61 protein-coding genes and 1 pseudogene are annotated in these 50525 nt (G+C 40.3%); 4 read left to right on the top strand and 58 right to left on the bottom strand.

Going from position 1 to position 50525, the window contains the following annotated elements; translation table 11 throughout:
- The 41 genes and pseudogenes from HMPREF2893_RS00785 to HMPREF2893_RS00590 all read right to left on the bottom strand — a co-directional run.
- Positions 1–1000: ABC transporter substrate-binding protein (locus HMPREF2893_RS00785; protein WP_261674162.1), on the bottom strand; the 1000-nt coding region annotated here is incomplete at its 3' end.
- 266 nt (positions 1001–1266) lie between these two features.
- Positions 1267–1890, bottom strand: coding sequence for an endonuclease III (gene nth / locus HMPREF2893_RS00780; protein ID WP_049506625.1), 624 nt, complete (start codon positions 1888–1890; stop codon positions 1267–1269).
- Positions 1891–2028: 138 nt separating this feature from the next.
- Positions 2029–2721, bottom strand: coding sequence for a 5'-methylthioadenosine/adenosylhomocysteine nucleosidase (locus HMPREF2893_RS00775; protein ID WP_070673982.1), 693 nt, complete (start codon positions 2719–2721; stop codon positions 2029–2031).
- A 24-nt stretch (positions 2722–2745) separates the two neighbouring features.
- Entirely contained in the window at positions 2746–3081 is a 336-nt protein-coding gene (macP, locus tag HMPREF2893_RS00770; protein WP_070673816.1) for a cell wall synthase accessory phosphoprotein MacP, read from the bottom strand.
- A gap of 11 nt (positions 3082–3092) precedes the next feature.
- The gene (locus HMPREF2893_RS00765; RefSeq protein WP_070673815.1) at positions 3093–3638 is read right to left on the bottom strand and encodes an NUDIX hydrolase; all 546 of its coding nucleotides are present in this window, start codon (positions 3636–3638) and stop codon (positions 3093–3095) included.
- Between the two features lie 9 nt (positions 3639–3647).
- On the bottom strand, positions 3648–5027 hold the full coding sequence (gene glmU / locus HMPREF2893_RS00760) for a bifunctional UDP-N-acetylglucosamine diphosphorylase/glucosamine-1-phosphate N-acetyltransferase GlmU (RefSeq protein ID WP_023917583.1): 1380 nt from the start codon (positions 5025–5027) through the stop codon (positions 3648–3650).
- Positions 5028–5408: 381 nt separating this feature from the next.
- Entirely contained in the window at positions 5409–5849 is a 441-nt protein-coding gene (locus HMPREF2893_RS00755) for an ASCH domain-containing protein (protein WP_070673814.1), read from the bottom strand.
- Positions 5791–6693 (bottom strand): putative PEP-binding protein, encoded by a 903-nt coding sequence (locus HMPREF2893_RS00750; protein ID WP_023917579.1) that lies wholly within the window; start codon positions 6691–6693, stop codon positions 5791–5793. Before HMPREF2893_RS00750 ends, HMPREF2893_RS00755 begins: the two co-directional genes overlap by 59 nt.
- Before the next feature lie 41 nt (positions 6694–6734).
- On the bottom strand, positions 6735–7463 hold the full coding sequence (locus tag HMPREF2893_RS00745) for a GNAT family N-acetyltransferase (protein WP_037599263.1): 729 nt from the start codon (positions 7461–7463) through the stop codon (positions 6735–6737).
- Positions 7464–7470: 7 nt separating this feature from the next.
- Entirely contained in the window at positions 7471–7950 is a 480-nt protein-coding gene (locus HMPREF2893_RS00740; protein WP_070673813.1) for an NUDIX hydrolase, read from the bottom strand.
- A 40-nt stretch (positions 7951–7990) separates the two neighbouring features.
- Entirely contained in the window at positions 7991–8596 is a 606-nt protein-coding gene (locus tag HMPREF2893_RS00735) for a DUF6707 family protein (protein ID WP_049491603.1), read from the bottom strand.
- A gap of 65 nt (positions 8597–8661) precedes the next feature.
- Positions 8662–9030 carry a hypothetical protein gene (locus HMPREF2893_RS00730; RefSeq protein WP_261674161.1) on the bottom strand — a complete coding sequence of 123 codons (369 nt, stop codon included), beginning with the start codon at positions 9028–9030 and terminating at the stop codon, positions 8662–8664.
- A 5-nt stretch (positions 9031–9035) separates the two neighbouring features.
- Entirely contained in the window at positions 9036–9215 is a 180-nt protein-coding gene (locus tag HMPREF2893_RS11140; protein WP_254727883.1) for a DUF4304 domain-containing protein, read from the bottom strand.
- A gap of 134 nt (positions 9216–9349) precedes the next feature.
- Positions 9350–10075 carry a hypothetical protein gene (locus tag HMPREF2893_RS00725; RefSeq protein WP_261674160.1) on the bottom strand — a complete coding sequence of 242 codons (726 nt, stop codon included), beginning with the start codon at positions 10073–10075 and terminating at the stop codon, positions 9350–9352.
- Positions 10076–10367: 292 nt separating this feature from the next.
- Complete coding sequence (locus HMPREF2893_RS00720) at positions 10368–10766, bottom strand: NTF2 fold immunity protein (RefSeq protein WP_023917568.1); 399 nt, start codon at positions 10764–10766, stop codon at positions 10368–10370.
- 83 nt (positions 10767–10849) lie between these two features.
- The gene (locus HMPREF2893_RS00715) at positions 10850–11590 is read right to left on the bottom strand and encodes a hypothetical protein (RefSeq protein WP_023917566.1); all 741 of its coding nucleotides are present in this window, start codon (positions 11588–11590) and stop codon (positions 10850–10852) included.
- 163 nt (positions 11591–11753) lie between these two features.
- Positions 11754–12443: an SMI1/KNR4 family protein gene (locus HMPREF2893_RS00710; RefSeq protein WP_230514270.1), complete on the bottom strand. Its 690-nt coding sequence runs from the start codon at positions 12441–12443 to the stop codon at positions 11754–11756.
- A 33-nt stretch (positions 12444–12476) separates the two neighbouring features.
- Positions 12477–13040: a hypothetical protein gene (locus HMPREF2893_RS00705; RefSeq protein WP_023917561.1), complete on the bottom strand. Its 564-nt coding sequence runs from the start codon at positions 13038–13040 to the stop codon at positions 12477–12479.
- 54 nt (positions 13041–13094) lie between these two features.
- The gene (locus HMPREF2893_RS00700) at positions 13095–13379 is read right to left on the bottom strand and encodes a hypothetical protein (protein ID WP_023917559.1); all 285 of its coding nucleotides are present in this window, start codon (positions 13377–13379) and stop codon (positions 13095–13097) included.
- Positions 13380–13788: 409 nt separating this feature from the next.
- Positions 13789–13920, bottom strand: coding sequence for a hypothetical protein (locus HMPREF2893_RS11135; RefSeq protein ID WP_261674159.1), 132 nt, complete (start codon positions 13918–13920; stop codon positions 13789–13791).
- Positions 13921–13940: 20 nt separating this feature from the next.
- Positions 13941–14459, bottom strand: a complete 519-nt coding sequence (locus HMPREF2893_RS00690) for an Imm26 family immunity protein (protein ID WP_070673812.1) — start codon at positions 14457–14459, stop codon at positions 13941–13943.
- Positions 14460–14571: 112 nt separating this feature from the next.
- Positions 14572–15294 carry a hypothetical protein gene (locus HMPREF2893_RS00685; protein WP_070673811.1) on the bottom strand — a complete coding sequence of 241 codons (723 nt, stop codon included), beginning with the start codon at positions 15292–15294 and terminating at the stop codon, positions 14572–14574.
- 152 nt (positions 15295–15446) lie between these two features.
- The gene (locus HMPREF2893_RS00680) at positions 15447–15836 is read right to left on the bottom strand and encodes an Imm50 family immunity protein (RefSeq protein WP_049491591.1); all 390 of its coding nucleotides are present in this window, start codon (positions 15834–15836) and stop codon (positions 15447–15449) included.
- A 97-nt stretch (positions 15837–15933) separates the two neighbouring features.
- The gene (locus HMPREF2893_RS00675) at positions 15934–16560 is read right to left on the bottom strand and encodes a hypothetical protein (protein WP_049491589.1); all 627 of its coding nucleotides are present in this window, start codon (positions 16558–16560) and stop codon (positions 15934–15936) included.
- A gap of 16 nt (positions 16561–16576) precedes the next feature.
- A complete protein-coding gene (locus HMPREF2893_RS00670; RefSeq protein ID WP_070673810.1) occupies positions 16577–17089 on the bottom strand; it encodes an Imm26 family immunity protein in 513 nt (170 codons plus the stop codon).
- A gap of 19 nt (positions 17090–17108) precedes the next feature.
- Positions 17109–17669, bottom strand: a complete 561-nt coding sequence (locus tag HMPREF2893_RS00665; protein WP_070673809.1) for an SUKH-4 family immunity protein — start codon at positions 17667–17669, stop codon at positions 17109–17111.
- On the bottom strand, positions 17666–18073 hold the full coding sequence (locus HMPREF2893_RS00660; RefSeq protein ID WP_070673808.1) for a hypothetical protein: 408 nt from the start codon (positions 18071–18073) through the stop codon (positions 17666–17668). The genes HMPREF2893_RS00665 and HMPREF2893_RS00660 overlap by 4 nt, the downstream gene beginning before the upstream one ends.
- Before the next feature lie 334 nt (positions 18074–18407).
- Positions 18408–19118: a hypothetical protein gene (locus HMPREF2893_RS00655; RefSeq protein ID WP_070673807.1), complete on the bottom strand. Its 711-nt coding sequence runs from the start codon at positions 19116–19118 to the stop codon at positions 18408–18410.
- A 107-nt stretch (positions 19119–19225) separates the two neighbouring features.
- A complete protein-coding gene (locus HMPREF2893_RS00650; protein WP_070673806.1) occupies positions 19226–19501 on the bottom strand; it encodes a hypothetical protein in 276 nt (91 codons plus the stop codon).
- Positions 19498–19815 (bottom strand): hypothetical protein, encoded by a 318-nt coding sequence (locus HMPREF2893_RS00645; protein ID WP_070673805.1) that lies wholly within the window; start codon positions 19813–19815, stop codon positions 19498–19500. The genes HMPREF2893_RS00650 and HMPREF2893_RS00645 overlap by 4 nt, the downstream gene beginning before the upstream one ends.
- Before the next feature lie 43 nt (positions 19816–19858).
- Positions 19859–20245: a hypothetical protein gene (locus tag HMPREF2893_RS00640; RefSeq protein WP_070673804.1), complete on the bottom strand. Its 387-nt coding sequence runs from the start codon at positions 20243–20245 to the stop codon at positions 19859–19861.
- 45 nt (positions 20246–20290) lie between these two features.
- Positions 20291–20629 carry a DUF7716 domain-containing protein gene (locus HMPREF2893_RS00635; protein ID WP_070673803.1) on the bottom strand — a complete coding sequence of 113 codons (339 nt, stop codon included), beginning with the start codon at positions 20627–20629 and terminating at the stop codon, positions 20291–20293.
- A gap of 18 nt (positions 20630–20647) precedes the next feature.
- Positions 20648–21067 carry an SMI1/KNR4 family protein gene (locus HMPREF2893_RS00630; RefSeq protein ID WP_070673802.1) on the bottom strand — a complete coding sequence of 140 codons (420 nt, stop codon included), beginning with the start codon at positions 21065–21067 and terminating at the stop codon, positions 20648–20650.
- Between the two features lie 200 nt (positions 21068–21267).
- A pseudogene (locus tag HMPREF2893_RS00625) lies at positions 21268–21531 on the bottom strand (NUDIX domain-containing protein); the annotation flags it as partial.
- A 99-nt stretch (positions 21532–21630) separates the two neighbouring features.
- On the bottom strand, positions 21631–22833 hold the full coding sequence (locus HMPREF2893_RS00620; RefSeq protein WP_070673800.1) for an ABC transporter permease: 1203 nt from the start codon (positions 22831–22833) through the stop codon (positions 21631–21633).
- 4 nt (positions 22834–22837) lie between these two features.
- The gene (locus HMPREF2893_RS00615) at positions 22838–23497 is read right to left on the bottom strand and encodes an ABC transporter ATP-binding protein (protein ID WP_049486387.1); all 660 of its coding nucleotides are present in this window, start codon (positions 23495–23497) and stop codon (positions 22838–22840) included.
- A 381-nt stretch (positions 23498–23878) separates the two neighbouring features.
- A complete protein-coding gene (locus tag HMPREF2893_RS00610) occupies positions 23879–24577 on the bottom strand; it encodes a 3-oxoacyl-ACP reductase (RefSeq protein WP_070673799.1) in 699 nt (232 codons plus the stop codon).
- On the bottom strand, positions 24570–24806 hold the full coding sequence (locus HMPREF2893_RS00605; RefSeq protein ID WP_070673798.1) for a DUF2829 domain-containing protein: 237 nt from the start codon (positions 24804–24806) through the stop codon (positions 24570–24572). The genes HMPREF2893_RS00610 and HMPREF2893_RS00605 overlap by 8 nt, the downstream gene beginning before the upstream one ends.
- A gap of 104 nt (positions 24807–24910) precedes the next feature.
- Positions 24911–26302, bottom strand: a complete 1392-nt coding sequence (locus HMPREF2893_RS00600) for an APC family permease (RefSeq protein ID WP_070673797.1) — start codon at positions 26300–26302, stop codon at positions 24911–24913.
- Positions 26303–26536: 234 nt separating this feature from the next.
- Positions 26537–27367 carry a hypothetical protein gene (locus HMPREF2893_RS00595; RefSeq protein WP_070673796.1) on the bottom strand — a complete coding sequence of 277 codons (831 nt, stop codon included), beginning with the start codon at positions 27365–27367 and terminating at the stop codon, positions 26537–26539.
- Positions 27364–27690 (bottom strand): PadR family transcriptional regulator, encoded by a 327-nt coding sequence (locus HMPREF2893_RS00590; RefSeq protein ID WP_070673795.1) that lies wholly within the window; start codon positions 27688–27690, stop codon positions 27364–27366. Before HMPREF2893_RS00590 ends, HMPREF2893_RS00595 begins: the two co-directional genes overlap by 4 nt.
- A gap of 252 nt (positions 27691–27942) precedes the next feature.
- Here HMPREF2893_RS00590 and HMPREF2893_RS00585 point away from each other — a divergent pair, with 252 nt between their 5' ends.
- Entirely contained in the window at positions 27943–29907 is a 1965-nt protein-coding gene (locus HMPREF2893_RS00585) for a peptide ABC transporter substrate-binding protein (protein WP_070673794.1), read from the top strand.
- 96 nt (positions 29908–30003) lie between these two features.
- Here the strand turns inward: HMPREF2893_RS00585 and HMPREF2893_RS00580 are convergent, their stop codons facing one another.
- From HMPREF2893_RS00580 to HMPREF2893_RS00555, 6 genes are all read right to left on the bottom strand, one after another.
- Complete coding sequence (locus tag HMPREF2893_RS00580) at positions 30004–32013, bottom strand: FtsX-like permease family protein (RefSeq protein WP_070673793.1); 2010 nt, start codon at positions 32011–32013, stop codon at positions 30004–30006.
- Positions 32006–32773, bottom strand: a complete 768-nt coding sequence (locus HMPREF2893_RS00575; protein WP_070673792.1) for an ABC transporter ATP-binding protein — start codon at positions 32771–32773, stop codon at positions 32006–32008. The genes HMPREF2893_RS00580 and HMPREF2893_RS00575 overlap by 8 nt, the downstream gene beginning before the upstream one ends.
- Positions 32774–32949: 176 nt before the next feature.
- Positions 32950–33504 carry a hypothetical protein gene (locus tag HMPREF2893_RS00570; protein ID WP_070450402.1) on the bottom strand — a complete coding sequence of 185 codons (555 nt, stop codon included), beginning with the start codon at positions 33502–33504 and terminating at the stop codon, positions 32950–32952.
- 214 nt (positions 33505–33718) lie between these two features.
- The gene (locus HMPREF2893_RS00565; RefSeq protein ID WP_070673791.1) at positions 33719–34837 is read right to left on the bottom strand and encodes a DUF4767 domain-containing protein; all 1119 of its coding nucleotides are present in this window, start codon (positions 34835–34837) and stop codon (positions 33719–33721) included.
- 83 nt (positions 34838–34920) lie between these two features.
- Entirely contained in the window at positions 34921–35778 is an 858-nt protein-coding gene (locus HMPREF2893_RS00560; RefSeq protein WP_070673790.1) for an alpha/beta hydrolase, read from the bottom strand.
- Positions 35765–37057 carry a PTS transporter subunit EIIC gene (locus HMPREF2893_RS00555; RefSeq protein ID WP_070673789.1) on the bottom strand — a complete coding sequence of 431 codons (1293 nt, stop codon included), beginning with the start codon at positions 37055–37057 and terminating at the stop codon, positions 35765–35767. Before HMPREF2893_RS00555 ends, HMPREF2893_RS00560 begins: the two co-directional genes overlap by 14 nt.
- A 308-nt stretch (positions 37058–37365) precedes the next feature.
- On the opposite strand from HMPREF2893_RS00555, the gene HMPREF2893_RS00550 reads away from it, so the two are divergent.
- Both HMPREF2893_RS00550 and HMPREF2893_RS00545 read left to right on the top strand, forming a co-directional pair.
- On the top strand, positions 37366–38760 hold the full coding sequence (locus tag HMPREF2893_RS00550; protein ID WP_070673788.1) for an MFS transporter: 1395 nt from the start codon (positions 37366–37368) through the stop codon (positions 38758–38760).
- Between the two features lie 275 nt (positions 38761–39035).
- Positions 39036–39731, top strand: a complete 696-nt coding sequence (locus tag HMPREF2893_RS00545; protein ID WP_061590981.1) for a VIT1/CCC1 transporter family protein — start codon at positions 39036–39038, stop codon at positions 39729–39731.
- 28 nt (positions 39732–39759) lie between these two features.
- Here HMPREF2893_RS00545 and HMPREF2893_RS00540 read toward each other — a convergent pair whose 3' ends face one another.
- The 9 genes from HMPREF2893_RS00540 to HMPREF2893_RS00500 all read right to left on the bottom strand — a co-directional run bounded on the left by HMPREF2893_RS00540 (position 39760) and on the right by HMPREF2893_RS00500 (position 47291).
- Positions 39760–40299, bottom strand: coding sequence for an NADPH-dependent FMN reductase (locus HMPREF2893_RS00540; protein WP_045759196.1), 540 nt, complete (start codon positions 40297–40299; stop codon positions 39760–39762).
- A gap of 304 nt (positions 40300–40603) precedes the next feature.
- A complete protein-coding gene (locus HMPREF2893_RS00535) occupies positions 40604–41662 on the bottom strand; it encodes an Rpn family recombination-promoting nuclease/putative transposase (RefSeq protein ID WP_070673787.1) in 1059 nt (352 codons plus the stop codon).
- Positions 41663–41961: 299 nt separating this feature from the next.
- Positions 41962–42885, bottom strand: coding sequence for an L-lactate dehydrogenase (locus HMPREF2893_RS00530; protein ID WP_070673786.1), 924 nt, complete (start codon positions 42883–42885; stop codon positions 41962–41964).
- A 149-nt stretch (positions 42886–43034) separates the two neighbouring features.
- Complete coding sequence (locus tag HMPREF2893_RS00525) at positions 43035–43910, bottom strand: Rpn family recombination-promoting nuclease/putative transposase (RefSeq protein ID WP_070673785.1); 876 nt, start codon at positions 43908–43910, stop codon at positions 43035–43037.
- 81 nt (positions 43911–43991) lie between these two features.
- Positions 43992–45722, bottom strand: a complete 1731-nt coding sequence (locus HMPREF2893_RS00520; protein ID WP_049498468.1) for a DUF2075 domain-containing protein — start codon at positions 45720–45722, stop codon at positions 43992–43994.
- A complete protein-coding gene (locus HMPREF2893_RS00515; RefSeq protein WP_049498475.1) occupies positions 45719–46057 on the bottom strand; it encodes a nucleotide pyrophosphohydrolase in 339 nt (112 codons plus the stop codon). Before HMPREF2893_RS00515 ends, HMPREF2893_RS00520 begins: the two co-directional genes overlap by 4 nt.
- Positions 46058–46182: 125 nt before the next feature.
- Positions 46183–46548 carry a TIGR02328 family protein gene (locus HMPREF2893_RS00510; RefSeq protein WP_070673784.1) on the bottom strand — a complete coding sequence of 122 codons (366 nt, stop codon included), beginning with the start codon at positions 46546–46548 and terminating at the stop codon, positions 46183–46185.
- A complete protein-coding gene (locus HMPREF2893_RS00505) occupies positions 46549–46926 on the bottom strand; it encodes a YbgA family protein (protein WP_070673783.1) in 378 nt (125 codons plus the stop codon). It abuts the gene before it with no gap.
- Between the two features lie 107 nt (positions 46927–47033).
- Positions 47034–47291 (bottom strand): SemiSWEET family transporter, encoded by a 258-nt coding sequence (locus HMPREF2893_RS00500; protein ID WP_003006102.1) that lies wholly within the window; start codon positions 47289–47291, stop codon positions 47034–47036.
- Positions 47292–47571: 280 nt separating this feature from the next.
- On the opposite strand from HMPREF2893_RS00500, the gene HMPREF2893_RS00495 reads away from it, so the two are divergent.
- Positions 47572–47835, top strand: coding sequence for a SemiSWEET family transporter (locus HMPREF2893_RS00495; RefSeq protein WP_006596747.1), 264 nt, complete (start codon positions 47572–47574; stop codon positions 47833–47835).
- 367 nt (positions 47836–48202) lie between these two features.
- Here HMPREF2893_RS00495 and HMPREF2893_RS00490 read toward each other — a convergent pair whose 3' ends face one another.
- Together HMPREF2893_RS00490 and HMPREF2893_RS00485 are read right to left on the bottom strand one after the other, a co-directional pair.
- Positions 48203–50188: an FtsX-like permease family protein gene (locus tag HMPREF2893_RS00490; RefSeq protein WP_070673782.1), complete on the bottom strand. Its 1986-nt coding sequence runs from the start codon at positions 50186–50188 to the stop codon at positions 48203–48205.
- On the bottom strand, positions 50189–50525 hold a 337-nt coding region (locus HMPREF2893_RS00485; protein WP_148131906.1), incomplete at its 5' end, for an ATP-binding cassette domain-containing protein.

Below are 50525 nucleotides of genomic sequence, written 5' to 3'. Positions count from 1 at the left end.
AGTCCTTGTTCAAGATTGCTTTCTTGGTAGAGGCTTTTTGTTCATCCGTTGTTTTGGCTGTGTGGTCATATTTTTGACGGTCCAAGTTGAATCCAAGGTAGTAGGATGTTCCCAATTGCAAACCGTAGACAATGTTGTCGCCAAAGTTTTTCTTGACACTCTTGTAAGTCGAGCTGTTTGGCATAACAGAGGCAAAGGAATATTGACCTTTTTCAAAGTTCTTAATGATAGAATCAGGGTTTGATCCATCGTTAAAGGTTAATTTGACATTGTCGATATGAACATTTTTCGCATCGTAATAGTCTTTGTTCTTGACCAATTCAATCTCAGATTTTGAAGTCAATGATTTCAAGTAATAAGGACCATTGTATAAGATGCTGCTAGGTTTCAACGAACCAAAATCTTTTCCTTGAGATTTCAAGAAATCCGCATTGACTGGGAAAAGAACACCTGAGGTTGTTTTTGAGTTCCAGAAGCTTTCGGGACGAACCAAAGTATATTGGATGGTGTAGTCGTCTAAGGCTTTGACTCCAACGGTGTTAAAGTCTTTGGTTTCCCCTTTTACGTAGGCATCCAAACCTTTGATCGAATTTTGAATCAAGAAGAGACCTTCTGATTTAGACTCAACTGCGTGTTTGATCCCTGTAACAAAGTCTTGAGCCGTTACAGCACCATATTCCTCACCCTCACTCGTATACCATTTGGCATCCTTACGAAGTTTGTAAGTATAGGTTAATCCATCTTCAGAGACAGTCCAATCTTCTGCTAGACTTGGCACAAAGTTTCCGTATTGGTCATTTTCAAGAAGACCATCTACAAGGTTACTTGTGACATCTGAAGTCGTTGTACGAGTTGCAGCGATGTAATCCAAGGTATTTGGATCTGCTGAATAGACGAATGAGTAAGTTGCTTGGTTGCTACTACCTCCGCTACACGCTGCTAAGAGAAAGGCACCTGCAACAGAAACTCCTGCAAGAGCTAACAGTTTTTTTGCTTTCATCACTATCTCCTTATGTTAGATTTTCTACCATTATACACTATTTCTTAAAAAAAACCAAATTTATTTTAAAAAAGTTCGTTATTTCTGAATGAATATAATAAGATATAAAGAAAAAGCATTTTGAAATCGATCTCAAAGAAGCCGGATAGGGGAGTCTAGGCACCTACCACCAGATCCAACAAAGAAATCACCTTTCAATCCTTTTAATAAATATTCGTTTCATCACAAAAAAGAACCTCTGCACTTTCGAGCAGAGGAACTGATTCCTAATCAAAATGATAGAGTTGTGGATACTGGTCACATTCAGGATTTTTAGGATGGCAGATGGCCCGTCCAAAGTAAATCATGGCTTGGTGAGCCGCCAGCCATTCGCTCTTTGGCAGAACATCCATGACCCGCTTTTCAACTTCCAATGGCGTCGCTGATTTCTTGACAATATCATGGTGCTTGCAGATCCGCTCCACATGGGTATCGACAGCAAAGGCTGGAATCCCAAATCCTACACTCATGACGACATTGGCTGTCTTGCGTCCTACTCCTGCTAGACTTTCTAACTCTTCACGAGTCTGAGGCACCTGCCCATCAAAGTTGTCTAGCAATTGTTGGGCACATTTTTTGAGAAATTTGGCCTTATTTCGATAGAGACCTAATTTAGAAATATGCTTGGCGATAGCTGCTTCACTGGCTGCTGCCATGGCTTGTGGGGTTGGAAAAGCCGCAAACAAACCTGGTGTCGCTTTATTAACAGCCGCATCAGTCGTCTGAGCAGAGAGCATGACTGCCACTAATAATTCAAAATGATTACGAAAATCCAGACTCGGTTTAGCATCTGGAAAAAGGGCGATAATTTCTTCAATCACATGACGTGCCCGTTTCTTTGATAAAACCATCATTTCTCCTTTACACTACTAGTCCTTATTATAGCATGAAAGCACCCTATTTCTGAAAGAATCAGCTTCAAAAAAAGAAGAGGGACAAAACGAATTGTAAAAAAATTCATCCAATCCCACTTCTATCTATTTTTTGTTTTACACCAATCTCTTTAAGAAGGTAATCAGGGTTTGAGCAGAGCGCTCACCAGCCTCTACGATAAATTCATCAAAAGAGAGATTGGCTGAGTGATCTGCCGTATCACTCATGGCCCGAATAACCATGAAGGGACGTCCAACTGCATGAGCGGCTTGGGCAATGGCTGCCCCTTCCATCTCAACTGCCAATACTTCTGGAAACTGCTCCCGAATCGCTGCAACTTTTTCTTCACTCGCGATAAAGCTATCTCCTGTTGTAATCAGGCCCACATGTGTGGTTGCAGCTTCTTCTTCCAGAACTTTTTTCATTTCTGATACGAAATAGCGACTGGATTCAAAGTAAAGCGGTTGACCTGCCATTTGACCATACTTGTAGCCAAAGGCTGTCACATCCACATCATGATAGGCCAGTTTGTCGGCAAGGACAATATCCCCAACAGCCATTCCCGGTGCGACTGCTCCTGCAGATCCGGTATTGATAATAGCTTCCACTTTGAAATCATTGGCTAGAACCGCTACACTCATGGCAGACATGACTTTCCCGATGCCACTTTCAACCAAAACGACTTCATGGCGACCAATCGATCCTGTATAGTAGACTTTTCCAAGACGCAGATGCTTTTCCCCATTTTCAAGGGCTTCAACCAAGATCTTCAACTCCTGGGGCATGGCTGCGATAATTCCAATTTTCATATCCATTCTCTCCTTGTGACGACCTTACAGACGCCAAATAGCAATGATCAAAACAATGAGGAGCACAATGATCCAGAACAAAATCTTATTGAGTTTGGATTGGACCACACTTTGTTTGCGCTCTTCAATGCGACGACTCTTGGTCACAGTGGGCTCCACTTGGATCTGCAAGGTATCCTGTGAATAGCTCTCCTGCGGGCGCTCCATACGGCTTTCTCTCATAGGACGTTCGTAGCCAAATCCCCTGTGGTCTGTCTGAATAATCTTCGTCTCTTCAGCATCGACCATTTTAGGACTCGAAATGTCCTCACCTCGCCTCGCTCGTTCAATCATTTCATCGGTTAATAAAGGTTTTCCCATTGGATCCTCCTCTATTTATTGATTAAGTCCCAGTATTGGATCGCCATGATGGTCTTGGCATCACAGATTTCGCCAGCTTGGATCAAGTCTTTAGCCTCCTTCAAGGTCACTTCTAGCAGCTCTAAGGTCTCATCTTCATCTTGTGGGCGTGGATGTTCCACTTTTTTCAAATTGGTTGCAGCATAGAGTTTGATCCGCTCGTTGCAAAATCCAATGGCAGAATAAAAATCATACAATAACTCTAGATCCGCTGTGTAGCCAATTTCTTCTTCCAATTCGCGTAGAGCAGCCGCTTGAGGATCCGCATTTTCACCCTTTTCCAACTTCCCTGCTGGGATCTCTACAGAAGTCCTCTCGATCGCCTTGCGGTACTGCTTGACCAAAATGGTCTTGCCCTCCTCTGTGATCGGTAAAACCGCTACTGCTCCATTATGAAAAATTAAATCACGCTGCGCTTGACCTTTTCCAGCGGGTAGTTCTACTTGATCAGTCACCACTTGGAAAATCGGTCCCTGATAAATTTCCTTGCGCTCAATGGTTTTTTCTTCAAATTGCATGAGATTCTCCTATTTATTTTTAGGATGGTGTGGCAAGCGAAGGGCATATTCTTCTTTATTCACTTGACGGCCACGGCCAATCGCAATCGCATCAGCTGGTACATCCTTGGTAATGGTTGATCCAGCACCGACTAAGGAATTGTCGCCTAATTCAACTGGCGCAATGATCGTCGAATTGGAACCAACAAAGACATTGTTGCCAATTGTTGTTTTAAACTTGTGTTGGCCATCGTAATTCACCGTGATAGTTCCAGCACCAAAGTTGACATTGCTACCAACTTCACAGTTTCCAATATAGGTCAGATGACCTGCTTTGGTATTTTCGCCAATAGACGAGCCTTTGACTTCGACGAAGTTTCCGATATGGACATCTTTGGCCAAGCTAGATCCTGGACGAATATGAGCATATGGTCCTACCGTTACGCCATCGGCTACCGTGCTCTCTTCAATCATAGAGTTAGTAATAACGGCTCCTGCCCCAATTTCACTGTCCACAATATAGGTTCCATTAGTTAAGACGGTTTCAGCCCCAATTTTTGTGTGACCTTTTAGGGTAACATTGGCTTCGATTTGCACTTCTGGTGCGATCTCAACATCGACATCGATATAGGCCGCATCTGGATTGACAAAGCTCACCCCATTAACCATGTGGGCTTGGTTAATGCGACGACGCATGATGCCTTCTGCTGTTGCAAGGGCCACGCGGTCGTTAACCCCCAGGCTTTCATCAAAATCTTTGAGCGTATAGGCTCCAACTTTCTCTCCTGCTTCTCGGAAAATCCCGATCACATCTGTGATATAGTATTCACCTTGGGCATTGTTGGTATTGATATTCTTCAAAGCTTCAAAAAGGCGCGCATTGTCAAAGACATAAGTCCCTGTATTGATTTCTTTGATTTGTTTTTCAAAATCTGTCGCATCTTTTTGCTCAACAATTCGAAGCACTTCCGCATTGTCATTACGAACAATCCGGCCATACCCAAATGGATTGGCTGCTTCGGCTGTCAAAATCGTTGCCACATTCTTGTGGTTGATATGGAAGTCAATCAAGTGTTTGAGACTGTCACCCGTAATCAAAGGAGTGTCTCCTGCAATGACGAGGGTATGCCCTTCAAGACCTTTCAAGACTGGCTCTGCCATCATTACCGCATGACCAGTTCCCAATTGTTCGATTTGTTTGACAAACTCTGTTTGTCCAGCTAATACTTGCTCCACCAATTCCGCCTTGTGGCCCACAACCGTTACAGTCTTCTCAGGTGAGATGGCTCCAACACTACGGAAAACATGTTCCAACATAGAGATCCCAGCAACCTTGTGAAGAACCTTAGGCAGATCTGATTTCATACGGGTACCTTTCCCCGCTGCTAAAATAATGGCATAATTTGGCATAACATTTCTCTTTTCTGTACAATATCGCTTACATTATACCATTTTTTAGCCCTTTTGGAAAATAAGACCCAAACCAAAAAACTCTCCTATAAGGGAAGCTCGAATGTAGACAAACTATTTTTTAGTAAGATAAGTAACGTTACTCAACAAATAAGTAATAATAGTTTTAATTTTAAAAATTAATCAAAAATATACTAAAACTTTCCGCTGTGAGAAAAGTGCTTGAAATACGATCATTTCAAGCACTCGGGAGTTTTGAGACCTTAGGCTCAAAACTAAGTCATGGAACTTCGAGGAAGTTCGCTGACGTCCGTACTCACCTAAGGAAAGTTTTCAAATTAATTTTGTCTTCAATGTGACTCTCCTAAATGGAGAGCGTATCTATAATGGATAAATCTTGCGAAATTCTTCTAAAACCACCTTGCTATCAGGTGTAAAAGTTAGTCCCGCTTCTCCTAAACAGTCTGTGAAAAAGTCTTCATGAACCTGACGCCAATAAGCTAGAGATTTGTCTCCCTCACCTTCCTTGTAGGCATGGTCAGCTGAAACCTGTTTGAAAGGCTGAACAGAAACCTTTGTAACTTCAACAATGCAGACAGCCTGATCTTTACTGTCTAAAATGACATCAAAAGTCCCTTCTTGGGGAAGGGGTTCGTCCTCTAATGCGTAGAGGTCGTAAGCTGAGGCTGTTGCTGTTTTTTCGCCTTTAAAGACCAGTTCCGCTAAAAGGTCTGGTTCCGCTCCAAAAGCCCAGGCGTCTATCTCATCTCCGATAGAGGGGTTGATTTGCTTGTAGGCATTCCACATTTCTTGAGGTGTCATGGGTTCTCCTTTGTAATTTTTTACTTTCTTCTTTTATATGTTTAAGATGGTCTGGATGGTCAATTTCTAAATCAAAAATCTCTGGAATAGAGCTGTAATGGAGAATACATTCGATACCCATCTGATTCATTTTTTGTATGAAAGAAGTATTCAGATAGCCTGCTACAGCAAAATCAATCTTGTTCTTCCTTGCTTTATCCTGCATCTGTCTCAACATATCTAACATAATTGGACTTTCCATATCATGCCATTGACTGTTTCTCACAGTCGCAAAAATAAAAGAAGTTAAATCATTCATTCCAACTACAATCTTTGAAATACCAGTTTCCAGTATCCTGTCCAAGTCGAAATAAGCTGATGGTAATTCAATCATCGTGCCAACTTTCCCGGTAAAACCATACTGACGCAATACTGTAATAGCTTGTTTTAATTGTTCGGCATCATTGACAAAAGGAAAAATAACAGACAGATTGGGATTGGTTTGAAAAACTTCGGTAACAACATTTATCTCAGCCTGAAATTCATCTGGACACGCCAACAAACGCCTGATACCTCTGTATCCAAATAAGGGGTGGCGTTCGTCAAAATACTCTTTAGTCCCGTCTAGAATATTTGCTTCTGCATTTGTTAACTCTGAAAAGCGATACCAGACTTCTTCATCTGAGTACAAATGACAAATAGTGTCTAGATAATCTTTCACAAATTGCTGACAATTTGGTAATAGTATGTTTTGGTTTAGTTCTCTCAACAAGTATTCCCCACGAATCAAGCCGACGTGGTGCAATAAATGGGGATAAACTTTTTCAACAATTTTTTCGCCACTAAGACCTAGTTGATTTTGCATGTTCATTCACCTCGTCTTAAAAGATACAATATCAGATATCATTATATGATACTTTCCTCTAGTTCAAAAGCTTCATAAGGTTCAACTAACTCGTATCCTAAAAATTCTGCTACTTTTTTGGAAGCCTCGTTATGAGCATCCCAAAGTGGAAACATATCTCTATTTAAACTTTCTAGAATCATTGCAGCACCAAGCTTTTTAGCAAATCCATTTCCTTGTTCGTTTGGTCTAGTTGCAACTTCCACTTCAACTGCTCCATGGTAAACTAAACCTGAGGAAATCCCAGCAATCAGTTCATTATTTTTAAGAATAACAAAGCCAAATCCACCTTTTAAAGTAAAATCCTGGTAGGACTCAAAATCCCCCTGTAAATCTTGTGACCATTCTTCCTCAGAAAGATAGTTATAAATACGATTATCAATAGGTACAATATTGTAACCTTCCTCTAAATGAGTAACTATATCATTTAGAAATTCAACTTGAAAATTTGCCTTATCCTTAAAAGAATAGCGAGTAAAAGAAATTAACCCCACTTGCTGATGCAGAAAATCTTGCCACTTAGTGTCTTCTGAAATAATAATCTTATAATCTAAACCATATTGCCTAACAAAGTCTTCCCAAAATCTAGAATTTAATTTCCCTGCTAGATATAGAAAATTCCCAATATCATAAAAGCTCGTTGTCCTATCACTGTTTCGATAAACAGTTCCAATTTGAGATTTAAGACCATAGAGAACCATATATTTCTTCCATGTTTTAAATAGTTCCATTCTCCCTCTATTTTACCTTCAAATTTCTATAGCTTGTCATGTCCAATTCTGGAAATCCTCCTAACTCTGCCTTTACCTTTAATACTAAGGGTGAGGCATTTTCTTCGGTAATTTCTTCCCAATTCAACCAAATTGCCTTTGCTGAATCATTACTTCCATCAAGAACCTCATGTGGAAGGGATTTTTGAGAGCGTTCTAAATCAAGTACTACATCATAAAAGGCCATGATATGATGTACAGCAAAATCTTTCCCCTCTTCTTGAACCAGCACGTCATACATCCTAGGATTAGCGTATCTGCTAATCGTATAGCCCGTCTCTTCCAGAACTTCTCGCTTGAGGGTTTCAGTCAGCCCTTCTCCTAGTTCCTGGCTACCACCCGGTAGATCAAAACGATGCTGATAAGGGCCTCTTGTTTTTTCAATGCAGAGCAGTTTCCCCTCTTGAAGACAGACTCCATAGACGCCAAAGTGATTTTTGATTTCCATATTCTACTCTTTTCTAAAAGTCAAAGATTGTCAGCTCATCTTATCCCTTAAAAGGAAAGAGGCTATAGATTTCATGTTCCTTGATATACTTCTTCAGTATCTCCATATTCTCTTCAATTTTTGCCTGAATATTTGTCTCTTCACAAGTTGACTCAGTGATAAAGAGGTAAATTTTCAGTAGATCTGTTAAGAATAGCAGACGGCGTTCCATTTCCGATTCAGGACTTGAAGCTTGCTCGATTTTTACAAGCTTTTGCTCCAAGCTATCACCATTCAAAAATCTCTGATGAACTCTCCTTCTTATGTTTTGAGTGGATTCCTCTCCTTGTTCTAATGGGGATAAAAGGAGTTTTTTATAGACAAATACCTGATTTTCTGCCTCTCTTTCCAGATAGGCCAATAAAACCAGAGAGCTAGCAACAAAGGTCCAAGTGTTATAATTCCCTTCAAATGGAACTTGTATGATCCTATCTAATAATTTCTTAGCCATTTCCTCTTGACCATCCAGATAAAGTAAATAGGCCAGATGATTCAGCGATTCGAGATAGCTAGCTTGGGTTTTCTTATTCTTTTTGGGAACCTGGTTTAAATACGAGACGAACTCAGCATCATTTTCAATCTCTTCGATTAGTTCTTTCACTTTCATTTCTTTTCTCCTACCGGTTTCTTTCGTCAGGATATTGACCAGTAAATCCGCACTTTCACTCCGCCCTAATAAGTCGTTTTGACTATTTCTCCCGAACAAATATAGGTTTTAAAGAAGTTTTTAGGAATAGAGGCAATCTTAGGTGTAATGGATAAGCCATAGTTTGCAAAATCTAAAGCCAGCTTTTTAGAATCGATCGAATCATAATACTCAACATACAATCTGCATAAGTTCACTTTGGTGATAGAGAATTGTTCTAACAACCAATCCTTATCAAGATCCTTCTCGGGATCTATGCTCGAAAATACGGTAGGATACGACGCATACTGAGCAGTAAAATCGATGGCCTCTTGGACAGCTTTTTCCAATTCAGCTTGATCCGGCCCATTTTTATGATTGATAGAACCTAATCGAGTCCGTAAAGCACAATCCACTTCTTCTAACAGTCCCGACTCCAGAAAGAGGGGATGAAGGCAACATTCACAAAATAGGCACTACCATCTGATTTTCGTTGAAAATAGATGACTGTGTAAAAATCATGATCGACTTTATAATAGTTATGGGTTCGCTTTAGTCGCGAAAAGCCATTTTTTACGAAGAGTTCTTTGGCCTCTTTCATTTCTTTACCTCTCTTCTAACAGGATGTGGAGAGTTCCTCATTGCACTTTACTAGGAATCTAAATGGATATAGGTGATTCCTATAATTCCTTGCGATTGCATGGGTTATTGACGGTCTCCATCTATTCTACACAACTAGTCTAAGATCGTTCCTAGAATCATCTTGTTTTGCTCGGATAGCTGAAAGTTATCCATGAAATAGGGTAAAAAGTCATCAAGCAAGGGATGGCTAAGCCCGTCGATTGGGAGGCCTCTTTTCTGACGTTCTTTTAGTAAAACTAAGATTTCAATTGGGAAATATTGCCAAAGTAAGGTATTGAAATCTACTAAATGACTATCTCTGGTGTTCGCTAAATGATAATCACACATGGATAAAATTGTTTCTCTAAAAACATCATCATCCTCTGAAAAAATAGTTTCCATAACCTGTTTATAGGCATCATTCACATTCTGATAAGGATTCGTGTCCAAGGGTTGATATTTGGCATCACAAGCATTCTCCAGTAGGTTAGCAAGTCGAGCACCCTCACCATTTCCATAAAGAAAAACGACTAAAGGCAATAAACTCTTAGCTGAAAAGAGAATAATTTTTTTCCCTTTTTCAACTTGGGCTTCTTTAAAATAGGCTAATTTATCAATTAAAAACTCTACATAAGTATCATCCAAATAGGCAAGGGCAAATAAGATATTTAAACAAATATCTGTATCAAAGTTTGAGCCCCCTTTAGCCAAGTATTTAGCAGAAGCCATATCTGCCATTACAGAACAAAAACAGCCATTTAGCAAAGATTGATAGGTTTCAGATGTCTTGTTTTCAATGAACTCAGAAACCAAAGTATATGGTTGAATAGCATGAACCATCCGTACATGTTTATAGGAGTAGGTTTCTGTTTTCCCGTTTTCCTCCCAATTGATTTCAAGGCTTTTTTTGCCTGCTTTTAATGCTTCTAAAATTGCTTAGTAGTAAAAAGCTGTGCTTTTTCAAGATCAAAATCTCTCGCTTTTAGTACTTGATTTCTAATGGTTGTTAATTTTCTTTTTTGATTTGAAAGTGATTTATTCATATTGACCCCTAACATTTCATTACTTACACTTAAACTACCACTGTCTTTTGAAACACATTTCTTCCTGTCTTCCTACATTTTTCAGTATATCACAAGGAAGAATTGATCCACTTCCCATCATCAAGCCATTCCTTCTTATCAATCCACCATTTCCCCTTTTGAAATACCATTCGAAAACGATAGAGAGTTTCTAAACCAGATCGATTCTCCTTAATATACAAATAAGTTTGATTCCCGTCATACTCTTCATCGACGATGGGATGCGTTTCTAATTTATAGTCAAATGGAAATCGAACAGATAAAGATACTTCCCTTTCTCTGAGTGTTTTTTTAGATCTACAAAACTGATCAAATATAGCAGCTAATTCATCCTTCAACATCTCTTTATCGGCTTGGTTTCTTAGGCTCCTTGTGGCTTTCCTCTCCCAAGAATACATGGCCTGCATAAACTGGAGTAAGGTTTCTTTTGCTAGATTCGTATGGGTCATATTTCCTCCTACTTAAACAACGGGACTAAAGGTTCGTTTATTATGAAGACATCGGTCATAAAAAGCTGGATTAAAGGCATTTTTTACCCCTCACGCATGCAAACATGTGGTAACTCTCTTCTAAGAAGTTCCCTTTGCTTTTGATTTGTTCTTCCCGTTGTTAAAAATCGGAGATGTTTCAGACCCTTCAGGTAGCTAACTGTTGTTGCGTAGTTAAAAATAGACGTATCGACAAAATCCAAAAAACGAAGCTCACTAGAGGACTGGATAAAATCCAATTCTGGTAATTTTTTATTTGCCGTAAATGAAAGATAGAGTAACTGATTTAAATCTCTAATAAAATTTAAGTTGGGCAACTTTACACCATAATCAAAGTGCAGATAACGCATGCCTTTATGAAAAGAAATGTTCTCTATCGTTTCCAAATTTGTCATGGAAGATATCCCTAGAGCTTTCACACAATCATTCTGGGGTAAGATGATCTTTCTTACTTTTCTAGCCCCAACTATTAAAATCTTTTCTACTTGTTCATATTTTGAAAAGTCTAGCACATCAGATTTACTTCCCATCAAGTAAATCACCCTCGTATTGCTAGGTAAAGAAAGCTGGTTAAAATCTACATCTTTCAGCATATCCTCTGGGTTTTCGACAATGTACTTTTGTCTTAATAAGCGATTGATATCGATGAATTCATTATAAGTCAATTTTTCATCCAATAATGGTGCAATCTCTTCAATAGAATGCAGAGGCTCCATTGCCATTAGATTCTCTCTTTCGGAAAATCCTTTTTTAATGATCTCTAAATATTTATCTAAACTGGTCATTATTCACCTCTTTTCATGAATAAAATGCTTCGTTTTCTATTTTCAACCTAAATCATTTTACAATGACACCCTGACTAGAAGACTAAATCATCGCTTGTCGCCAAAAGGTTAAAATCATGAATCTCAAGAGTACTCTTTTCTATATAAACTTTATCCTGCTTGCTCAATCTCGATCAAAAATGACCTTGACTCTGGCTCTACCCGAAGCGTCTAGATATTGCTCTAGTTTCGTAATAGACTCCTCTGAATCAGACAATTGAACTAACAAATCCCCATTGATGGTCATGACATCCTTTGTCGGTAAAAGCATGAGATTCTCAACGCTTGGATCATTCACCATCATTAAGGAAGGGGAATAAATACAGCTTGTGGAGAGGTCTAGATTTCCAAATCGTTCCCTAGCAGAAACAAAAATAGATTCCATCCCACCTTGGGCTTTCAGAACAAATTCCCTCTCAAAAAATGCTTCAAAACTGTCATAGATCTCGATGACATCCATCGTAATCCCATCTAAATAATAAACTTGATGACTTTGAATGTTCCCATCCTTCAATCTATAAGCGAATTGATCTCCAATAGCAGACATACCAAAAAAATAGTAGTCTGATACATAATCTCTCCAGACATCTTTCCATAGCTCATCAGAATTCCAGGAATCTAGCGTAATAGCTTGAGTAGAATCCGTCCCAAACAAGCGATAATAGCCACCATAAAACTCCAAGCCATTGGTCATGGAGAGCAAATCCAGGTGAGCTTGAGGAAACTGTCTGGCTTTGAGTTTTTCTAGTTCAAGAGCTGAGGCCCCACTTTCTTGTATAATCAGATCCTCACAACATTTTAAAAAATTCTTCATTTCCATTTGCTTCTCATCTCTCCATTTTTGGCTTTAGCCAAGCATAAATTCAATAAAGTCTTTTCGATAGGCTTCAGGAAGTTGCTCCTCGATAATAGCCATGATTCCTGTTAAAAAACCTTCTTTATAGTCCGACAAGTCCTCATCAATGTAGATGTCATTCTCAAACTTGGTGATTTCTAGCTTTTTCATCTGACTATAAGTAGACAAGAAAGTAGATAAAGAGGGGCTTAAGCAATAGAGCTTAGAATTTCCAGGAATCTTGCCAAATACAGGACTAAGCTCGCTAGTTAGATCACAAAAAATTGGCTCATCCCCCATCATGTGGGCAAAAATCACATAACTCTCTTTCCAGCTAGTATCCTGCCATCCTTCTGATGCAGCTTCACATAGAGGGAGAGGAATTAGAGCAAGATCATAGGGAGCTCCTCTAAAATAAGCTTCTTCCTCAAAGCTCAAATGTTGGTAGAACTCTTTCAATTGACCAGACAAATCTGGCTTTTCGACATGGAGACAGTTACTAGTAAATACAAGCTCTCCTAAGCCCTTGTTTCTATGATAGACTTCTACAAATTCCTTCAACAAATTGAACATCATTATTAGACTCCTCTCACATTTTTGGGATTATATTTGGCTATTTTCAACTGACGATTACGTATCATTCTGACCGCTAGCGACAGCCTGAGCCCAAATTCGTTCAAATTCCTCTTGACTAATCTTGATGGAGTCTGATAGATCCAACTCATCTTTTCGACCATCATAGAGTAGAAACCCTACTTCTGGAACATAATCCTGTAGGCAAGAGGAAGCATAAGAGTGCCCATTCAAAACGTTAATTTGTCGACTTGCACGCTGACCAGTAAATTCTGTATAAATAACTCCTAGGCCTGTCATAAACTCACTATTGCCATAATAATAATATTCTTTTTCACACATTAGAATCTTCCTTTACCATTTGTCTCTCCATGAATGGCGTTCTTTCCTCTTTGCCTCTTTCATCGACTAATTCTATGTTCATTTTCAATTTGTAGAATCTACAGGCTCTTAGATTTATTCTCCAAGACTCTCACTTCTACTTTATCCTCCGCTAAATGGAGATCCAGTACTTTTTCATGATTTCGAAAGAAAAGCATCAGGTCCTTAGTAGAAAATTCAGTAAAATAAGAGGGCAAAAAGTCATCCAGAGACTCCATTTGAAACAAGACATAAATCGGTGAAAATTCCCAAAAAACTAGGATAAACTGACTACTATTGCCAACTAGACTTTGAATTGACCTACTTAAATCTTGAGTAGTGTGGGCAACAGGAAACTCATAAAAGCAAGGAAGCGGAGAGTCTATAGGATTCAACTCCCCCCAGCATACCAAGCAATTTCTTTAGGTTTATCGGTCAGAAAATGGACATCCTTTATCCCCTTCAACTGATTGATTCGTTTTTCTACTTTTAATAAAGATAATCTCTTTTTTAAGTCACTCATTGTTCTCACTCTCTCGAAAGCTACACGTCTATTCCTCTTGCTTTTAAACTTTCAATAATCCTTTTTTCTAAATGAGAAGAAAGCCAAACTATCCATTCTTCATAATCCTTGCTCTCCTCAAAAGAAATAAACTTTTCTTGACCATTCTGCCATAATCTCGGCTTTTCATGCGGTAAGGCAGGAAGAACTAACTGTATTTGAGAAAAATGAGAATCTATTTCGCAGTCATATTTCTCTTGTTGTCCGACTTTCGGCCAGCGTTTTTTATATATTCCCAGACCATTTATGGCAATTGGCGGAAATAACCTTCCTGATTGGATGATGTCCTCTATTTCAGGAGACAATCCATCGATTAAAGTAAAAACCTCTATGAGTATACCGCCACCACCTAGATCTTTGATGATTCTACAATAGGCGAATTTTTTATTTTTCCCAGAGAAATCAGATTTTTTAAATCTCTCTAAATCAGATCTATCCGATAAAAACAATGGAATTGCGAAAATTTCTCCTTCACGAACATTTGCTAATTTATTCACCATAGTTTTTGACCCTTAATCTTTTGTATTCTATTTCGTTATATGGCCATTTCCTACTATCTTGCTTACTTTCTATTGATAAGTGTTTTATGGACAATGGCTAGTTTTTTTGGGTTCATTCAGCTATTGTTTCCAGCTCTAGCTTGCTCACAACCTCATTCTCTTTATCCAACAGATATAGGAAGTTACCTTTTGCTTCCAGTTTACCAAGCTTAGCCCCATAGTCCATCTCATGAGCAGGGTAGGATTGAATCAACTGACGGATGCTCTTATCCTTTTGCTCTATCTTCCAAAACAAATCCACCTTATCCAGCTGATGCTCCACTTGAATGGAAAAGATCGTGGATTGGATCTTCTTCCTCTTCCACTCCCAGCTATTTTCATAATCGTTTTTCTCTATTTCATTGACTACATCCTCTATCAAGGAGTATGGAATAGAGAGCTCCTCAAACACGCGCTTTACTCCTTTTAACAAGGCCTCTAAGAGCAGCTTTTTCTGTTCCAATGGACTCGAGCTTTCATAATTAGAAAAATCAAATAAGACCTGAACAGTATAGACACCAAGTAGATTCATGATAGCTGGATTGCTAATCGTATCTACACATTCTACGATGATTTTCCAACAATGCTTGGTCACAACTGGTTTAAAGAGGCGCTCTACCATAGAGGTCATACATTTGGATTCATATACGAATGCTCTTCGCAGGTCTTTCCAATTCTGTCGGTAATCTTCAACTCTAGCTTCCTCGTAGGTTAGCGCAGCTAAGTCCATCAGCTCCTCAATCCTCTGTTGATTTTCCACATAGGGCTTATCTAATTCGAAATACTCTAACTTCATATTCGTGGTCTCGCAGTTTTTTTCTTGTAGAAAGGTTTAGCCTTAGGTCAAGGTATAATGTTTGTGCTCTTCCTTCACTTTTTCCCATAGTCGCGGTGTCCCTCCTAATAATGGAAGATTGTTTGATCATTCTGAATCTCCGAAAGAAATCTTTAAGTATCAATCTTCACAGGAGTAATCTCAGCAATTCTAACAAGATCAGAAGAACCCGATAACATCACATCATTTTGGTTTATAAAATTGAATTCAACCTTATTCTCTAAAAAAAGCAGTTCTAGTTGACCATTCACCTTATGAATCCCCTTAGAATAAAAATGGATTTCATCTAAATTAAAAAACTCTAAATTAATTTTTATGGCATTAAATGCACTTTTCTGCCACTTTTCAGGGAAATTAGTTGGCAAATCAAATAAATAAAAGACAAGATCTAATTTGTAATCGTAACATAACACAGTATCAAGAAAAACATTATTCAAGTCCAAATCACCATCAAATAAATGAATAATCTTTTCCCTTCCTACTGCTTTTTCAAACCATTTCACAGTATGAACTCCTTTTTAAAAATGAATATAAGTCTTCTTTTTAAGATTCATTGTTTCCCTCTTTAAGGAGATGGTAACTTCTCTCTTTAAGTAGGTCTTAGAATAGCCTAATCCTCCTGCCGTCCTTTCCTTTGGATACATCCTCAATGATTGTATTTATATGTACTTCATTAAATTGACGGGAAAAGTCTACAATTTTCTGGCGATTCTCTTCTGGATATAGATAAGATGCAGCCAAAATGAACATAAACGGAGCGATTGTTCCTCTTATATTTTCCAAATAAACATCCTTGGTGATAAAGGTCATGACCTTCTCAAAATCGTCATCTTTCAGCACAATCTTTCTAAGATAGAGTGCTGCACAAGCACCTGCAGCTTGCAATAAATTATTCGATTCCAAGGACTCATAAACAAAAGACAAGTTCTCTGTTTCTAAATTTTCTAGATAAGCAATCGCTACTGCTAAAGAGCGATAGGTTACAGGGGTTGGGATGTCTCTCAGCAGTAATGACTTGAGATAGGGGATTTCTTCTGTGCAATCCGTTGCGGCCATGGCGTAGAGCAAGTACATTTGTGATTCCCATGATTTAGGCTTTTCCATCTCCCCTTCCAAGGCCTGATGCAAGAATGGTCCATATCCTTTTAGTCTGCCTCTTAAAATTTTTTTCGCTGCCTTTTTTACCAAGGGCGTTCGTCCTGAAGTCAACTCATCTACATAGTCCATCTCAAATTCCTTTATTTCATCTGCTTGCCAGTTCTTCTTCCAAGATTCTGTTATAAACAATACTTCCGACACAGGCTTCCCAGTCTAGGTCGTCAACTTCTTCCCTAGAAAAAATCTTAGGTTCTGTCCTACCATCTAGCCAGACCTTCCCAAATTGAGTACCACTTGGGTCTCCCCATTTAAAGGCTAAATCCTTAAAAGGGCTTGGATCAAAATCCACTTGGTGACCAATTATCTGCCAAGACCATACTGGACTTCGATCAAACAAGGTGTAGGAATCTATAATGATGGGCTTACCTATAAATTGAGCACGACTTAGCTCCTCAACTGTTATAGTAGGACTTGCTTGAAAGATATCGAAAAATTGAATGACATGACCAACATTCACTTTTCCAAGAATTTGACCAAATACAAACATTTCCTCCGAAAATTGATAGCAAAAAATATCACCAATTTTAATAAATCGCATTTTTGTTCTTGGCTTTTCATTCCACTCACGAATCTTTATCTGGGGCAATTTTTTCTGCATAATTAATTTAAATCCATTCCTACTGCTCTTTATTTATGATATGAAAGAGATCATCTCTTAGAACAATTCCATCGTCTTCTATCAAATAGGCCATGTGCTCCCAGAAGGGTAATTCTTGTTCAAGGGGAGCTTCTAAGGCAAGAATTTGATGCATCAAGTTTGCTGCAATCTCTTCGACTTCATCTTGCTCAATCTCATAAAACTTTGCTTTCAAAAGAAAGATGCTTGATAGAAAGAGCGAATAAGAGGAAATAAAAGCTTGCAAGGAAGAATTGACAAAAACTCTATCTTCTTGAAAAACTTCTCTTCCTTCAGAATTGCAAAGTAAAAAGATTTGCTCCTCTTCTACTATCACAAAAAATCCTAAAAAACACTGGCCAAAAAGCCTATAGCTCTCCTGATTTTTCCTTAGTTCGACTAGTTCGTCACCTGCTTTAACAAAAGAGAATCCCATTTTCGGATAATCCTCTAAATAAGCCAAAAGGTTAAAACGGGCCTCATCCAGACGAAATGGTTTCTCCTCTGTAGGCACCGCACAAAAGCCAAGCTCCTTCACTAATTCATCGATATTGACTGTCATTTCTCTATCCGATCTCCTAGGTTCTTTTCACCCAATTTTTTTAACTTCCAAAGCTTGATAGCCGCATCTTTTCTGAGTCCCATAAAGAGGCTTGCTAAGGTTACTGCTTCCTCTTTTTTATAGACTTGAGAGCTGATACTGGACCATCCGTCTTGTAGGCATTCAATTTTTAAATAGAAATCTCGCTCTTGACCAAGTTTTCCTGTTACATCGTCTATTTCATAAGAAGCAGACAGCAAAGACACTGAGATAAAGTCTCCCGGTCTTCGATACATCCGCATAACGGCTTCTTTCTGATTGACAGAGTGGATATCCTCTTTTGTTTCAGCCCTATCACGATCTGATAAAATCACCCAATCCCTATCAACCTCTGATGAATAAAAACGCCATTCTTTCTCAACCATATCCTGCTCCATTTTCTAGTGCTTCTTTTGTTATCGACTAGACCTAGTAGTAAGCGACTTCCCCTATACCATATTCTAAAATTTCAAAACTATCGAGGGAGAATTTAAGTCCTCTACCATGCTCCGAGTCCTCTCTTAGTCCAAATTCCAAACCAAAAATCAGGTCTATGTCCGTCTGTTCAGACAAGATAAAAATGGATAGGAGTCTGGCGTGCGCTAGTTCTGGAAATTCCTCCTGAATTTTTTCCAAAGCTTTTGGATACCATACTGATGATTGATCCAGTAGATGATCGAGAATATCATAAAATAGAAAAAACTGTTCTTATTGAATTCCTCATGTAGCATAATATTCAAACTCCTCAAACAACTCAAGCATATTTATTTTCTCTATTGTTCGATACTTCTTCGGAATTTTTTTACAGTTTGTCTCAAACCATTCAAAATAAGCATTTTTCCATCTAGTAAACTGTTCCATTGCAACACGGCCTTTAGCCTTTTCTGGCACTTCCATTGCCCAAGACACATAGAGATCAAGATAAGCTGGTATTGTCATTCTATCTGGTTGCCAATCACTCAATCCTGCCTCATCTTCAAAAGCGATTTCAATGTATTCTAGCAAAGCTTCAAAATATACATCGATTGCTAGTGCAATATAGATTTTTCTTTCTGGGAAATCTAAATAAGCTAGCTGTTTAAAACCTATCTCATAACCCTTCGGAGTATTTCTAAAAAAGAAATACTTCAAAATAACATCTAAAGTTTTTGCAAGTGTTTCTGACTGAATAGTATGACCATCAACATAGTTTCTTAATAGTTCTTGCCACTCATCATTCATTTCTTGCGTAAATTTATGTTGCTCTGTGGGGAAACGTGCTAAATCAATAGCCAGAATAAACATATGTCCCAACATCTCTTCCTCTAGCAGATTTGTTAGAGCCAATTCTTCCATTTGTTTACTTATGGTTTTCAATGCTCTTGAGTAAATACAATTATGAGCAAACGTTGCACTATCATTATCAAAAGGGGATATTCCGTATTTTGCCATTTTTATTTTCCTTGAATTTCAGCTAAGACTTCTCAATAATCTTAATACCTCTATACTGCTTTTCTATTGAATTGATTTCCACAATCAGATTATCATTACAATAGAAATCAATCATCCAAACGTGTTTTCACCTTTGCCTCCATCCAATCTAATACTCTAGGATCAGACTCTTTATATTTTTTCCCATAGATAAGTGCAAAAATTTCTAGCGAATCATAAATTGGCTGTAAAGGATATTCCTCCTTATACTTCTTGCTTGGCATTTGTCTGCAATTCTCATCTCGATACATTAGGTTATAGTTTCCAACATTTCGAAGTAGTAACTGATCCTCTTCCTCAAGGATAGGCCTATAACCTAATTTTTCCCATAATCCCCATTTCATAAAATAAGTACTTGAATAAATCGCTTTTTTGTGTCAAATTCAATACTATCTATATCTATATCTTCAAGATTTATTGCTTCCTTTGATAACACATAAGCGCACAATCCTTTAGTTTCGTAACTTAAATAGATTAAATGACAAGCAAAACATGGATCCGATTGATAAGGAGGTGTTAATAGGAAAACCTCTCCTTCAGTTAATTTGATTCTTTCTTTCATCGAAGCTTCCTCTCTCAGATTTTCAATCGATAGCTTCTCACTGCTGTTTAGGATGACCTGGCCATCCTTTATGATAATCCCATCTTTCTCAACCATATCCTGCTCCATTTTCTAGTGCTTCTCTTGTCATCGACTACACCTAATAGTATGCCACTTCGCCTATACCATATTCTAAAATTTCAAAACTATTGAGGGAGAATTTAAGTCCTCTACCATGCTCCGAATCCTCTCTCAGTCCAAATTCCAAGCCGAAAATTAAGTCAACGTCACTTTGTTCAGACAAGATAAAAATGGATAGGAGTCTGGCGTGCGCTAGTTCTGGAAATTCCTCCTGAATTTTTTCCAAAGCTTTTGGATACCATACTGATGATTGATCCAGTAGATGATCGAGTTTTGCTTTATAAGACGAAGTCAACTCCTCATTGACAACCTCTAAAGAATCACTTAAAGCAAGGCAAACTTTTTCCTTTTCCTCTGGAATTGCTACATACATCTCGTTATGGATATCAAATTTATATTCTCTCATCACTATCTTTCCTCCTTTTGGATACCATTTCTCTAATCGGCCTAGCTAATCATCAAAAGGCATAAAACTATCATGCTGCTGATAATAATTCAAAGCCTCGACCAAGTCTTGGAGACTTGCATTTGGTTTTTCTTCAAGTGCGACTGCAAGAACATCAATCAACTGCTCTCCATAGTAGACTAGTTGCAGATCTTGCTCCGTCACTTCTGTCGGGTAGATATCACGGTCTTCCACGACATCCGGATAATCGGACACCCAATAGAGCCTAGCTAGTGCCAGTTCTCCATCCTCCTTGCCATAGAGGCAAAAATCATCTGATACTAATTGATCTACGCGCACCTGCTCAATTATCTGCTCTAGTGAAAGTTCTTGGTGTTTTCGCATCCCTTCTCCTTTTTCGTCTCACTCTTCAACAAAAGAGTTCAAAAATTCCTCAAAAGAAGCCCATTGACCGTAGATCTCAGCTGTTTCTTCTAGAACATAGAAATACACCATACCATAATCTTCTTTCCTTAAAGAAAGAGCATAGTTGCCAGATCCAGGATCATAGGCGAAATGGAGAAGATCTGTGGCCTTAAATTCCGCAGGAACAGCCTCATCGTCAAACCAGGTAAGAGACTTCTTCATCTCCTCAAGTGAATTAAAGGAATTGAAAGGAAAGAGATGATGTTCATCGTGGCCCCCCCTTACTTGGGGCTGACCACCGTTGTACTTGAGATAAAAATCCTTCATGGCTTCCGGCAATTTCTTTCCAAGAATCTCCTCAAATTGTAACAGGTCTTCTCTTGAAACAGCTGGATCTGTGTCTATCAATACTAGCATCTCGTCTCCTTTTGAGTCTCTCTTCCCAAAGGCTTTTTTTATTTGACCTCCATATTACAGGTCCCTTTTAGGCTATCATACCATAAGATTCCTTTTCCATAAAGCTAAAATAGAAAATGAGCCCAGTGGTTTTACTAGACTCATTTTATCCTTATTATTTTACTTTATTATTTTACTTTTTCAACCCATATTGACCGCTCAATCAACCGTCTTAGACAGAAGTCTTGCCCTTCTTCTTGAACCAGCACGTCATAACCCCTAGGATTTGAGTAACGGCTAAGGGTATAGCCCGTCTCTTCCAGAACTTCTCTCTTGAGGGTTTCTGTCAACCCCTCACCGAGTTCCTGACTACCACCCGGTAGATCAAAACGATGTTGATAGGGGCCTCTTGTTTTTTCAATACAGAGTAGTTTCCCCTCTTGAAGACAGACTCCGTATACCCCAAAGTGATGTTTGATTTTCATCAAATCCTCCTACTTTCATTCAAAGCTCAGTCGATAATTAAATCAGTATAGCTTTTCTTTTTGCAACACCATCTCTGATTGCCACTAATCATTTCTTCTCTATTGATTTAATACTTTTTCAATATCTATTTTAGTAATTTTTTTAGATACCAAAAATCCTGCAAAAACTGAAGTGAGTATACCTATTAATACCGGGAACAACAATCTGGTAAGTTCAATATCTAGTGGTAATCCACTCAAAAAGATGATCAAATAAGAAATAGCAATTCCTATCACCAATCCCACGCTTGTACCTCGTACTCCCATCATAAAGCTTTCAAATAAATATATTCTTTTTATCTGTCGATCAGATGCACCGATGATTTTAAAAGTTGCGATCTGTTTATGATTCTCCTGAATGGTAATAGCTAGAATATTGATGATATTAATAATCGCTACAATAGAGATAAGAACTATGATTAAGAGGATAAAAAGGTCGATGTAGGAAAACCATCTGGATAGCATATTGATAACATCCTGTTGTGTTGCTACAACAACATCTAATCCTGTTCCTGATAAAGATTGTTTTAAATTTTCATTTTTTAAAACAGTCTTTTCTATCTTGTTTGCTACTTCATTTAAATCGGTTCCATTTTTCACAGTAGCATTCAGATAATAAAATTTATTTGATGAAACGCTACTACTTTTTACATTGATTGCCATCATTTGATTTATTTCTGTTGGCAAGGTAGAAAATAACTGCGCTTCTTGCTTGTCTATAATGCCAGAAATTACAAACTTTACATAATGATTATCAATCTTAATAGTCACCGTATCTCCGACATTCATTGATGTAGCCTTGTGTACGGAATCTCCGATTAATATTTCATTGTCCTTCTCTGGAAATTTCCCTTCAGCAATTCTAATATTCAGGTTTTTTATATACTTTTCTTCTAGACAATGGATAGTATTGGAAACCGATGTCTTACCATTTTGGAATTTGATATCATCCGTAAATAATAGTTTTACACCAGTAATATTTTTTACTTCATCTATTTTTTTTACTCGATCAATATCTTCATTAGAAAATAAAGGCAAAGCTTTATAATTCAGAGAATTTTCTTTATTACCAAAGGCAACAGTAACAACATTTTTATTTGCTACAGTCATTTCTTTAATCATTTTATTATAGAAAGAATTAGAAATGAGCATCACTAAAACAATTAGCAAAACAGAGATCGCTATTGACAGTCGAACTAATCTATATCTTCGTTTGTTAACTTCTAAATCTCTTTTAGCAATGAATAATATGGAATGATTCATTTTATCATCTCCTTACGTACTCAATTTTGCCATCAACAACTGTGCAAATAGACTGCATACTATTCGCCACTTTATCACTATGAGTTACTGTTATAATCGTGATACCTAACTCCTCATTGATCCGCTTCAACAATTCTATTATATTTTGTTCGTTAGCAGCGTCTAAATTACCAGTAGGTTCATCTGCTATCAATATTTCTGGATTATTAATAAGAGCTCTTGCCAAGGCAACTCTTTGTTTTTCACCTCCACTAATCTTATCAATACTCTTGCTTAACATTTCCTTTGAAAGACCTAAAGTGTTACAAATTTCGTTAATGTTATTCTCTCCATTTTCAAAAAAATATCTTGGAAGTAGAATATTCTCTTTCACCGTGAAACCTGAAATCAAATTAAAGTTTTGGAAGACACAGCCAATATTCCTACGCCTTACCTTACTCAAATTTTTCATATCTAAAATGGAACTACCACAGACTAAGATATCCCCCTCATTTAAACTGGTAATCCCTAATATTAATTTAACAAGAGTAGTTTTTCCTAATCCAGAACGGCCAACTATTGCAGTCGTGCTACCTTTTTTAAATTCAAAATTACAATTTTTGAAAATGTATCTGACATTCGATCCATCACTAAAACATTTAGTAACATTCACTAATTTAATCATGATTTCACCTTTATTCCATAATGACTTAGCAAATCAATTGTACTATTCGTTTCTTCTAAAACAATCTCTTAAGGTTTCAGGTAGCCCATTCAAAAAGTTCTTCTGAACTTACCCTCAGTTATCTTCATAATTGTTATTATCCCTGTCTTTTTTTGGTGAAATAGGCTAGATCTCCATCGTGACCAATCATAAAGAAATCTGATTCATCCTGATCACTCTGGTAGGTTTAATTTCGTTCAGTAAGATCTTCTTTAGCATAGAGGTAAATACCTGTCTCTCCACTGTCCTAACTTAATTGTTCACCTAGGTTTGATCCTCTTTCAGTAAGGAAAAAACAATTACATTTTTTAGCAAGATTTCAACTCTTGCTTTTTCATCCTCCTACTTCAAACTCCAACCACCATCAATCGTCAGGATTTGTCCTTGCATGGCAGATGCCTTCCCGCTAGCCAAAAAGAGGCTGACTTCTGCTACTTCCTCTGGCTCAATCCAGCGCTTGATCGGTGTCTCACTGGCTACCCAGTCAGCTAATCCACCTGGTTCAAAGTCCGCTGCGGTCATGCCTGTTTTGACGGCTCCTGGCGCGATGCCAAAGACCTGAATACCAGCTTCTGCATAATCCAGGGCCAACTGTTTAGTAAATCCTGCTAAGGCATGCTTGGACGAGGTATAAGCGTGACCGCCTCCTCCTGCCAGGCTAGAAGCAATGGAGCACATATTGATAATGATACCTTGCTTCTTCTTCAACATTTGAGTCAGATAATGCCGCGTCAGCTCAACCGGAGTCACATAGTTGATCTCAAAGATCTCCTGAATCTCCTGAGTACTTTGTTCCAGAAGCGGCTTGTAATCATCCAAAACTCCAGCTGTATTGCACAAGACATCTACCTCGGGACACCAGTCAAAAATCGGCGTCAAATCCAGGGTTAAGTCCCGTTGCAAGAAATGGAAATCACCTGCTAACTGGGGATCCGCTCCCTGATCCACCCCATAGACCTGGTAGCCCTTTTCTAGAAAGAGGCGAGCTTGAGCCAAACCAATCCCGGAACTCACGCCTGTAATCAAGACCCTTTTAGTCATGGACTTCCACCCAATCTGTCGCTAAGACATCACAAGGGGTTGGACTCCACATGGAGAAACCTTCGCCTTCACCAGAGACGTTGATGAGGAAATAAGGTGTCACTTCCAGAGTCGCCCCATCTTGCTCAATGGTATCAAACAATTGGACATAGTTTTCTGCTCCACCCCAGCCTGTACGTACATATTTTTTCTTAGCCTTTAAGCCTGGTAAAATCTCTTCAAATGTCATGTTTTTCTCCTTTGTTATCTAGTTAACTTTCTCCCTTTATTATATCAAAAAAAGAGCTTTCCCTATACAAAAAGCCAGAGTTCTTCTACTCTAGCTTTTATGTTTTATTGATTTTCTTCTGAATGGCGATACCCATAACCGAAATAAATTCCAACTCCGATCAGGAGAGCAACTCCGAAGGCCAGCCAGGTCGATAGGGAATACTGGGTCATAAAGGACAGACAGACCACAATCGATAGGATTGGCAAGACCGGAACCAAGGGTGTTTTAAATTCACCTGGTCCAGGTGCCCCGTGTTCCTTGCGCAATTTCAAGAGAGCAAAGGCCAACATAACCAGGTAAGCCAAGGTACAGATATTTAAGAAGGAAGCGATACTTGCAAGTGGAAAGATTCCACCAGCAATGGCTGCCATCGATCCAGCTACTAGTGTAGCATTTTTTGGAATTTTAGTTTTGGAATCGAGCTGTTTCATAGCTTTTGGTAAGAGACCATCCCGCGCCAAACTGTAAATCATCCGTGAAAGGGCAAAGGTCATCGAAATGCAGACGGTAATCAAGGTCAAAATAGCCACTAAGGATACATAATTTCCAGCCCAACCAGCTCCGACCTGACGAAGGGCAAAGGCAACCGCGTCTTCTACATTTAAGTTCTTAAAAGGAACCATACCAGTCAAAACCAGGGTGACCAAGATATAAAGAACAGTTGTGATCAAAAGACTGAGGACAATCCCACGAGGGACGTTCTTTTGTGGTTCCTTGATTTCGTCGACCGCCATTGAAATGGACTCAAAACCAAGAAAGGCAAAGAACATGAGCGAAGCTCCAGACATAATCCCTGTTTGACCACCATAGATTTCGCCAAATCCATAAGGAGCAAAGTTTGCCCAGTTGCCAGGATTTATGTGAAAAATCCCAACAAGAATAAACAAGGCAAGAGCTGAAAACTTGAGTAAGACCAGCAAGGAATTAAAACGTAAGACCGCTTTTGCATTCATAAGGACTAAGGCAGTGACGAGGACCATGACCAAAATAGGCAAGAGATCCACATAAGTTCCCTTAGCTGGATCAAAAGTCCCGTTTAAAGCCGTCGGCAGGCTCCAGCCAAGATTGGCCAACAAACCCTTGAAATAAGCAGCCCAACCTGAAGCCACCCCTGATACGGCTGTCATAAATTCCATCACGGTCAACCAACCTGCAATCCAGGCGGGAAACTCTCCAAAGATAGCATAGAGGTAACTATAGGCTCCACCGGTTGAAGGGATGCGAGACGCAAATTCAGCAAAGAAAAGGGCAGATAAGCCAACGCAAAAAGCCGCAATCACAATCGAAATGATCAAGGCTGGACCAGCTAAATTCGCGGCTGCAGTCCCTGTAATCGTGAAGATCCCTGTCCCCACCATGGCACCAATTCCTAAAATAATCAAATCCCATAAACGTAAATGGCGATTTAGACCCGGGTGTACTTGCCCAAGTCCCTTTTTTCGAAATAAATTCATATCTATTCTCCCATCTAATGAGTTTATTCTATCATACTTGAACAAGAAAGAGAGTGGGACAGAAATCGGTAATTCGTCAGAATTCGATTTCGTCGTCCCACCTCCGCACAGTTGAGTAGGGCTGTAAAAGCTGATGAAATCAGCGTAGTAGAGCCCACTCAACCACTGCGTCTTGCTCGACAATCCAAAAACAATTGAGTGGCTAGGACTTTTGTCCCAGCCCCCCATTTCTTTCTATTTATCACTTTCCGTCCTATTCTTTTTCAAAGCACGAATCGTAAACCAATAATAAATAACCAACCCAAAGACGATGATCACTGTGGGCAGAAGAACCGTCATACCAAGATTCTGAACTCCTTGTGCCAAGGTCCAGCGATGTAAGAATCCAACCACTAAAAAGGCGACGATCGGAAAGATGAAAGCTCGTCCAAACTCTTCTTTCCATTGCCAAAGAATGAGAGCTCCGCTAGACCCTGTCATGAGAAGAGCATCCCAAGGACTAGGGACTACAAACCATGCAAGAGCTGGCAAGAAACGGACCCCCACTATTTCACCAACAAAATAGAATCCTAGAACTAGAACAAATGCTACATAAATTGCTTTTTTCGCTTTTTCTTCCGCAAAAATGAGGCGACGAAGGAGATAGAAGATTATCCCAACAGCTAGGAGTCCCAAAATGATGTCGGTTAAATAGACTAGTGGCTTGAGCACAAGGACCGCTTGAGAAGCAAAATCACTTAGGAGGCGATAAAAAATCACAATACCTGAAAAGATAGCCCCATATTTCAAAACAGACCGTGTCGATTCTTTGGGCATATTTTCGATGATTTGGTCTGCCATTCCCTTTGGATCAAGGCCAAAATAATCCTTTGCCGTGAGGCCATCCGCTCCTGCTTGCGAAAAGTCAAGTGCTAGTTTATAGACCTGCTCTCTTAAGGCTTTCTCCTCATATAAGAAACCTGCAAGATTGAAATAATCCCAGAGATCTTGGAAATAGGCTTGGTCCTCCTGGCTAAAGGTTTGCATCAAGGCCTGCGTTTCTTCAAAATAAATAGCTGATGTCATTCTTCTCCCTCCTTCTTGATACGTTCTACTTTTGTGACTAGCTCCTGCCACTGGTCCCAAAATTCCTCTAAGCGCTCTCTTCCAGCATCACTGAGTGAAAAATACTTACGATCGGGACCATCTGGAGACGGCCTCATTTCCCCATGAATAATTCCTTGTTTTTCTAATTTTTGAAGCAGGGGATAAATGGTCCCGGCGACAATCTTATCAAATCCCATCTCTTTGAGACTTTGGATCAATTCATAGCCATAGATAGCCTTTTTAGAAATAATCTCTAGAACACAGCCCTCCAAGACTCCCTTTAGCAATTGGGACTCTTTCATCCGTCTCACCTCTTTCTTCCTCTACTAGTTGGTTTTACATACTAGTCTCTTCACTATCAGTATACTCCTTTCCAACTAGTATGTAAAGCATAATAGTAGTTTTTTTAAAAAATTTTTATTCCTCAAAAAACGCTTAAAATCAAGGGTTTTAGGCATTCAGTTGTGTAAATATACAAAAATAGTTTAAAAACACTTTATTTTATGGGTTGATTGGAGTATAATAATTAAAATTATACAAAAGGAGACACGAATATGAAAAAATCGAAGCTTGCTCTTTTAGCTGGTGTAGCCGCTGCTTCAACGCTTTTCCTTGCTGCATGTGGTTCATCTTCTAACTCATCAAAGGGAACAACCTACAACTACGTGTATGGTACAGACCCTGATTCCTTGAACTATTTGACTTCAAATCGTTCAACTACAAGCGACATTACTACCAACTTGGTCGACGGTTTGTTTGAAAACGACCAATACGGTAACCTAGTGCCTGCTCTTGCTGAGGACTGGTCTGTTTCAAAAGACGGTCTCACATATACCTACAAGCTTCGAAAAGATGCGAAGTGGTATGATTCAGAAGGAAATGAATACGCTGACGTCACTGCAAAAGATTTTGTGACAGCTCTAAAATATGTAGCCGATAAAAAATCCGATGCTCTTTACTTGGTTCAAAACTCAGTCAAAGGCTTGGATGATTATGTAAACGGAAAAACCAAAGACTTCTCAACTGTTGGAGTCAAAGCTGTTGATGATCATACTCTTCAATATACTTTGAACCAACCAGAATCTTTCTGGAATTCTAAATTGACCACTTCTACCATGATGCCGGTCAATGAAAAATTCTTGGAATCAGCAGGAAAAGATTTCGGTAGTGTGAAACCAAATGGTATCCTCTACAACGGTGCCTATATTTTGAAGTCCTTCACTTCAAAATCACAAATCGAGTTGGAAAAGAACCCTGAATACTACGATAAGAAAAATGTTCACATCGATACCGTTAAATTAACGTACTTCGATGGATCAGACCAAGACTATCTTGCTCGTAACTTCTCAGATGGTAACCTATCTACTGCTCGTCTCTTCCCAACTAGCTCAACCTACAGTACGATTGAGAAGAAATTCAAGGATAACATCGTTTATACCCCACAAGACTCTACTGTTTACTACGCTTACTTCAACGTCAACCGTCAAAACTACGGCCATACGAAGAAGACATCGGATGAGCAAAAGAACAGCACCAAGACAGCCCTTCAAAACAAAAACTTCCGTCAAGCTTTGAACTTTGCTTTAGATAGAACTTCCTACAGCGCTCAAGTTAACGGGAAAGACGGAGCAACCAAAACTCTTCGTACCCTTCTAGTTCCACCGACATTTGTGCAAGCAGACGGGAAAGACTTCGGTACTCTCGTTGAAGAAAAACTTGCCGCAACAGGAGATGAGTGGAAAGGTGTTAGCTTCGCAGATGCTCAAGATAGCTTGCATAATGTAGATAAAGCCAAAGCAGAACTTGAAAAAGCTAAGACTGAATTGCAATCACAAGGTGTTCAATTCCCAATCCATATCGACTATGTTGTAGACCAATCTTCTAATGCTCTTGTCCAACAAGCAGACTCTATGAAGAGCTCAATCGAAGCGGCCCTTGGTAAAGACAATGTCGTGATCGATGTACAAAAATTGTCTACAGACGATGCTGATAACGCTACTTACTTTGCCCAATCACCAGACCAAAAAGACTTTGATATGGATATCACTGGTTGGGGACCTGACTTCCAAGACCCATCTACTTACTTGGATATCTTGAACCCAACAGATGGTTCAACCTTGACAGGTATGGGACTTGATCCTAAGAAAGACCAAGCGCTCATCGAGAAAATTGGTTTGAACGAATACAAAGCCTTGCTTGATGATGCCAATGCTGAAAAATTGGATACCAATGCACGTTATGAAAAATACGCTGCGGCCCAAGCTTGGTTGACAGAAAATGCTATGGTTCTTCCAATCTACTCTAAGGGTGGCGTTCCATCTATCACCAAGGTCACACCATTCTCAGCAGCAAATTCTGCAATTGGTATTAAAGGGGAAACAAGCTTCTTCAAATACCAAAAAGTTCAAGATAAGACCGTCACAACTGCTGACTACGAAAAAGCGTATAAGAATTGGTTAAAAGAAAAAGAAGAATCCAATAAAAAAGCGCAAGAAGAACTTGCAGAACATGTGAAATAATCACGATAGAAAACACCGAGGATCAAATCCTCGGTGTTTTTTGTTCAGCAACTTATCGTCACTTTCATTTCCTTTCTCGATCCTATAGAATCAGCCCTACCTCACGACAATCTTCCGATAACTTCTAGAAGTTAGAAGAAAGACGAGGACATAAGAGATGAAAAAGACAGCGCAGATGGAAAGAGTTGTTTGAAGGACCAGTCCCGCATTGGTCGCTCCTAAGATGGCAACGATCTTTGCAATCATCTTGTAGGCCACTCCTAGGTATAGGAAGGAGAAGAATAATGGAAGGAAGAAGACAGTGAGAATCTGTTTGCGAATGGTGGTGCCGGTTTTCTTTTGGTCCAATCCTACTTGTTGCAAGATCACAAAATTATCCCGATCCTCATGACCCTCTGAAATCTGTTTGTAGTAAATGACGAGTACTGTAGCTAATAGAAAGATGACCGATAGGAAAATCCCAATAAAGAGGAGAGTCCCTGCTGTTTCACGCCACTCCTTCTCTATGCTGTATCGTTCAAATCCACCAAAGAAAGTCGCACCATATTGACTCATTTTGTCTGTCGAATAAAGGTCTTTGATCAAGCCACTGATGAAATCTTGATTCTCTTTATCTTTTGCAGTAATAGCGAATTCCAAATTTTTATCAACTTTTAGTCCCAGTTGGTTCAAGTCAGGGAGGACAAGGTACAAACCCATTTGATGTTGAAACAGGTCGGATTGAGGGAGTTTTCCTTGGATAAAATTGGAGTCTAGTTTTTGTTTAATCGTGAAGGTCTTCCAATTGATTTCTAATTGCGAATCTAATTTTCCTGGATACTGATACCCATAGGCTAGGATTTCATTTTCCCCAAGCTCAACTTTTTGACCCGTCAGTTGCTCGTAAGTCGCCTGATCAAAAAAGTAGACTGTTCCCTCTGTCTTCATCTCCATCTCCTGACCAGCTTCTTGATAGGACTGTTCATAAACCTCTAAGCTCCTTCCATCAATCTTTCGAATTTCAGCCGACCAGTATATTGTCTGTGCCACCTGATAATCTGATAGATTTGTCGCATCGGCTGTTTTCTTAATTTGAGCTTGAACATCCTTGATAACTGGTTCTGTCTCAGCATCTGAAGGCATATGCCCCACACTAATCATGTAATCAGAAGGGTAAACAGTATCTAGGTAGTTCTGTCCTCCAATAAAGATATTGAGCGACCCAGTTAAGGTGACCAAGACCATGGTGGAAAGAATACTAATGGTCGCAAGACCCGCTGCATTTTTTCGCATCCGTGCTATTAAGTTGGAGACAGATATAAAATTCTCTGGCTTGTAATAGTAGGATTTCCGACCTTTGAGAAATCTTAAGAAGGTAATAGATCCTGCGTTGAATAAGAGATAGGTCGCTAGGATGACCAAGATGACGGCAATAAAGAATCCTTGAACCGCTGCAACTGGACGCTCAACGGTTAGCGCTATATAAAACGCAATTCCTAAGAGCCCAAGTCCTAAAAGAGTTTGGACCAGCAAGAAGCGTCCCTTCTTCTCTCCTGCCTTTTTCTGTTGCATGAGGTGGAGGGAACTGTAGCGCAAGAGGCGGAAAGAATTCAACAAGAGAATGAGGCCAAAAGCTAAGGCTAACCCAAGTAAAGTGTTAAGAACAGCCCCTATCTGGAAGGTTGATTGAATGACGACTGGTAGCCCCATACATTTTAGGAGCAAGGCAAAAATCAGGCGATCAAATAAGAGCCCCAAACCCAGTCCTACTCCAACTGTGAGAACATAGAAGAAGAGCAATTCCCATAAGGTCATGATGAGGAGATGCTTCTTCTCCATTCCCAGAACACTGTACAAGGCCAGTTCTTTGGAACGATTTTTCATGACAAAGCCATTGGCATAAGCCACCAAAATGATGACGACCAGCTGGACGACGAAACTACCAAAACCAAGAACAGTTCTCGCCGCCCCCCCTCCGTAAGAATCCTCTAAATGAGGGGTAGATGACAAGGCGATAAAACTATAAAGGATCATGGTCGTTAAAATGACAACCAGGGCAAAGGGGTAATAGAGTTTGCGATTTTGTTTGAGGTTGGAAAGAGCTAATTTACTTGTTAATTTAAACATCACGATCCTCCTTACCCGCCATGACTGTCAAAGTATCCGAGATTTCTTGGAACATCTGACGTTCTGTCTTTTCCCCACGGAATATCTGGTTGTAAAGGATCCCGTCCTTGATAAAGAGCACGCGCTTGGCCCGAGCTGCCGCTGCCGTTGAGTGGGTTACCATGAGGATGGTTTGCCCCATACTATTAATATCTTCAAAGACATCTAGAAGTGCAGCCGAAGACTTGGAATCCAGCGCCCCTGTTGGCTCATCAGCAAGGAGGATTTCAGGTGAGGTGATGATAGCCCGTGCCACAGCCACCCGTTGTTTTTGCCCACCAGAGATTTCGTAAGGGTATTTTTCTAAGAGCTGGTGAATGCCCAATTCCCGACTCACGCTATCCACCTTGCTCATCATTTCCTTGACTGGTCTGCGAGAAAGGACCAGAGGCAAGAGGATATTGTCCTTGACCGATAAGGTATCGAGAAGGTTGAAATCTTGAAAGACAAAGCCTAGTTTTTCCCGACGGAAACTGGAGGCATCCTTGTTCTTGATGGTTGAGGTGTCGGTGCCATTGAGGTAGACCCGTCCTTCCGTCGGCTGGTCCAGCATGGCCAGGATATTGAGGAGGGTCGATTTCCCGGATCCTGATTCCCCCATGATGGCGACATATTCACCCTCTTCCACAGTGAAGTGAATATCTTTCAAGGCTTCGACTTGCGTTCCTTGAAAGCGGGTTTTGTAGATTTTTTTGATATGTTGAACGTCTAGTAGGGTCATGGTCCGTTCCTTTCTAGCTCGAAAAAGCTTCAATTGTTTTTTACAAATCAATTGTACTAAAATAAGAACGCTTTCACCATAACATAACCTTACATTTTACCCTTTATTTCTTACATTTTTGTAAGAAAGCAAAAAAACAGGCTAGGACTTGAGGTCCTAACCTATTTATTTTTTGATTATTCAGCTGATGAAGAGGTAGCTTTCCCAAGAGATTCGTAGACACCTTTAAGAATGTTTGTCATTGAGTCACGAGCTGTTCTAATTTGTTGCAAGAAAGGTGTACGCCCTTGCTCAGGAACAAGCGTGTCATCTGAACCTGCACTTGATAGCATGGTATTGAATTGAGCTTTTGAGTCATCCAAAGCCTTAATCGCTGGTTCTACTTGTTGAGTGTATGCAGATCTTTGTGCTTCTGGAATTTGTTGGCCGATATCTTGTGCGTATTTTTTATAGCTATCTACTAATTTACCATAAAGATTTTTAAAATCACCAATTGTTTTGGCATTGTCAATTTCTTCATCTGTCAACAAGACAACTTCTGGAACATTAACAGAAGATTTTGATGTTTTTGAGGAACTGCTTGATTTGCTTTCTGAAGTAGATGATTTTTCTACTTTGCTAGAAGATGCTTTTGCTTCTTTGTTAGAAGATTCTGAAGCAGTTTTACCTGAACATGCTGCCAATGTTGCAACTGACAAGAGAGCCACACCGGCTGTAAGAAGTTTTTTCATTGTTATTCTCCTATAAATAAAGTTTGAATATATTTTAAATGATTTCCCTTTACTTGTCAAATGTTTTCTGTTTTTAAATACTTTTACAACGGCATTTATTACTACCTTTTAACATATTTTCTTTCCTAAATATCTTTTTATAATTTGGTTTTTTATTCATTTTATGAATAAATGAAAACCAGAAAACAATCATTTTCTGGTCTATTCTTCCTTCTTACTGATGAAGGATTTGAGTAAATGCTTCTTGAAGTTCCTTGTTGTCCGTTGGTTTTAGATACATCTTTCCACCATTGGTCGTTGGAGAATGAAAGACAATGGCTTCTCCCGTATCTGTAATGGCAAAGAAATAACTATGCACATCTGGATATTTGTCCCAATTGCTATAGCGTTCTACAATGCGGTACTTGGCATTTCCTTGACCGGTATCTGTATAAATGGCATCCATCTTGCTATTTTCCCCTAGAGTATAGAGGTTGTCTGGTCCTACATCACCACCAGCGATGCCTTTTTGGTAGTTGGGCTGCCCCATCTTCTCACCCCAAGTCTTCATAAATTCTGCTAATTTTGCTGATTTTTCAGCATTCCAAGGTGTTTTATCCTGACTTTGGCTATTTCCCGCTGATGGTGTGCTTTCAAAGGGTTGCCAGTCAAAACTCTTGAGATCTAGTTTATCCTCATCAGATTTTCCAAAGAGGGCATTGAGATCTGACCCCGGCATCTGGACTTCTTCTTCCTGGACTTTGGTCGCGACTTGGGACGTCTTTTCTATTCGTGAAAGCACGGCTACACCACGGCCAGTTCCCGACAACCAGCTGACTTCTAAAACATCTCCTCCCTGATAGAGGGTCGTCGCATTGCGTGCACCTCCATGACCAGCAACGAAACCTTCTGCTAACAGGGTCGGTTTTTGATCCTTGAGGTAATACACCCCCGTCACAAAGTAGCTCCCATCAGTTTGCTGATTGGCAATGATCATCTCGTCTACCCCATCGTCATTCAGGTCCTTAAAAGCATACCGAACCGCTTCTGGCTGATTGATAATGGTCTCAATCACCCAGCTATTGATCATCCGATCTTCTTTGGCTAATTGAGAATTCAATTTTGAAATAGCATCCACATCCTTTGAAGTAGCAAAAATCTTTTGATAGTCTGAAAAAACAGACTGGTATAATTGTTTGTTATCTGCTTTTTTCGTCTGTTTATTTGTGCTTGTCTGGCTGGTTGCAGCCTCTTTTTTGGGACTGGATTTGCGTTGGTATCTCTGGTAACATCCTGTTAACAAAATCATACTTGAAACCACTAAGCCCAACTGCATCCACTGTTTTCTTTTCATCTGATCTCCTTTCGTCTCCCCTATTTTCATACTAAACTTTATTATACTAAAAAAAGGGTGAGGAAGGAATCCCTTCTTCACACTTAGTTTCCTTTATTCGGACTTCTTCTACGATCCGTTTGACTTTCAATATGCTCTTTCACCAAGGCGACGACCTCATCATTGGTTGGAAGGTCCGAGTGCTGGGCATCTTCGCCCGTCACTGTAATCTCCGTATAGCTCGCAGCTTGGTTTTGATAGATGTATTTCCCAGCAGATACACTGGCATCTGGGACCAACTCATCTGAATCATAGGTAATGGTCCCTGCTACTGAATACATATGGAGCGTATTAGGGATGGCTTCTTTTCCCTTGATAAAATCCGCCAACATCTCAGATTTGTTTTGAATATTGGTTTCTGTGAAGTTGTATGGGGTGCCGATGGTCATCAAGGTTTTCAGATTGATATCATAATCCCCTAGATAATTTTCAATAAAGGCTGTATAAATCAAACCACCGTTGGAATGACCCAAGCCCTTAAAATTATTAAAATTATATTTTTCTTGAAGGGCTTCGAAGGCTTGATTAAATAATTTGGCTTGCTTTTTAATGTTGCTATAGCCATCTTTGTTGTTTTCAAAACCAACCACAATTACCGGCTCATTGTCCTTGGCATCAATACTACCACTATAGGTGATATGCCCATCATTCCAAACCTTAACCTTAAGTAGACTGTGTTTGGTTCCTTGGCGGTCTTGGTTGAGCTTGGTCACCAAACCATCAAAGCGCTTCTCTGTCGCAGAGCTTCCCGGGATCATGATGATGGGAGACAATTTTGAATTATAAAATTTCTCGATTCTTGAAACATTGGTCCGAGTCCAGCTATAAGAAGGAATGGCTAAAGCGATCAAGAAAAGACTGACCAAAGTGAGGACGATGGCTGTTTTTTTAGATTGTTTCATCGCTTTCTCCTTTCACTTTTAGATCTTTTCGGATACGATTTCCCATGCGGACAAATGGTAGATAAAGGAGCACATCGACGGCAAAACAAAGTATACTGACAGCTAAGGCTCTCAGACTCCCGCCCGTTCCAATAAAAGCATAGAGAAGGCTAGGAGTCCCATCTGGCACCGGATAGACGGCTGCTGGCATCAGCTTGAAGCACAAAGCTAGAGCTGCTATCGCCATATTCACCAAAGGAATCAACAAGAAAGGAATCACATAAAGCAGGTTGAGAAGGACCGGTATCCCTACCATGAAAGACGCCCCGTTGTTAAAGAGACTTGGAAACAGACTGAGAAAACTGACTTTCTTGTCCTTTTGACTTCGTGAAACCAATAAGATTGCAACCAAAAGCGCTAGGACAGCTCCAACACCTGCTACCAGACCAAAACTACGGTACAAATTGGTCAAGGTATAGAGATGAGGAATGCCTGTCGTTGTATGATGCGTCACAGCGTAGGTGAGATTTTCCAAAGCAAAATTGTCATCCGCAATTGAGTTCAAGGCAAAGGCTTGACTATTACCAAACCAAGCAGATAGCCCACTAAATAGTCCCATGACAAAGGTGGACAGGAGATGATGACTGCTTACCGTTAGAGAAGCCAAGAACTGTCGGATAGTCTGAAAAATATTAAATTGATTTCCAAGAACCACAAGAAGATTGAGGCTGACCCCTAGAACTAAGGATAAGAAAATGGGACGCACCGTCTTGGGTTGATAGATGAAATCCTTGTCTACAATCTGGTCGTCACTGGCCTTGGATAGACGAAAGATCTGCCCAATTAGATAGCCTAAAAAAATCGCTAAGACGATATTGGTCGTCGCAGGTAAGTTGATACGCGTCAGTTGCCCATCATTGAGTGGTCTCACCAACAATTCCTGGGACCCTACAATCAAGCTGACCAAAAGAGCGGTGACACCTGCTGTCCCTGTACTTCTACCGTAGTGCCCAGCTGTGTATTTTCCAGCGAAGTAGGTCGCTAACGGTCCAGCTAGACCTCCTAGAAAGTTGGAAATATTACCGAGGACCTGGCTGATGGCCTGATCCCATGGCAACCAGCTATCCATCGAAAAGAGCTGATGGATATAGCCACGATCGGAGAAGACCGATAAGGCGATCACCCGAATGATTCCTGAAAATAGAAAAAAAGGAAATAAGGAAACCAGTGTTTTCTGGGAAATTTGAATCAAACTTTTTTCTCGTAACCAGAAAAACTTCTGGACTAAATACTTGGTCATGTGGCCTCCTGTTCGAGTTGATTGACTTCTTCACGTTTACTGCTTTCTTCTTATTATATCATACTGGCGAACCTTTCCTTTCGTTTGGAGAAGCGTCGTCTTTTGAGAATACTTTTATAATTTTCAAAATTTTTCAAAAACTCTTTGACAGGGACCTTCATTTCCTCTATACTATTTGTTAGCTAACAAAACGATGGAGCAGGTTGCCGTAGGTCCCACTATGCTACCTGACGGAAAATCAGATCGTTACCTTGATTTTTATACCATAGTCCATATCTTTAGGAAGATTTAGGAGGAATCAGACACCGATGTCACAAGAAAAAATTTCAGACAAGGTCCTGTTTGCAATCTTTGCGACGGGGATCCTTTCTTTTTGCGGGGTAGCTGGAGAAACTGCCATGAATATCACCTTCCCAATATTGATGAAGGAATTTGAGATCAATACCGCAACCGTCCAGTGGGTCACCACCATCTATCTTCTGGTGGTTGCCTGTGTGGTCCCCTTATCTGCCTATCTCAAACGCTCCTTCAAAATGAAGTCCATCTTTTTAGTTGGAAATCTCCTGTCTGTTTTAGGTGTTCTCATTGACTTCCTAGCTCCAAGTTTTGGCTTTGTGGTTCTGGGTCGATTGGTCCAAGGAATGGGGGTTGGTTTTGCCCTTCCTCTGATGTTTAATATCATTTTAGAGCAGGTCCCAAAACGCAAGATCGGTCTCATGATGGGAGTGGGGACCCTGATCACAGCCATCGCTCCCGCCATTGGGCCTACTGTCGGTGGTCTCTTGACAGCTAACTTCGGCTGGCGGTCCATCTTTTTGGTTCAATTCCCGATCCTTCTAGCTTCGCTAGTTGCAGGACTTCGCTCCATTGAGCAAATCAGTAAAGTCAAACGAGAAACCCTTGATATCATGAGCCTTCTCGCCATTATTGCATCATTTTTAGGCTTGATTCTAGGCATTCACGGTCTCTCTGACCATGCTTTCTTTAGTTTTTCTGTCCTTGGTTGGCTGGTGATTGGGTTCTTGGGACTCGTTCTCTTAGTCTGGCGGTCCAATCAGTTGGAGAATCCCATTATCAACCTTGCCATCTTAAAGAACCATCTCCTCACTGGCCATGTTCTTGCCTTTTTCACTTTCCAATTAGGTTCTCTGGCCATGAGTTTCCTCTTGCCCAATTATATCCAGTTGGTCAACCACTCTAACACCACACTTGCAGCTTTGATGCTGCTTCCAGGAGCCATCATCGGAGCTGGCTTTGCTCCTTTCTCCGGTCTCATTCTAGATAAACTAGGCGCCCGCAGACCAATTCTCCTTGGAGCTGTTTTGATCCTTCTGGCTCATTTCTTCTTCACACTCTTTGGCTTGAAGTTATCAAATGTCTTGATTCTTGTCTTTTACATGATCTTCATGACCGGTATGGGGCTTGCCTTTGGCAATATCATGACCAACGGACAAAAACAACTCTCTCTGGAAGAGCAACCTGATGCGAACGCGATTTTTAACACCTTGCAACAATTTGCAGGCGCTGTCGGAACAACCCTAGCTTCGCTGATCGTTGCCATGAGCCAAGCTAATCAAAAGATGGACTTCACCCAAGCCACTGCTAAAGGAAGCCGCAACGGTTTTATGGTCTTATTTGCCTTAGGCATCTTCCAACTCCTTCTCTTATTTTGGGTTGTGGGGAAAGAACAAGATACGAATTAATTTTTCTCATCAGAAAACAGCAATTTGCTGTTTTTTTGTTATCCTTTCCGCACTCGCGTTAGAATACCATCAGGATCCTCAAAGGTAAAATCACTTCTGCTAAATAAATCTTGCTAGAATAGGCGTATGACCTATTCTTTCTTTTTGCTTGCAATGCCAAAGATTATAACTTAAATTTCATTAAATTGTCGAACTTTTATCATTTGAGTTAAAATCCTTGCTTTCTTATTGTATTTTATTTATAATCATTCTAAATAAGATAAAGGAGACATTGTATGACTGAAATGAAACATGGAGTAGATGAATCATTTAACGACCGCTTGAATATCTTGAGAGCCGCTGTTCTCGGGGCCAATGATGGGATTATTTCTATTGCTGGGGTGGTGATTGGGGTAGCCAGTGCCACACCAAACATCTGGATCATTTTCCTATCTGGCTTGTCGGCGATTCTGGCAGGTGCCTTTTCGATGGCGGGCGGTGAGTATGTCTCTGTTTCCACACAAAAAGACACGGAAGAAGCCGCTGTGAACCGCGAACAAGCCTTGTTGGATCGCGATCCAAAGTTAGCGAGAGAATCTCTCTACCACGCTTACCTTCAAAATGGAGAATGCGAAACTTCCGCAAAGATTTTGACAGAACGGGCCTTTATGAAACATCCACTCAAAGCCCTGGTCGAAGAGAAATATGGTATCGAATATGAGGAGTTTACTAATCCTTGGCATGCTGCTGCATCTAGCTTTCTTGCTTTTTCGGTTGGTTCCCTTCCTCCAATGCTCTCTATTATTCTCTTTCCAACTGCCTATCGCATCCCGGTGACGGTCTTCGTTGTTGGACTATCCTTGATCTTCACTGGCTATACCAGTGCAAAACTGGGAAAAGCACCAACCAAGCCAGCCATGCTTCGCAACCTCATCATTGGCCTTCTCACCATGGGTGTGACTTACTTCTTCGGACAACTCTTTAGTATCTAAAAAGCTGAGACTTCTGTCTCAGCTTTTCTTATGCTTCTAATAAGGCTTGTGCTTGTTTTTCCAGTCCTGCGACCGCTTCATCTGTCAAGACTAATTCACCTGTTTCCCAAGCTTCTGGGTTAACGGTTGTTCCAGTAAACTCTCCAACCACTTGAGTCCGAACGAAAGGCAAGAGCGCTTGGTAAGCCGCAAACATTGGTTCGTGTCCGGCATTGGCTACTGAAGAAACCGTTACGATCTTATCTTGAAGGGCAGATGGACCACGAGTTTCTGACAGGTCAAGGGCACGGCTAAGCCAGTCGATTAGGTTTTTCACTACACCTGGAATAGCAAAGTTATAGACTGGCGAGAAGATCCAGATGGCATCCGCAGCAAGAACCGCATCACGCGCTGCCTGCACAGCTGGTAGGGTTGGTGTTTCCAAATCTTGGTTCATCATTGGAATGTCCTTGTAGTCCAAGTAAGTCACCGTTGCTTTTCCTTCCAGAAGACTTTCTGCTTTCTTAGCCATTTGGTGGTTAAAAGATCCTTGACGAAGGGATCCGACAATAAATAAAATGTTTTTCATAGTTGTTTCCTCTTTCTGTTGTAAGATTTTTTGTTACAATAGCTATTATACACGATCATAATGTAATGTCAAGGATTACAACTCGGACATTTTAAACTTTTATTTCATTTCACCAAGGAAGGGCCAAGAGGAGTGAGAAAAAAAGGTTAGACAAAAGTGTCCAACCTTCAATAAATCATAACCGTATAAATCTGTAGAGGATTAATATCCAAGAAAAACGACTCCCAGAGATCTTTACAATCCATTTTAGAACTACTTTTTTATAAGCAAGGTAATTCTCAAGCCCCAAATTCTGTTCGCGCTACTACTCCTCGTTAGACGAATCCGTAGCCAACATTTTTTTGATGGATTCGCTGGATAAATCCGTCATTTCAGCAATCATCTCAATACTCATCCCCTTCAAAGATAGTTTTTGAATCAGAGACTGCTGACCAGCTTGAACTCCCAACTCCATGCCTTCTTGTCTGCCTTGTTCCAATCCCTGTTCGAGACCACGCTCGAGTCCTTGTTCGAGACCTTGTTCTAAACCTTGTTCAAGACCTTGTTCGAGTCCCTGTTCGAGTCCCTGTTCAAGACCTTTTTTCAACCCTTTCTGAAAACCGGCTTCCAGTTGTTCTTTCCGAAAGGTATCCATGCTCATCTCCCAATTTTCTCTGATACGAATCCGTTCATCAATCATTTCTTTTTCCTCCCTTGTCCAATTTGATGGGATTAGGAGTGATTCTGCCTGCTCGATCACTTGATCTGGTTGATGACTGAATGGGCGATTACCAAAAAATTCAAGCCATTGTCTCCAGTGAGCATTCAACTCCGTATCTCTACTTTCATTATACTTATCCAACTCTAAAAAGGCAACCTTTAACATATTGTGCGCTACTCCATCCTTTCGAGAGCTATAAAGAGGTGTCCCGTCTACTGTATGGCGCATTTCATAAACATTGACAGGTGAATCTAAATGAGGAAAAATACTTCGCTCCAGGATAGCGATCCCATAGACCGGCTCCAGCTCCTGGTACATAGAATGGGTTGCCCCTTTCTTTCGCTTGCGTTGGACATTTTCTACCAGTTGATTGGCTAAATAATAGTGGAAACGATTCAAGAAATACTCTTGCTTCAAAACTTGAATCTCAATGATGACTTCAAGCCCACTATCTAGTCTTGCTCTCACATCAACGGATGTTTCAAAAGGAAGATCTCCTAAAAACCCCTGCTCATGTATCTGGTCTCCTTCTAAAATCTCAACGGACTCTACTGGCAGATCCAATACTTCGCGGATGAATTTGGCTGTCACATCCGGTAGACTAAAAATCTTTTTCGCCATTAAATCCAAGGTGGGCGATACATACTCGTGTCGTTTCTTCATAGCAACCTCCAATGATTTCGTGTAGGGAATCCCCTCACTTATACCATTCGAAAAAATTGCAGAAAAAAGGGAGTGGGAAAGAACTCTGACTAGTTAAAAAGAGTTCGTTTTCCCACCCCCGCATAGCTTCAACAGTCTCGGAGACTGTTGAAGGTTGTGGATAAAGGAAACTTTGTTTCCCTCATTAGGTTATCTTTGGAGCTTAAAAAGCGAACAAAGATACCAATCAACCACTGCGTCATACTTTTACGCCTATTATACATCGAAGGGTGAACAGATTTTGCCCAGCCCCCTCACTCTTATGCATGCTCCAATCCTTTTCGTGTATTTTCTTTGATAGTTTCGGCTGAATGGAGTAATTTTTCTTTTTCTTCTTCTGTCAAATGCAAATCCAATCGTTCAAGAATTCCTTTTCGACCTACGATCGCTGGGTAGCCAAGATAGGTTCCATATTCTGGACGATAGTTAGACACAGGCATTTCCTCGTGGCTATCATTAATCACAGCTTCTGCCAAGCGTTGGGTTGCTGCTGCAATCCCAAAATTGGTATAGAATTTGCCAAAGAAGACCGTGTGGCCACCGCGCAGGGACTCGTAGTTGATGGCGTCAAGCTCTTCTTGAGAGAAGAGATCGGTAATGGCGTGTCCCTTAACACGGACCTGACTCCAAGCAACAAATTGAGAATTTCCATGCTCACCGAGGTTGTAACCTGATACACTAGCAGGAGAAACCTGCAAACGATCAGCGACTGCACGCTTCATCCGAGCTGTATCCAGCAACGTCCCTGTCCCAATCACCTGCTCTTTTGGAAGGCCGGTATATTGTTGATAAAGTTGAGTGACGGCATCGACCGGATTGGTCACTACCAATAAGACCCCGCTAAAGCCAGAAGCCTTCAAATCACGCGCTACTTGCACCACTTGCTTGCTGGTAAAGGGAAGCTCCGCAAAACGGTCATCAGTGTTATTAGCCTGCAACTCGATATTTCCAAGAGTCGACACCACGACATCCGCATCTTCTAAAGCTGCGTAATCATTGACCGTGATATGAACTGGATACCCCGTATTGGCAACCGTATCACAGAAATCCAAGGCATCTGCCTTGACCTTTTTCTCATTGGTATCAATCAAGACCAAGTGATCACAGGTGTGTTTCAAAATCATGCTGTGGGCCAAGGTCGCACCCACATGCCCCAAACCAATAATACCAATTTTTCTTGTCATCAGAATCCTCTTTTCTAGTATCGATCACACTGTTGGTGAGGATAGCTCTTTGTTGACTCTATTCTACCACAATTCTAGAAAGGCGGATTGAAAAAATGGGAAAATTTTCAAGTTTTTTCAAAAAAAGAGGCAGTGCCTCTTTTAACGACTCAGGAAAGAAGAGTCTCAATTTCTTCAATGGTTAAGCCCGTCATATCCGAGATCAACTCAGGCGACATTCCTCGTGATACCATCTCGCATACCAACTGTTTACGACCTTGTTCGAGACCTTCTTCTCGCGCTTCATCAATCGCTGTCTCCAGGGTCATATCATAATTTTCTTGAATACGAATCCGCTCGTCTATCATGGTCTTCTCCTCCTTGGTCCAGCTAGATGAATCTAATAATGAATCTGCGTGGGCAACGGCCTGACTGGGAGCTTTTGTGAAGGGAAGATTCCCAAAAAACTCTAGCCACTGTCTGCCTGCATCTGTCAGGTTCTCATCTTTATTATACTTGTCTAGCTCTAAAAAGGCAACCTGCAGAAGATTTTGGTGCTTGCCATTTTTATAATAGGCCTTAAGTTGCTTGCCGGACCGGCTATTGGTCAGCCAGTATTTGTTGATAGCGGCCTCTTCGTCCAGTAAGAGCGACTTCTCCAAAATGGCAATTCCATAGACGGGCTCCATCTGCTCGTACATCTTATGTGTCTGTCCTTGCTGACGCAGTTTTTGTACATTCTCCACAAGCTGATTGGCCAAATAGTAATGGAATCGATTCAAGAAATACTGCTGCTTGCGAATCTGGATCTCGATGATCACCTCGGTTCCATCATGGAGCTTGGCTCTCACATCCACCGCAGTGGAGAACAAGTCATCCTCCTCATAAGCCATGCTGTGGGGCTGGCTTCCCTCCACAATCTGAGCGTTCGCTACATCCAGCTCCAAAATGTCTCGAATAAAAGCCGTCGTCACCTCCGGCAAACTAAAAATCTTCTTTGCCATGATGTCCAAGGTCGGCGATACATGCGCGTGTCTCTTTTGCATCCCTGCTCCTTTTCGATAAAAAATAGAGGGAATGTCCCTCTACTTCTATAATTCGAAAAAAATTGGGAAATAAGAAACATCTTATTTTGTCGCATTTTTTAATGCTTGTTGGAGTTCTTCATCTACGGCATAGACGTATAAACCGTTTACTCCACGTGTCAGCAAAACATTTAACTCATTTCGCAATAATGTTTCTCCGTAATTAATCATTTCACCTGATTCAAGTTTTCTGTTTTGAACAGCACTTTTATTTTTGCTTTCACCTATATCAAAAATAATTTTCCCGTCTCTATATTTGACAGATGGGCCAATGATAACTCCCACATAATTTAGATCAAATCCCTGAACGGTAAATGTTGAGCCAATTTCATGAATCGTTTGAGATTGCTCTATCCAGGATAAATGCTTCGAGTCTTTTTCTTTTGCAAGTTGTCTGTTCCACGGACAAGACCAGTCTCCGATACGGACACACCAATACTCAGAATCTGTTGGCTTCGATTTGCTGCTATATTCCCAATCGTAGGTTGCTGTCAAGCGTGAAATTCCTAAGTTCTGATCGCCATCCTTTTTTATGATAGCTTTTTGAAGCTCTTCAGGAGAGTCGAAAACTCTAATATCATAATCATTATCAATTGGAACCTTATTCACAACTCCAACATCAACAAGATTTCTTATCCACTCTACTGTTTCCTTTGTCGCATGGATACGCATTTGATTATGTAGTGTAATGAGATTTCCTTTTAGATTTGCCTCGTGTTCTAATTTCAAAAAAGAATCATCTGTCCATATTTGAGATTTGTTCATAATCTGATTTTCATCATAAACAAGTACGACTACTTTTGATTTCGCAAGTAAATCATTTAAATGATTCCCGCCTAAATAGGCTTGATTTTTTGCAGTCAATAACAAGTGACCTTCATCAACCACTACAATTCCAGCATCAGTTTTTTCTTTTTTCAGAGCATTTAAAAATTGAGTTGGTTTCATCACAACATTAATATTTGATCCACTCTTCCATTCCAATTTTTTCTCAATTTCTTGGTAAACACTGAGTTGATCATCATGATTCACAACCAAATTGATATCATTGTTCTCACGAATCATCTGAGTATCTTCAGAATTCAATAAATCATCAACGAGAGAACTCATCAAAACTGTTTTTCCTGCACCAGCATCACCCTTTACTAAAATTAAAACTCCTGTCTCATTTCTACTGATAACAGAGGTGATTTTTAGCAAAATTTCATTTTTAGCCTTTACTTGTTCATCCGTTAACTTGTGAAATGGAGAAGATTTAAATATCGCTGAATTTCGAATAAAACTTTCTGCTGGGAATAAATAATGGTTTTTCCGATTTAGGGTTCTCCATATCTTTGAGAAAATCTCGTCTAACTCTTCAGAAGTATAATATTGATTTTGAGGATTTCCTCTTCTATTCTGAACCCTTTCAACTTGGTCAACACTTGATAGGTAGAGCATTAACCTATTCTCAATATCCAAGGTCAAAGATTTATTGAAATGGTTATGCCCAATGACAAACATTTTCGATGTTTTAGATTGTTCAAATTGTAGCCAGTCTTCTCGGTTCTTCTTTATATCATCTGATAAGTGTTGATTTGTTCTTCGAATAATATCTGTTGTTTCTCCAACATATACGCTATACTTATTTTTAGTTTCATCGTTTACGATGTATACAGTTGGGTAATCAAAAATGAGCTTAGAATGTTTTGGTGCAATCGTTTCTTTTAATTGATCAAATGTTCGACTTGAATAGTCGATTTCTATGACTATGGGTGATTGAATCTTGCTCATTTTTTCTCCAAGTCCGTATATTTTTTATTGCTACCCTTACTCAATTCTACAGGATATTTTTTTGAATTTATGTCTATTTTCTCTTTTATAATTTCTTCTACATCCAGATTCAAATTATCTGCTAACATGAAAGAATACATAAAAACATCCGCAAGTTCTTCTTTGATTTCTTGTAATGACTTTTCAACTACTTCCTCTGATTGTTTCCACTGAAATAGTTCCAACAATTCGCTTGCTTCTAATGAAATTGAAATGGCTAGATCTTTTTCATTATGAAACTTTCTCCAGTCACGTTCATCTCTAAATTGATTAATTAAGTCGATTAATTCCTTCATCCGTCTATCCTTTTCCTGTGCATAATCTCCTATTATTATAGCATGTTTGGGAAAGAAATTAACGCTTTCAAAGCATTTTGTTGGTTTTTGGCGTAAAAAAACGAACCTGGTCTGGTCCGTTTTTCTTAGTCTAGTTGGATCCCTTTTTCTGCTAGATTCTCCAGGCATTCATGGAGGTAAGTATCCTGGTGCTCAGGATAGATGGGAGTATTCAAGGCTTCCTCTTCTAGTTCTGGATAGGCTGGGCAGGTCTTGCCTCGGTAGGTCGGCTCCCACCACTCTGGGCTGACCTTGTAGCCACGAGCGGTCATCTCCTCCATGATCAGGCAGTGATAGGCATAGAGGCGATAGGGCGAGTAGTCAAAGACATAGTTGACCGTCGCGTGCTTCTTGCCCCAGCCATTGCCCCTTAGGGCGCAGCATTCCCGGTGTTGGCCCAGGAGCTGGGGACGAGGGAGTTTGGGAATCAAGTCTTGGTGCCAGAGTCTCATCTATTGGCCTCCTAGTAGAGTGGAGTCTTGTAAGTAGCGATTCGGGTAGCGCTCCAATAGCGTCTGGATCCCCTTGATAAGATCTTCTTGCTGGGCTTGGCCATGCTGGTATTTCTCAAGTAGCAGCATAAAGTCCGCCTTTTCCTCTGCAGTCGCCTGCTTTTTGAAATAGCCCCAGATATGCTGAAAGGCATTGGAGACCTGGCCACGATTTTCTGGCAAGGCCAGCGCTTGCTGGATCAGGTCCTCGACGTGGCTGACCTCCACCTGGTCTCGCTTGAGGTATTCCCGGATCTCCTTGTAAATGTTGCTGGAACGACTCAGCACCAGGTATTTATTTTTCGCCCATAGGACTTGACAGTGATGTTTTTGATCCACTCGTGTCTCCTTTTGATCTTCTCTATGAATAGTCCTCCCATTATACCATGGAAATGAGTGAAGTCATAAAAAAAGAAGCCAGACTTTTGTCCAGCTTTTTTAATTAATTACAAGGCTGTGATGGCTGTGATCAAACCAAAGATGATCCCTGGTGCATTGGCTGCAGCAAGTGGGATATCGCGTTCTTTTTTAAAGAGTCCGTAGTAGACCCAAAGGCTACAGTTGATAGCTGCGACAAGGGGTTGGACAAAGTTTCCTTTGTGACCAGCGAGATTATCCATAATTTGAGGAAAGTAAGACACGTACATCATCACAGACATAAAGGTCGCAACCCAACCAAGAATTTTCATTTGTTTTTCATTCATTTTTATGATACCTTTCATTTTTTAAGTACGCACTATTCTAACGCTTGCCCTCTTAAAATTCAAGTACTTTTTTCAAATGTTACCGAACTGTAAAGTGTCACAATCTTGTGATTTTGCAGGAAGATGGATTTCTTTTCGAGTGAATTTTCTCTCTAGTTACCATTTTTTGACACTTTGTCTAATTCTTTTGCAAATGTGATCGTTTTCATTTTGCGTAGCATGCAAATTAATTGCATTTTCTTCCTACTTATGCTATTTTAATACACAGAGGTAAAATTTTATGAATAAACAAAAAATCAACAAAATCGTTGGCTCGATCGGTGCCTTTATTGGGATTATCGTTTTCATTGCCTACATCCCACAAATTATTGCTAATTTACAGGGAAATAAGGCCCAACCTTTCCAACCCTTGTCAGCTGCTATTTCTTGCTTGATCTGGGTCATTTATGGTTGGACAAAGGAACCTAAAAAAGACTGGATTTTGATCATTCCGAATTCGGCAGGTGTCATCCTAGGGGGATTGACTTTCCTTACATCACTTTAATAGAAAGTGAACAAAGACTGAACTCTACGGGTTCAGTCTTTTTTGTGTATCCCTTTGAAAAACAAAAACAATCGCAGTCGGTTTTCGTACAAAAAAGCCCGCTATGAGCAAGCTAAAAAAATTGACAATTCTTTTCTTTGAATAACCTATGCTGGATTATTGTGCAAAAATATCCAAATAATATCTGATTATTATTAGAGTATATTGAAACTTTCCGCTGTGAGAAAAGTGCCTGAAATAATTATGTTTCAGGCACTCGGAATTATTGAGACCTTAGGCTCAATAATTAGTCATGGAACTTCTTCGAAGTTCGCTGACGTCCGTACTCACCTAAGGAAAGTTTCTAATTTAATTTGAGTTTCTTTTCCTAAATCTGCACAATCTTGCGATAACTACGAGAGGTGATCCAAAAGACGATTAGGTAGGTGATGAGAAAGACGGCACAGACACTGAGGGTGACGATGAGGACTTGGCTACTATTGATGACACCGAGCACTTTAAGAATAAGGCGGATCATATGGTAGGCAAAGGCCAGGTGGACAAAGGCAAAGATAAGGGGAAGGAAGAAGACGGTTCGCACTTGACGGTTGATGGTCCGTTTGACTTCATCTTCATCAAGTCCCACCTGTTGGAGGATAACGAAGCGGTCACGGTCTTCATAGCCTTCTGAGATTTGCTTGTAGTAGATGACGATGACTGTTCCGACCATAAAGATCAATGACAAGAAAATACCAATAAAGAAGATGCCACCAAAGAGGCTATTCATTTCTCTCACATTATATGCTCGATTGCCTCCATAGACAAAAGTTCCTTGTCCCTGTTGGCTACTCAGTTCATCGATCATCTTGTCATAACTAGCTGCCAGCTTGAGTTGCTGGTCTTCGTCAACATTGACATTGAAACCACCATAGATTTGAGTAACGACAGCAAGGTTCGGAAACTGAGCGACAAAGGCTGAAAGGTCAGGCACGATCAGGTAATTGAAATCCTCTGTCAGCATATTGAAGATATTTGGAACATGATCGGTGATAAAATCCTTGGTCACTTCTTCCTTGACTTGGAAGTCTTGCCCATTGATGGTAAACTGCTTTTGCCCTTTCAGAGCCTTATTGTGGGCAAAGAGGATGACTTGGTTGCCTGTCAGATTGACTTGTTCTCCTGTCATCTGCTCATAGCTAGCTGCATCAAAGACCAGAAAGACTGTTCTCGGTCTGACATCGTGTTCATCATCAGGATAGACCGTGAAGTCTGTGCCCTTTTGTGATTCGACCCCAAAGGTAGCATAGTTCATCAGGTCACGATTTTTGATCTCAAGCTGGTGCTCAGATGCAAATTCATCAAATTTTTGATTGATTAGCTCCAAATCCACGCCTTTTCCTTGAATGGAGAAATCATGTGGATTCATGATTTTCTTGATCGTTTCACCACCGATATAGATGTTGGTTGCAGAGGAGATGGTCACCAATACCATGGTTGAGAGGATGGCAATGGTCGCAAGGCCCACTGCATTTTTCTTCATGCGATAGATGAGGTTAGAGACCGAAATCATGTTGTTGGGTTGGTAATAATAGGCCTTCTTTTTCTTAAGCAAGTGCAAGAAGACAGTGATCCCTGCATTAAAGAGCAGATAAGTTCCGATCATGACCAAGATAACTGCTAGAAAGAAGATCACAATCGCAGACATGGGGTCTTCAACAGCTAGCGCTAGATAGTAGCCAAAACCGAGTGAAGCTATGCCAAGGATGGTTTGGGGCCACAAGAAGCGGGCTTTCTTTTCACCACTGGCTTTCTCACGCGTCAACTGCAAGGCATTCAAACGGAGAATGCGCCAAGCGTTGAGAAAAACTAGGAGGCCAAAGATGAGACCAAAGGTGACAAAGACCAAAATTACAATCCCAGGTTGGAAGGTGGATACTAGCTGGACCTTCATCTTCATGAGTTTCAAGAGAAAGGCAAAGATCAGCTTGTCAAAGAGAGCCCCAATCAAAACACCAGCTGAGACAGTCACAAAACCAAAGATCAAGAGCTCCTTGAAGATCATGCTGATGAGATGCCGCTTTTCAAGGCCCAGCATGCTGTAGATTCCCAGCTCCTTGGAGCGATTTTTCATGACGAAGCTATTGGCATAGAGCACGATGATAGCTCCCGCCGCATTGACCACAAACAGTCCCAAGCCTAGGGTGAAGAGTATGGAAGATCCCCCTCGCAGCTTAGAAATGTTGGGATTAAAGGTCAGGGAGTCAAAAAGGTAAGCGATGGTCACTGCGAGAATGACCGCAATCGCAAAGGGATAATAGAGCTTGCGGTTCTTGATCAGATTGGAGCAAGCTAGTTTAGTGGTTAATCGAAACATCTACTCCACCTCACTTGCCATGACTGTCAGAGTATCCGAGATTTCTTGGAACATCTGACGCTCCGTCTTTTCCCCACGAAAAATCTGGTTGTAAAGGATCCCATCCTTGATAAAGAGCACGCGCTTGGCACGTGCTGCTGCTGCGGTCGAGTGGGTCACCATGAGAATGGTTTGTCCCATGGTGTTGATATCTTCAAAGACATCTAGCAATGCTGCCGAAGACTTAGAATCCAGCGCCCCTGTTGGCTCATCGGCAAGGAGAATTTCTGGTGAGGTAATAATGGCACGCGCTACGGCTACCCTTTGTTTTTGCCCACCAGAGATTTCGTAAGGGTAT

Origin of the sequence: Streptococcus sp. HMSC072C09, assembly GCF_001813105.1 — a bacterium.
GTDB lineage: Bacteria > Bacillota > Bacilli > Lactobacillales > Streptococcaceae > Streptococcus.
Note: the sequence above shows the minus strand (reverse complement) of the source record. Positions and strands in the feature narration are given on the sequence as shown.

Coding starts and splice junctions, on each gene's coding strand:
- nth (WP_049506625.1), bottom strand. CDS start 1,890: ATGGTTTTATCAAAGAAACGGGCACGTCATGTGATTGAAGAAATTATC.
- HMPREF2893_RS00775 (WP_070673982.1), bottom strand. CDS start 2,721: ATGAAAATTGGAATTATCGCAGCCATGCCCCAGGAGTTGAAGATCTTG.
- macP (WP_070673816.1), bottom strand. CDS start 3,081: ATGGGAAAACCTTTATTAACCGATGAAATGATTGAACGAGCGAGGCGA.
- HMPREF2893_RS00765 (WP_070673815.1), bottom strand. CDS start 3,638: ATGCAATTTGAAGAAAAAACCATTGAGCGCAAGGAAATTTATCAGGGA.
- glmU (WP_023917583.1), bottom strand. CDS start 5,027: ATGCCAAATTATGCCATTATTTTAGCAGCGGGGAAAGGTACCCGTATG.
- HMPREF2893_RS00755 (WP_070673814.1), bottom strand. CDS start 5,849: ATGACACCTCAAGAAATGTGGAATGCCTACAAGCAAATCAACCCCTCT.
- HMPREF2893_RS00750 (WP_023917579.1), bottom strand. CDS start 6,693: ATGCAAAATCAACTAGGTCTTAGTGGCGAAAAAATTGTTGAAAAAGTT.
- HMPREF2893_RS00745 (WP_037599263.1), bottom strand. CDS start 7,463: ATGGAACTATTTAAAACATGGAAGAAATATATGGTTCTCTATGGTCTT.
- HMPREF2893_RS00740 (WP_070673813.1), bottom strand. CDS start 7,950: ATGGAAATCAAAAATCACTTTGGCGTCTATGGAGTCTGTCTTCAAGAG.
- HMPREF2893_RS00735 (WP_049491603.1), bottom strand. CDS start 8,596: ATGAAAGTGAAAGAACTAATCGAAGAGATTGAAAATGATGCTGAGTTC.
- HMPREF2893_RS11140 (WP_254727883.1), bottom strand. CDS start 9,215: ATGAAAGAGGCCAAAGAACTCTTCGTAAAAAATGGCTTTTCGCGACTA.
- HMPREF2893_RS00725 (WP_261674160.1), bottom strand. CDS start 10,075: ATGGTTCATGCTATTCAACCATATACTTTGGTTTCTGAGTTCATTGAA.
- HMPREF2893_RS00720 (WP_023917568.1), bottom strand. CDS start 10,766: ATGACCCATACGAATCTAGCAAAAGAAACCTTACTCCAGTTTATGCAG.
- HMPREF2893_RS00715 (WP_023917566.1), bottom strand. CDS start 11,590: ATGACCAGTTTAGATAAATATTTAGAGATCATTAAAAAAGGATTTTCC.
- HMPREF2893_RS00710 (WP_230514270.1), bottom strand. CDS start 12,443: ATGAAGAATTTTTTAAAATGTTGTGAGGATCTGATTATACAAGAAAGT.
- HMPREF2893_RS00705 (WP_023917561.1), bottom strand. CDS start 13,040: ATGATGTTCAATTTGTTGAAGGAATTTGTAGAAGTCTATCATAGAAAC.
- HMPREF2893_RS00700 (WP_023917559.1), bottom strand. CDS start 13,379: ATGTGTGAAAAAGAATATTATTATTATGGCAATAGTGAGTTTATGACA.
- HMPREF2893_RS11135 (WP_261674159.1), bottom strand. CDS start 13,920: ATGAGTGACTTAAAAAAGAGATTATCTTTATTAAAAGTAGAAAAACGA.
- HMPREF2893_RS00690 (WP_070673812.1), bottom strand. CDS start 14,459: ATGGTGAATAAATTAGCAAATGTTCGTGAAGGAGAAATTTTCGCAATT.
- HMPREF2893_RS00685 (WP_070673811.1), bottom strand. CDS start 15,294: ATGAAGTTAGAGTATTTCGAATTAGATAAGCCCTATGTGGAAAATCAA.
- HMPREF2893_RS00675 (WP_049491589.1), bottom strand. CDS start 16,560: ATGGACTATGTAGATGAGTTGACTTCAGGACGAACGCCCTTGGTAAAA.
- HMPREF2893_RS00670 (WP_070673810.1), bottom strand. CDS start 17,089: ATGCAGAAAAAATTGCCCCAGATAAAGATTCGTGAGTGGAATGAAAAG.
- HMPREF2893_RS00665 (WP_070673809.1), bottom strand. CDS start 17,669: ATGACAGTCAATATCGATGAATTAGTGAAGGAGCTTGGCTTTTGTGCG.
- HMPREF2893_RS00660 (WP_070673808.1), bottom strand. CDS start 18,073: ATGGTTGAGAAAGAATGGCGTTTTTATTCATCAGAGGTTGATAGGGAT.
- HMPREF2893_RS00655 (WP_070673807.1), bottom strand. CDS start 19,118: ATGGCAAAATACGGAATATCCCCTTTTGATAATGATAGTGCAACGTTT.
- HMPREF2893_RS00650 (WP_070673806.1), bottom strand. CDS start 19,501: ATGAAATGGGGATTATGGGAAAAATTAGGTTATAGGCCTATCCTTGAG.
- HMPREF2893_RS00645 (WP_070673805.1), bottom strand. CDS start 19,815: ATGGTTGAGAAAGATGGGATTATCATAAAGGATGGCCAGGTCATCCTA.
- HMPREF2893_RS00640 (WP_070673804.1), bottom strand. CDS start 20,245: ATGAGAGAATATAAATTTGATATCCATAACGAGATGTATGTAGCAATT.
- HMPREF2893_RS00635 (WP_070673803.1), bottom strand. CDS start 20,629: ATGCGAAAACACCAAGAACTTTCACTAGAGCAGATAATTGAGCAGGTG.
- HMPREF2893_RS00630 (WP_070673802.1), bottom strand. CDS start 21,067: ATGCTAGTATTGATAGACACAGATCCAGCTGTTTCAAGAGAAGACCTG.
- HMPREF2893_RS00620 (WP_070673800.1), bottom strand. CDS start 22,833: ATGAATCATTCCATATTATTCATTGCTAAAAGAGATTTAGAAGTTAAC.
- HMPREF2893_RS00615 (WP_049486387.1), bottom strand. CDS start 23,497: ATGATTAAATTAGTGAATGTTACTAAATGTTTTAGTGATGGATCGAAT.
- HMPREF2893_RS00610 (WP_070673799.1), bottom strand. CDS start 24,577: ATGACTAAAAGGGTCTTGATTACAGGCGTGAGTTCCGGGATTGGTTTG.
- HMPREF2893_RS00605 (WP_070673798.1), bottom strand. CDS start 24,806: ATGACATTTGAAGAGATTTTACCAGGCTTAAAGGCTAAGAAAAAATAT.
- HMPREF2893_RS00600 (WP_070673797.1), bottom strand. CDS start 26,302: ATGAATTTATTTCGAAAAAAGGGACTTGGGCAAGTACACCCGGGTCTA.
- HMPREF2893_RS00595 (WP_070673796.1), bottom strand. CDS start 27,367: ATGACATCAGCTATTTATTTTGAAGAAACGCAGGCCTTGATGCAAACC.
- HMPREF2893_RS00590 (WP_070673795.1), bottom strand. CDS start 27,690: ATGAAAGAGTCCCAATTGCTAAAGGGAGTCTTGGAGGGCTGTGTTCTA.
- HMPREF2893_RS00585 (WP_070673794.1), top strand. CDS start 27,943: ATGAAAAAATCGAAGCTTGCTCTTTTAGCTGGTGTAGCCGCTGCTTCA.
- HMPREF2893_RS00580 (WP_070673793.1), bottom strand. CDS start 32,013: ATGTTTAAATTAACAAGTAAATTAGCTCTTTCCAACCTCAAACAAAAT.
- HMPREF2893_RS00575 (WP_070673792.1), bottom strand. CDS start 32,773: ATGACCCTACTAGACGTTCAACATATCAAAAAAATCTACAAAACCCGC.
- HMPREF2893_RS00570 (WP_070450402.1), bottom strand. CDS start 33,504: ATGAAAAAACTTCTTACAGCCGGTGTGGCTCTCTTGTCAGTTGCAACA.
- HMPREF2893_RS00565 (WP_070673791.1), bottom strand. CDS start 34,837: ATGAAAAGAAAACAGTGGATGCAGTTGGGCTTAGTGGTTTCAAGTATG.
- HMPREF2893_RS00560 (WP_070673790.1), bottom strand. CDS start 35,778: ATGAAACAATCTAAAAAAACAGCCATCGTCCTCACTTTGGTCAGTCTT.
- HMPREF2893_RS00555 (WP_070673789.1), bottom strand. CDS start 37,057: ATGACCAAGTATTTAGTCCAGAAGTTTTTCTGGTTACGAGAAAAAAGT.
- HMPREF2893_RS00550 (WP_070673788.1), top strand. CDS start 37,366: ATGTCACAAGAAAAAATTTCAGACAAGGTCCTGTTTGCAATCTTTGCG.
- HMPREF2893_RS00545 (WP_061590981.1), top strand. CDS start 39,036: ATGACTGAAATGAAACATGGAGTAGATGAATCATTTAACGACCGCTTG.
- HMPREF2893_RS00540 (WP_045759196.1), bottom strand. CDS start 40,299: ATGAAAAACATTTTATTTATTGTCGGATCCCTTCGTCAAGGATCTTTT.
- HMPREF2893_RS00535 (WP_070673787.1), bottom strand. CDS start 41,662: ATGAAGAAACGACACGAGTATGTATCGCCCACCTTGGATTTAATGGCG.
- HMPREF2893_RS00530 (WP_070673786.1), bottom strand. CDS start 42,885: ATGACAAGAAAAATTGGTATTATTGGTTTGGGGCATGTGGGTGCGACC.
- HMPREF2893_RS00525 (WP_070673785.1), bottom strand. CDS start 43,910: ATGCAAAAGAGACACGCGCATGTATCGCCGACCTTGGACATCATGGCA.
- HMPREF2893_RS00520 (WP_049498468.1), bottom strand. CDS start 45,722: ATGAGCAAGATTCAATCACCCATAGTCATAGAAATCGACTATTCAAGT.
- HMPREF2893_RS00515 (WP_049498475.1), bottom strand. CDS start 46,057: ATGAAGGAATTAATCGACTTAATTAATCAATTTAGAGATGAACGTGAC.
- HMPREF2893_RS00510 (WP_070673784.1), bottom strand. CDS start 46,548: ATGAGACTCTGGCACCAAGACTTGATTCCCAAACTCCCTCGTCCCCAG.
- HMPREF2893_RS00500 (WP_003006102.1), bottom strand. CDS start 47,291: ATGAATGAAAAACAAATGAAAATTCTTGGTTGGGTTGCGACCTTTATG.
- HMPREF2893_RS00495 (WP_006596747.1), top strand. CDS start 47,572: ATGAATAAACAAAAAATCAACAAAATCGTTGGCTCGATCGGTGCCTTT.
- HMPREF2893_RS00490 (WP_070673782.1), bottom strand. CDS start 50,188: ATGTTTCGATTAACCACTAAACTAGCTTGCTCCAATCTGATCAAGAAC.